The sequence below is a fragment of the Streptomyces sp. 12E genome, from assembly GCF_055633275.1.
In genome coordinates this window covers 7,068,233-7,123,069 of the sequence record NZ_JBVNCJ010000001.1, presented here as the reverse complement: position 1 = coordinate 7,123,069, position 54,837 = coordinate 7,068,233, and the positions used below count along the sequence as shown (strand labels likewise).

The window sequence follows — 54,837 nt, the reverse complement described above, 5'->3', positions numbered from 1 at the left end:
CCGGCCGGCCCGGCCTCGGGCCGGGCGTGACCGCGCCGAGCGGGCGCGACAGCCGGCTGGCGCCGTCGCGGTAGCCGCCGGCCGGAAGGACCGTGAGCGGACTGCCGTGCCCACCGGTGACGAGGCGGTGCTTCGAGTCGGGGCGACGCGCCGGCGCCAGTCGGCGCCGAAAGTATTGACAACGATGTCAGGTGCGTGATCTAGTCCGCTTCCGTCCAGCCGAGTGCCGCTGATCGCGCTACGGGGGGAGGCTCACCGCGATGACCTGCGCACTGCCGCCCTCCCCTTCCCGTCCGTCGTTCGGAGATCGCCTCTCATGTCGCGCAGCGCATGACGGGTGAGGAACAGGAGACCGCTTCCATGCACAGCCCCCTCCGCCGAGGGCGCCACCGCGCGTCGGCAGTCCTCGCCGCACTGCTCGTCGCCGGCGGCGCCCTGGGCCCGGCGCCGGCCGCCGCCCAGGCCCCTGCGGCCGCTTCCCGGCCGACCTCCCTGGTCAACCCGTTCATCGGCACACAGAACTTCGGCAACACCTTTCCCGGCGCGAGTGCCCCCTTCGGCATGGTCCAGGTCAGCCCGGACACCGGCGGCCAGGGAGGCTACGACTACCAGCAGGACGGGATCCACGGATTCAGCCAGACCCACCTCTCCGGCGTCGGCTGCTCGGTCATGGGCGAGCTGCCGCTCATGCCGACGACCGGAGCGGTCGACAGCGTCGACCCCGACACCTACCGCTCGGCCTACTCGCACGACGACGAGGACGCCGAACCCGGTTACTACCGCGTCGGGTTGAAGACGTACGGCATCGACGCCGAGCTGACCGCCACGCCCCGCACGGGATGGCAGCGCTACACCTTCCCCGCGACCGACCGCGCCAACGTCCTGTTCAACACGGGCAAGGCCAACCAGAAGGTGTACAGCTCGGAGGTGCACGTCGTCGGCGACCGGACGGTCGAGGGCCGTGTCGAGGCGGGCGACTTCTGCGCCGGCAAGGACCGGCACACCGTCTACTTCACGGCGACCTTCGACCGGCCGTTCGCCTCGCACGGCACCTGGCGGGGCGCCACCCCCGCCCCCGGCGGGCGGGACGCGGCCGGTGAGGGCGGGAACGGCGCCTGGGTGACCTTCGACGCCGGCGCCGACCGTGACGTCGTCGTCAAGGTGGGGCTCTCCTACACGGGCGTCGAGGGCGCCCGGAAGAACCTGAAGGCGGAGACCGACGACTCGTACGACTTCGACGCCACCCGCGCGGCGCTGCGCGCGACCTGGGAACGGCAGCTCGCCGCCGTCAGGATCGACGGCGGGTCCGCCGAGCGGCAACGCGCCTTCTACACGGCCCTCTACCACGCACAACTGCACCCGAACCTCGCCGGGGACGTCGACGGCCGGTACGCGGGATTCGACGGGAAGACCCGTACCGCGTCCGGATTCACGCCCTACCAGAACCTGTCGCTGTGGGACACCCACCGGCCGCAGAACCAACTGCTCCAGATGCTGCAGCCGAAGGTCGCCCGCGACGTCGCGCTGTCCGTCGTCGCGATCGGACGGGACGGCGGCTGGCTGCCGCGCTGGTCGCTCGCCAACAGCGAGACCAACATCATGACCGGCGACCCGGTGACCCCCTTCCTCGTCGAGGCGTGGTCCAAGGGCCTGCTCGCGGGTCACGAGAAGGAGGCGTACGCGCTCCTGCGGAAGAACGCCCTCGGCACGCCGCCGGACGACTCCCCCCACAACGGCCGTGCGGGAGTCGCCGCCTACCAGGAGCGCGGCTACATCCCCAGCGGGCTCGAACCGGGCGAGGACTGTGCGCACAAGGGCGGCGACAACGACTGCCGTCATCCCGCTTCGGCGACCCTGGAGTACGCGGCGGCGGACGCGTCACTGGCCCTGATGGCCGGGGGGCTGGGGCATACCGCGGACGCCCGCCTGTTCGCCGCCCGCGGCCAGTGGTACCGGAACCTGTGGGACTCCTCCATCGGGCAGTTCCGGCCCCGCACGACCGACGGCACCTGGCTGACGCCCTACGACCCCGTCGAGGCGGGCCACCAGTTCCACGAGGGCGGCGCCCACCAGTATCAGTGGCTGGTGCCCCAGGACCCGGCCGGGCTCGTGTCCCTGATGGGCGGCAAGCGGGAGACCGAGAAGCGGCTCGACGCCTTCTTCGCCTACGACGAACTCCTCGCGGACCCCGCCGGAACCGCCCGCGAGGACTGGATCTCGGCGCCGTACGACTACTACGGGAAGCCGACCTACAACCCGAACAACGAGCCCGACCTGCACTCCCCGTACATGTACGCGTGGGCCGGCGCGCCCGCCAAGACCGCCACCGTGGTCCGCGCCGCGATGACGCTCTTCACGGACGGGCCCGACGGCATGACCGGCAACGACGACCTGGGCACCATGTCGGCCTGGTACGTCTTCTCCAGCCTGGGCCTGTACCCGACGACGAACGGCGGCGGCTTCCTCGCCGTCTCCAGTCCGCAGTTCCCGTCGGCGGTCATCCGCATCGGCGCCCACGGGAACGAGCAGGGCGGGACTCTGACCGTCAGGGCACCGGGCACCAGCGACACGCGACGCTACGTGAAGCGGGCGGAGCTCGACGGGAGGAACCTGCGCGCCACCTGGCTGGACTGGGACGCGGTCGCCAAGGGCGGCAGCCTCGTCTTCGAGATGGCCGGAAAGCCGTCGGCATGGGGGACGGGCAAGGGCGCTGAGCCGCCGTCCGTGAACCGTGCGGCGGCCGATTCCCGCCGGCACCTCGACGCGTCGCTGCGCACCGGTTCCGACGTCCTGCCGACGGCGGACAGCACGCAGCACGTCCGTCTGGAGCTGGACGTGCTGGGCCAGTCCCCCGGCACGCTGCGGGTGGGTGTCGACGCGAAGGCTCCCGCCGGCTGGACCGTGAAGACCTCCGAGCCCTTCTCTCTGACGTCCCGTCGGCTCCCCGTCCAGCGGACCGCGGCGGTGGACGTGAGCGTGCCGGCCGGAACCGCGCCGGGTTCGTACACCGTGCGGGTCACGACGACCGCGAAGGGGGTGAAGAGCGTGGAACGGGTCGCGACCATCGAGGTGCGCGCCGCGGCCCGCTGCGTGGCGGACGACGGGGAGCAGTGCGCCGTGGACCTCGGCGAGGAGGTGAACCACGACGGCACCGCGACCGTCGCGGCTTCCGGCGAGGGCGACTTCGACGGAGCGGGATGGAGCTACGACGGTGACCTGCTGCCCGCGGCGGGTCCGGTCGCGTGGGACGGCGTGACCTACGACGCCCCCGACCCGTCCGGGACGGCTGCGAACTTCGTCGAGGCCCGCGGTCAGGCCATGCTGCTCCCGGCCGGGTCGTACGGCGCGCTGCGCCTGGTCGCCGCGGCCCATCACGGCCCAGTGGCGACCGTGCTCACCGTCCGTTACACCGACGGCACCACCACCGAGGCGCCGGTCACCGTGGGCGACTGGGCGGGAGCGGCACCGCAGGGCGGCTCCGTGGTGCTGGAGACGCCGCACCGGATCAAGCGCGGACAGGGCGTGGACGGCCCGCCGGTGCGTCTGTTCGGTTCCTCGGCGGACCTCGACGCCTCGAAGACGGTGCGTTCCCTCACCCTCCGGAACGATCCTCGGGTGCAGGTCTACGCGGTCACTCTCCGGTAGGGCTCCGTACGTCCAGGGTGCACCGGACGCCGATGACGACGCCGGGGCGGTACGGAATGCGTCAGCCCCGCGGCCTGGGCGCGACGCCCGGGCCGGGCCGGTTCACGTGGTGGCGGTCGCGTGGCCCGGCGTCGGGTCCCGTACGGCGGCCGGCGGCTCATCGCTGCGAGCCCTGTGCGGTGTCGTCCGGTCTTCGGCACTTGCCGTGCCAGTCCAGTATCAGAACGGTGGCGTCGTCCTTGAGGTTGCCGTGGCAGGCGTCGAGCACCGCGCCGGTCAGGCTCCGTACGGCTTCCCTCGGATGCAGCGCACGGGTGTCGCGGGCGAGCGCGGGCAGGTCGACGGCTGCGGCGCCGCGCTCCTGCATCCCGTCGGTGAGCAGGATCAGGCGGTCACCGGGCCGCAGTTGCAGCTCCTGCAGACGGTAGGGGGTCGGCGCCACCACGCCGAACGGCAGGTTGACGGCGAGCTCGACCTCCTCGACGGCGCCGTCGCGCAGCCGCAGCGGCCGGGGATGGCCGGCGTTGACCAGCTCGCAGAGGCCTGTCTCGAGGTCGACGCACAGCAGTTGTCCGGTGGCCAGGCCGCGGCTGTGGCTCAGCAGGGCCCGGTGGGCGTGCTCGGCCTGTCTGAGGGCGTCGCATCCGCTGCGGCGCGCCCGTCTCAGCGCGCCGACCAGCAAGGTGGCCAGCAGGGCCGAGTCCGTGTCGTGGCCCATGGCGTCGGTGACGGACAGGTGCAGGGTGTCGCGGTCGAGGGTGTAGTCGTAGGTGTCGCCGCCGATGTCGTCGGCCGGGACCAGCCCGGCGGCGAGGGTGAACTGGGCCGCTTCGCAACAGGGGGCCGAGGGGAGCAGCTGGTGCTGGATCTCCGCGGCCAGGCTGGTCTCGGTGGTGCGCCGGCCCAAGTGGTAGAGGTCGGTGAAGCGGCGGTCCGTGACGATGATGTAGGCCAGCGCGTGAGCCGCGTCGCGGACCTGCCGGAGCACGGCGGCGTCGGCGGACTGCAGGGTCGCCTCCAGCACACCGATGCAGTCGCCGCGGTTGGTGACCGGCGTGATGACGCGCAGCGCGCCCTGGCGGTCCTGTTCCACGTGCTGGCGCTGGCTCCGCAGTACGCGGTCGTAGACGCTGCCCCGCAGGTCGATCAGCCCCCCGGGGTCCGCGGCGGTGCCGTCGGCCGTGGTGAGCCGTACCAGCCGCTGACCGACGAGGTCGACGAACAGGAAGGACACACGCTCCGCACCGAACCGCTTCTGCAGATCGTGCGCCACCACGTCGACGGACGCACCGGGCGGCGCAGCCTCCGCGGCGGCCAGCAACTCGCCCAGTTCCACGTCTCCACCCTTCACAACAACCTCCCGTCGGCTGCCGAACTTTTTCCCCGAGTTTCCGCGACCTCACCCGGAGCGCCCGTCCTGCCTGTTCAGGGCGGTGAGCCGAGTCGCCGCGAGGAGACCCCGTTCCGTCGGGCGGCGTCCGCGGACGACCGGACGGCCGGTGCGACGGCACGGGGTGAGCGGGACCGCCGTCCTGGATCCTTCCCGTGCCGGCTCACGCCCCGGTCCCGCAACGCGCGCCGGAAGCGTTCCTGACGTGTCCCGAGGGGCCCGTGCGTCGTTGGCCGGTCGGAACCCGTGCACCCCACCGCTCCCGAGGAGGCCCCGTGGCCAGTTCGAGCCCGCCGTCCGCCGACCGGGACGAGGGCACGCCGCCCCTCCGGCGTCCGTTCGCCGAACGCGCGCACGCCCGGGCCGCCGTCCTCGACGAGGCCTTGCCGCGGTGGGCCGACGGGACCGCCCCGCACAACGGCCCCCCCTCCCCTCACCGGGGATCCGGCCGTTGCGGGGACCCGCGGGACCGGCGGTGCGCGGGCTCGGCCGTCCGGGTCCGGGCATGAGGCGCCGAGCGGCGGTGGTGCTGCGCGTCACGGCGGTCCGCAAGGCCTTCGGGTCCCGGCAGGTCCTGCGCGGTGTCGGCTTCGAGGCGCGGGCGGGGCAGCTGGTGGGCATCGTCGGGGAGAACGGCTCCGGGAAGACCACCCTGCTGCGCGTCCTCAGCGGAGACCTGCGCCCCGACGACGGGCGTGTGGAGCTGGTGGGCACATGGGGCTACTGCCCGCAGCACCCGGTCCTGGACGAGGAACTGACCGTGCGCCAGCACCTGCGTCTCTTCCAGGTCGCCTACCGTCTCCCGAGTGCCGACCGCGCGCTCCAGCTGATCGACGCGCTCTGCGCGGCCGACTATCTGGACGCGCCGGTGAAAGTCCTCAGCGGCGGCACCCTGCAGAAGCTGAACCTGGTCCTGGCCTTGATGCACGACCCGGAGGTCGTGCTGCTCGACGAGCCGTACCAGGGCTTCGACTGGGAGACCTACCTGCGGTTCTGGGACCTCGCCCAGAAGCTGAAGGACCGCGGACGCACCGTGATCATCGTCTCCCACCTCGCCCACGACACCGAGCGCCTGGACGTCCTGCACCATCTGCGCGACGGCCTCCTCGGCCCCTCCCCCACGGTGGGTCCCGCATGAGCGCCTACCTGGTCGCCTGCCGTTACGCCCTGCTGGCCATGGCGAAGAACCGGCTGGCCGCCGTGCTCCTGATCGCCTTCATCCCGATGTGGATCACCGTGGCGAAGACCCTCACCACACCGAAGACGTTCCCCTTCCGGCTGCGCGCCACCGGAACCTGGCTGCGCGCCGGCGGAGACGAGATCACGATGATCAGCGGCTCCCTGAACGCGGTGTCCCTCCTCGTGGGATTCCTGATGTTCAGCGCCGCACGCCGCACCAGGGCCTTCGACCGTCGCCTCACCGCGTCCGGCTATCCCCGGGCCGCCCTCGTCGGCGCCAAGCTCACCACGCTCCTGGTCGCGTCAGTACTGGTCAGCACCTACGCCACTGCCTGGATGCTGTTGTTCTGGTCCCCCCTCCAGCCCTTCCTCCTCGGCATCGCGGTCCTGGCGATCTGCCTGGTCTACGGGGCCATGGGCATGTGCCTGGCCCTCTTCCTGCGCGGCGAGGTCGAAGGACTGGTCACGATCATCATGACCAGCATCATCGACCTCGCGCCGCAGAATCCCGTCGCCAGCACCGCCGCCGACAGAACCCTGGTCGAGCTGCTTCCCGGCTACGGCTCCCTGCAGACCAGTCTCGCCGCGGGTTTCACCCGGAACGCCACCTTGAGTCCCCTGGTCCACAGCGCGGTCTGGCTGACCGCCACGATGACCACCGCGCTCGCCGCCTTCGCCCTCCGCACCCGCAACCACCGGCCGTCGCGCCGGCGCCGGCTCTCGTCGTAGTCGTGCGGCGGATCCTCGTGCCCGGGGCGGGAACCATCCGGCCGGGACGGCTCGTCACTGATCATTGCCGCCGCCCGGAGCGGCGGGAAACACCCTGGACGGAACGACAGCGGGGGACGTGATGAAGTGTGGGTCTGCGGCGAGAACGGGCCTGACCGCCGTGGCGGTACTGGCGATGCTGACGGTCGGCGGCTGCCGGGAGGACGACGCGGGGCTTCCCGCCGCCTCCCCGAGCGGGCGGGTCTCCGCGCCCGCGTCACCGACGCCTTCGGCGGAGCGAAGCGGTCCGCGCGCCTTGGTGGACGCTCCCAGGGCGGGTGGCCTGGACAAGCTGACCGGGGACAGAGCCCTGGTGGACGTCCCTGTCGACCCTGGTGAGATGCGGGACGGCATGACGCTGGTCACCGGCAACTACGGAAAGCCGGGCGGGCGGGGCGCGCCGGTGCTGTTCGAAGGCGTCGGTCATGTGCCCGAGGACACCAACGAGCGTCGTGAGCACCTGTTCCGGGGCATGCTCGAGTACATCCGGTGGGACCCGGAGCTGGGGCTCCCCGAGGCTCAGCCGGTGGAACCGGGACCGCTCGGCGGCTCGGTGGAGTGCCTGCTCGCCTCGCTGAGCGAGGACGGCAACGTCGTCTGCGGCTGGGCCGACGAGGGCACGGCGGCCGTCGCGCTCTTCGAGGACAGCACGCTCGCCGATGCGGGCAAGCTCTTCGTCGAGATGCGCGCGGACCTGGAGCGCTGACCGGCCGGCGAGCGAGAACGGCTTCACAGGCCGGGGCGGAGCGGAGGAAGGCGGCGCCGCACGGGGGGTCGGGGCGCGGACACGACGCCGCTCCGTCCTGGCCGGGCGACGCGCGGGACGCCGTGCCACGGCCCGGTACCACGTTCGCGGTACCGGGCCGTCCGGCCGGTGAGGCCGCTCGTCAGCCCTGGCGAGCCTTGAACCGCGGATTCTTCTTGTCGATCACGAACGTCGCGCCCCGCCGGCGCACCACCTGGGCGCCGGGCCTGAGCTTCAGCGAGCGCAGGGACGTGCGTCCCTTCATCACGGTCTCCTTCCTCGGGACCGGACGGGAATGCCGCTGTCGGCGGCGAGCCGCGGCGGTGCCGTAGCGCCGATCGAAGCGTTCCCCCCGGCCCGCGGTGCCGACGAGCCGCGAGGCGCCGGTGCGGAACGGGTGGCCGGCCGACGAGATCTCCACGTCGACGACCGGGCAGACGGCACCGTCCCCCGCTCCACCGTGTGCGGCGACTCGGTGGTGGAGCGGGTGAGCGGCTGAAAGCCGGACGCGCGGTCGCGGAAGTCGACCGGGCGGGAGACGGGACGGATGCCGTGCCTCCCGGGAGGTCCTTCCTCGGCCGCCTCCGCCGCCGGGGCGGCGGAGGCGGATCTCACCGTTCCTCGCGGAAGAGGACGTGTTCGCCGACGACCGCGTCGTACTTCCGCAGGACCAGCCGGTCGGGGTCGTTCCGACGGTTCTTGCGGGTCACGTAGGTGACCCCCGTACCGGCTGTCGACTTCAGCCTGACGACCGGCCTCGCGGTGCTGCGTGCCATGAGGTGCTCCTTCCGCCCTCACCCGAGCAGTTTGATTCGGGCATGCCATGCAAAACGTGCAACGGCATCGGCGGACGCCGTATTCCGGCGGTCCCGCGGAGCGATCCCCCTCGGGCACAGGCTCCGGTATCCATTCGGAACGTTGCCTGAGCTGGTCGGTTTCGTTGTTCCAGACATGGTGGAGACGGACGGGGCCGGCGCACGGGCCGGGGGGCCGGAGCCGGCGTGCGCGCGGGCTGCCGGCCGCGGTGGGGCGGAAGGGCGGTCGGCCGGAGCCGACCAAGGCCCGGTGCTCGGCCCTCCTCCCGGCACGTACGTGCCTCACCACCGCGCACACCTCGCGCTCGGCGCCGACGCCCGCTCGCGGACCGGCCGCGGAAGCGCTGCCCTCGCGGATGGTCCCCGCCTCACCGGACAGGCCTCTGTCCTGGGACCCTGCCTCGTCGCGCGGGCCTTGACCGCCCTCCCCGACGCCTTCACCGAGACGGAGCCGGCACAGGCCGGATTCACCACAACCACCCATCTTCGGAGGTCCCGCATGGAACTCGTCGAGCCCCGGCTCACCGACCACGTCCCCGCCCCCCACGAGCTGGAACTCGCCCGGCCCCTCTACCGGATCGATCCCCTCGGGGGCGACTTCCCCGGCGAGGGGCGCGCCCTCCAGGCACTCGGCCCGATCGTCCCGGTGGAGCTTCCCGACCCGGTGGTGGCGTGGGCGGTGACCCGGCGCTCCGAGGCCGATCAGCTCCTCACCCACCCGGACATGCGCAAGTCGCCCAGGTACTGGCGGGCGTACCAGGACGGCCTGGTGCCGAAGGACTGGCCGATGCTGAAGATCCTCACCGCGGAGACCATGCTCGTCCGGGACGGCGAGGACCACACGCGCCTGCGTCAGCCGATGCAGCGTGCCTTCACCGCCCGCCGGGTCGAGGCCCTGCGTGGGCGTGTCGAGGACATCACCCGCGAACTCCTCGATGTCCTCGCCGCCACTCCCCCCGGCGAGCAGATCGACCTGCGGGCCACGTTCGCGTTCCAGCTGCCGGTGCGCGTGATCTGTGAACTGTTCGGGGTCGACGATGACGACATGCGCCGGCAGCTGGCCGTCGACACCCGCCTCCTGATCAGCAGTACGGCGCCGCCCGGCGAGCGCCTCGGAGCCCAGGCCGGCATCTTCAGCACCATGGCCCGCTTGATCGCCTCCAAGCGCGCGGTGCCCGGGGCCGACCTCACCACCGCCCTCATCCGCGAGTTCGACGGCGGCCGGCTCAGCGAGGAGGAGCTGGCGGGAACCCTGTTCCTGATGCTGGTCGCGGGCCACGAAACGACCCAGAACCTGATCACCAACGCGATCCGGCGCCTGTTGCAGCACCCCGACCAGCTCGGCCTCCTCCTGGCCCCTGACCGCGACGGGGACCCCTGGCCGGGGGTGGTGGAGGAATCCCTGCGGTACGACGCTCCCGCCGCCACCACGATGTTCCTCTACGCGGCACGTGACGTGACGGTGGCGGGAGTCACCATCCGGAAGGGCGAGCCCGTCATGATCCACACCGCCGCGATCGGCCGCGACGACGAAACCTTCACTCACCCGCACGCGTTCGTCGCGGGCCGGACCGACGCCCACCGGCACCGCGCCTTCGGTCACGGCGCACACCACTGCCTGGGCGCTCCCCTGGCCCGTCTTGAGGCTCACATCGCGCTGCGCGCCCTGTTCGAGCGGTTCACGATCACTCCGGGGGAACCGCTGGACCGCATCGCCGAAGTGGACTCCCTCTCCAGCAATGCCCCCGTGCGGCTGCTCGCCCGCGTTCAGGAGCGATGACCGATGGAGTGCCGGGGTGCGGGAGAACGTCGAGGAACCGGTGGTCCACCGGCCGCTTTCCCGATGTGATCGAGCCTGGGGCCGGGAGCGGGGCGTGATCCTCATCCCGCGGAAGGATGCACCGTGTGGAACCGCGGGTGCAGCGTCTGCACCCCAGGTAAGGGAACGGGATCCGCCTGGAGCCCGAGGACGGCCCTCCACCCGCGGCCATAATCTTGATCCCTTATGAAGAGAACCGATGACCGGCTTCCGCCCCTCGTGCTGCTCGGCGCCCAGGCCCTCATGTGGCCGGGGGCGGACCTGGTCCGCGGGAACGTCCCGGCAGGGGTGGACCTTTTCGTGGCGGCCCTCGTCGCCGGGCTGGTGACGGCCGCGCTCTCCCTGCGCCGTTCGAAACCGGTGACCACCCTCCTCCTGGTGGCGGCCGCCTGTGCGCTGGGCGCCGCCCCCTTGCCCGTCGGGGCCACGGCCCTGCTGGGGACGGCGGGTGTGGCCCTGGCCCTGTTCACCGTGGCCGGCGAACGCGACACCTTCACCGCCCTGTTGTGCGTGACGACCCTCGCCGCCTGGCAGTCCCTGTACAACATCACCCTGCACGGGCTCAGCGACCGCGATGGGCTCGACATCGTCCTGACGACCGGGCTGTACGCCGCCGCCTCCGCCGCCGGGATGCTGGTACGACGGAGCCGGCTCGCACGACGGGCCGCCGAACAGCGCCTGAAACGGGCCGAGCTCGAGCGGCACCGGCTCCCTGCGGCCGAACGCCGGCGGATGGAAAGGGAGTTGCACGACGTCAGCGCCCACCACCTGACGGCCGTGGTCGTCACGGCGGGTGCGGCACTCGGGCTGCGCGACCGTCGCCCCGAACTGGCCGACGAGGCCCTTCGGTTCGCCGCCGAGACGGGCCGTGAGGTCACCCGGGCGCTCGGTGCGGTGAGGGCGCCGGCGCCCTCACGGGACCGGCAACCGTCACCGCGGGAGCGGCTGCTGGGTCTGGTCGCCGGGGTCTCCCGGCTGGGTCAGCAGGTGGAGTGGGAGATCGACGCGCTGCCGGACGGTACCGTCGGGGACGCGGTGTACGGCATCGTGCGCGAGGCGCTGACCAACGTGGCGCGGCACGCGCCCGGTGCGCTCACCACCGTGACGTGCCGGTACGGCGACGCCCGCACGGAGGTCGTCGTCACGAGCGCCGCGCCGCCGGCCGGCTCGCCGGCGTACGGCGTCGGCCTCGGCTCCGGGCGCGGGCAGGGCTTTCTGCGGTCGCGGGCCCGGGAGGCGGGCGGCACCCTGACCAGCGGCCCGACCGGGGAGGGCGGTTGGGAGGTGAGGGCGGTCCTGCCCGGCCGGGCCGCCGCCTCGGTGCGGCAGCCGGCCCCGTTGCAGTACCGCCTGGCGCAGGTGACGGCCGCCGTCGGCCTCGTCGTACAGCCGATGCTTCCCTTTCTGCTGGTACGGGCGGAATCCACGGCGACCGGTCCGGGGGTGTCGGCAGGTGCGCTCTTCGCGCTGCTGGCCGCGGGGCAGGCGCTCGCGCTGCTGTGGCGGCACCGGGCGCCCCGCACCGCCCAGGGCGTCGTGTTCGGCCTGGCTCCGCTCTGGCCGGTGGCGATGGCCGCAGGCGAGTACACCGGCTGGGTGCTCCTGCCGCCCTTGCTGGGCATGGCCGCCACCTGCGCCGTGATCGCCTCAGCCGCGGCCCGCGCGGCGGCCGCCGGTCCGTCCCTCACCGAAGGCCGTCCGGTCCCGTCCGGATGGGCCGGTCCGGTCCTGGCCGTGCTGGTGCACGCGGCGGCCACGACCGCCGCCCTTCTGCACCGGGACATGCCCTTCTCCGTCTGGGCACTGGCCGCGGGGGCGACGGCACAGGCTGCGCTGGTGGTCGGCGTGGCGTGGTGGGGCGGGACCCGGCGCGGGCGTCGCCGCCGGGCCGTCCACGGTGCGCGGGCGGAACATCTCGCGGCCTGGACCGAGGAGGCGGTGCGGGACGCGTGGGCCGAACGCCGTCGCATCGCCGCCGGGCTGGAGACCACCGTGCTGACGCGGACCGCCGACATGGTCGTGCAGGCCGAGGCGGGCCGGCTCGACGAGGTCGTCGAGCGTGCCCGCGAGGCCCTCGCCGCGATGCGCGCCCTGCTCGACACGGTCCGGGACTCCGAGGCCCCGCCCGCGCTGCGTCCGCAGCCCACTCTGCAGGCCCTCGACCTCCTCGGCCGTCAGCTCCGGGCCACCGGCCGCGACGTCGAGATACGACTGACCGACCGCATACCGAGACGGCTGCCCACCACCGTGGACCTGGCTGCCTACCATGCCTGCGAAACGGTACTCGCGGCCGGCGGCGAGGAGCCGATGGTGGTGGAACTCGACGCGGACGGATCCGCGTTGACGCTCACGGCGATCGGCGTTCCGGACCCCGTGCGTTCCGCCCTGTGCCGGCGGCTGTCGGCACGGGCGGCAGTGGCCGGCGGGACGGTCGCCACCGGCCCCGCGGGTCCGGTCCGCGTCCTGCTGCCGCTGACCGCGGCGCCGTCCGTGCAGCAGGATGACGAGGAGGGACAACCATGAGTCTCAGGGTGCTGGTCGTCGACGACCAGGGCATCGTACGGGCGGGGTTCGCCGCCGTGATCGACGCCGAGGAGGACATGACGGTCGTCGGCGAGGCCGCCGACGGCGCCGAGGCGGTACGCCTGGCCGGGGAACTGGCGCCCGACGTGGTCCTCATGGACGTCCGCATGCCGGAACTGGACGGCATCGCCGCCACCCGGATCATCACCGGGCGCCCCGACGCGCCCCGGGTCCTGGTACTGACCACCTTCGACCTGGACGCGTACGTGTTCGACGCGCTGCGCTCCGGCGCCTCCGGTTTCCTCCTCAAGGACGTGCACCCGGGCGAACTGTTGGACGGCATCCGGGTGGTGGCCGCGGGCGAGAGCGTTCTGGCCCCGTCCGCCACCCGTCGGCTGATCGGCCATTACGCCTCCGGACCGGGCGCCGGCATTCCGGGCGGCAGCGCTCCCCGGGAGCTGGACAGCCTGACCGGCCGTGAGCGCGGCGTCCTCGGCCTGATCGCCGCGGGGCTCACCAACACGGAGATCGCCGGGCAGCTCGGCATCACCGTCGGCACGGTGAAGTCCCACGTCAACGCATTGCTCCGCAAGCTCGAACTGCGCGACCGGGTCCAGGCGACGATCCTCGCCTACGACCTCGGCCTCGTCCACCCGAACCCGCCCCGCTCCCTCGCCTGACAGCCCCTCGGCCACCGGCCACCACGATCCAGGAGTCCACCACCATGACCGGTCCAGGTCTCTGCGTGCTGCGCGGTGTGCGCCGCGCCCTCGGCACCGCCGCCGCCCGCGTCTACCTGACGGTCTGCGTGCTGCTGCTCGGTTGGGCGCTGGTGGTCTCCTCCGACGGGTCCATGGCGGCTGTCGTCCCGTTGTTCGCCACCCTCCCGGCCAGTCTGGTGCTGCTGCTGGTCCTGCCCGAGGGCGGCATGACGTTCCTGCTCTCCATCGTTCTCGGAGCACTGGTCAACGCCATGATCATCGGCTGGTGCGTCCGGGTGCTGCGTCGTGGGAGCAGCCCGGACACGGCGTCCTGACGGCGGGGACGGGCCGGATGCCGTCGGTGACCGGCACGAAGTCGGAGGCACTCAAGTCGGCGGGAGCGGGCAAGCGGTAGTGGCACCACTTCCCACACATGAAGGAGTACGCGCCCCCATGGCCGAGACACAGGACGTCGTCGAGCTCATCCTCCAGGACCACCGGCGCATGGAGGACCTCTTTCGTGAGATGCGCAGCGTCGAGGCCGACCGGGCGGCCGCACTGCAGGAGTTCGCCGACCTGCTGATCGCACACGCGCTGGCCGAGGAGAGCAAGGTCTACCCCGCCCTCAAGCGGTACAAGAACATCGACGACGAAGAGGTCGAGCACGGCGAGCACGAGCACGACGAGGGCAACCAGGCCCTCCTGGAGCTCCTCGAGGTCCAGGACGTCGGCTCCGAGGAGTGGGACTCGAAGCTGGAGGCACTCGTGGAGGCCATCACCCACCACGCCGACGAGGAGGAGCGGACCATCCTGAACCAGGCGCGGGAGAACGTGGCGATGGGGCGGCGGGAGGAGCTCGGCGCGGCGTTCCGGGAGGAGCGTGAGCGCCTGCTGAAGGCCGGGTGCGGTTCCGTGGACAACGTGCGCCGGATCGTCGGGGACTGATCCGCCGGGACCCCGCACCGGCGGGCCGCCCGCCGTCCTCCGTGAGACCGTGGCGCATCGCCCCGTCACGCGGCCTCCGGTCCCGTCGAACGGGACCGGAGGCCGCGTGAGTCGTGTTTCCGGTGCACGTGGCCGAGAAAGGCCTTCGAGGCGTCCTGGGGACCGGGGAACAGCCGCCGGAGGGGGCCGAAGCCCGCGCCGGTCCGGCGTTCCCGTGGACCACCGTCAGGAGCGCCCTTCCGCCGGACATGAGTTCGGCCGTCGCCGCGACGGGGTCGGGGCGCGGGCGGTCGTCCTCGCCGTCCGCCGGGGAGGACACCGGCGGGGAACGTCCCGGTTCCCCACGGCGGGACGTGACGGACTCCCGCGACACGCCGCGGTACGGCGTCCGGGGCGGCTGCGGTCAGGGGCGGCGGCCGTGGTCAGGGGCGGTGAGGAAGTCCCTGATCTCCTCGACGACACGTCCGGGGGCGTCCTCCATGAGGAAGTGGCCGGCTTCGGGGACGGTGACGAGTTCGGCGTCCGGGATGGCGGCGCTGAGCCGCTTCGCGTAGTGGAGGGGCTGCCACTGGTCCTGCTCGCCCCACAGGATGCGCACGGGCATGGTCAGGCGTCCGAGCTCGTCGCTGATCTCCTCGGTGTACTTCGAGTCGTAGTGGCGCACTTGGTGCTCGAAGAACGAGACGCGGCCCAGGGCCGACCGGTGGGGCGCCAGGTACGCCTGGAGAACGTCTCCGGTCATGAGCGACTCGTCCGCGACGGTCATTTCGAGCTGGCGGGTCAGCAGGGCGTCGAACGCGTCCTGCGACATGCTCGTGAAGTCGTCCCGGTTCTCGTCGATGATCTTCCGCCAGGTCGGGGACGGCCACGAGTCGTAGCTGACCGAGTCGATGATCAGCAGCCGTCGCACGCGCTCGGGATGGGCGACGGCGAAGCGCAGGCCGATGGCCCCGCCGATGTCGTGCGCGACGATGTCGGCCCGGTCGACGGCCAGCGTGTCGAGAAGGTGTTCCAGGAGGCCGGTCTGGGCGGCGACCGATGTGTCGCGGTCGACCGGCCGCTCGGAGCGGCCGTATCCCAGCAGGTCGTAGGTGATGGTCCGGAAGCCGTCCGCCTCGATGCGCGGGACGACGTCACGCCATTCGTACGAGTGCGAGGGCGTGCCGTGGATGAAGACCACGGGCGTGCCCCGGCCGTGGTCCCGGCAGGCGAGGCGCACTCCGTCGACGATGAGGTGGTCGGTCAGGAAGGTCACGGCGGCTCCATGGCGGTGCTGACGGCACGGGGGCACGTCCGGCAGTGCTGCGGGACTGCCGACCCCCTCTTCATTAGGTAGATCAGTCTACCCACTGAAGAGGGGGTCAGGCGTGTTGTGGCGTCGGGGCCGGTCGTCAGCCCCTCGTCCTCCTCGCGCCGGTCATGGGCACCGCCCCGAACCGGGCGCGCGGGCAGGCGGAAGTGAGGCGTCCAAGCGCGGCGACGCGCTCGGGGCTCTCGTCGGTGGTCCCCGCGGCGTCGTGAGCGACGCCGGGCCGCGCGGTCCCCTCCCGCCCGCCGCGCGCACGAGGGCGAGGCACCTCCCCCGCCCGGGTTTGCCCCGTCCGCCGACGGGTGACACAGGTCCGTGTACGCAAGCCGACGAAGGAGCGCACCGTGAGGCGTGGCCTGCGCACGCTCCGGCACGGATGGGAGTGGCTGGGCGCCCACACCCTGATGCGGCGCGGCCGTGACATCGAACTGATGCACAGGGCCATGGGATTCGCCACGCTGGCGCTGGTCACGCTGGCGCCCCTGCTCATCGTGATCGCCGCCGCCGATCCGCTCGGGCGGGGCGGCTTCGCCGCCTGGCTGGCGGACGGTATGGGACTGTCCGGCCGGTCCGCGCGCGTCCTCACGGAGATCATCAGTCCGCCGCGCGAGGTGATCGGCACCACCAGCCTGTGGGGCGTGCTGGCACTCGCCGTGTTCGGCATCCCGTTCGGCGGGAGCGTCCAGAACGGGTACGAACGGATGTGGAACCTGCCGCCGGGGCCGTGGCACCGGATCTGGCGCCAGGCGACCTGGCTGTGCGTCCTGACCGTATACCTCTACCAGGAGGTGCTGACCCGCGACGCCATGCACGGGCCGGAGCGGATCACCCTCTCGCTGGTGACCGGCGTCCTGTTCTTCTGGTGGGGGCAACGCTTCCTGCTCGGCAGCCAGGTCGGCTGGTGGCATCTGTTGCCGGGCGCGATCGCCACCATGGCGGGCCTGATCGGCCTGCGGGCCTTCTCCTACTTCGTCTTCACCCCGCTGATCATCGACAACGCGATCAGTTACGGCACCGTCGGTGTCGTCCTCATCGTCGAGTCCTGGCTCATCGGCGTGGGGTTCGTCATCTTCGGCGGCGCCCTCTTCGGCCGCTGGCTCCTCCACCACCACGGGCACCGGTTCACCCCGGCCCTGCCCCCACCGCTGCGGACGGAACCGGCCGACGACGACTGACGGCGCCCGCTCCCCCGCCCATGGCCACGGCCCTGTGGGGGGGCGGGGCCCACCGCCCGCCGTGATCCGGCCGGGGGGAGGCGCGGCGGACCGCGGCACCGTCTCCTTCCGGCGGGTCACACGGGCGACACGCCGGCGAGTGCGGCCACCCGGGCCAGGGCGTCCCCCCGGAAGAGCTCCCGCCCGCGGGCGATCCTGTGCTCCCGGTAGGCGCCGTCCGCCGACAGCCGCCGCAGGGCGCGCAGCAGGGCGGCGGCGTCCGCGGCGGTCTCCGAGACGCCGAGCGCCGCCATCCGGCGCACGCCCTCCGCGCCGTGGCCGGGCAGCGGACGGTAGCCCACCACGGGCAGCCCGGAGGCCAGTGCCTGCACGGCGGTCTGGCCGGCGGCGTTGTCGACCAGGACGCGGGCCGCGCGCAGCAGACCGGGCATGTCGGTGACCCAGTCCGGCACGAGAGCGCCCGGCAGCCCGGCCAGGCGGGCGCGCAGCCGTTCGTTCCGGCCGCACAGCACGATCGGGAGGAAACCGGCGGCGGCGAGCAGTCGGGCGGTGCCGTCCAGCTCCGAAGCCACACCCCAGGCTCCGGCGGACAGCACGACGGGCGGGCGTCCAAAGGCGTACCGCTCGAAGCGCTGCCGCCACTCCGCCGCTCCGGCGGCCGGCGCGAAGAAGCCGGGCGCCACGACCGGTCCGGTCGTCTCGACGGGCGCCGCGATGCGCCGGGCCACGTCCCGCGCGGCGTCGTCGGTGAGGCACAGGTACAGGTCGTTGCCGGGGTGGAGCCACTGCCGGTGGACGGCGAAGTCGGTCATGAAGACGGCGCTCGGGGGCCGCAGCCGTCCGCGGGACCGCAGGTCACCGGTCAGCTGGGCGGCCAGGTGGAAGACGGGGACCACCACGTCGGCGCCCGTGCGCTCCGCGAGGTCCGTCAGACGGCGGCCCGCCAGCCGGGCGAGGGGGACACCGCTGGGGCGGTACCGCGGGCCGGGGCGCAGCAGCGCGCGGTACAGGCCCGCGTACGCCCAGGGGAAGTGCCGGACCGAGGACCGGTAGAAGAGGCGCAGCCCGGTTCCCAGACCGTACGGAAGCAGCCGCAGGAGGTCCACGACCTGTGTGTCGTGGCCCCGTTCCCGGGCTCGGCGGGCGAGTTCGCGGGCCACCGTGTCGTGTCCGGCCCCCATGCTCGCGCTGACGATCAGCAGTCGCGGCCTGCCGTCCGCCGGCGCGTTCCGGCGGGGTCCCGAAGGCGGTGAGTGCACGGGGTGGTGTGTCTCCATCCGCCGCACCGGTGAAACCCGCTTTCCCGCGTTTCGGCGGCCGCACCGGGGATACTCCGGGATGCCTCTCCCCGCCGAACGCCGGGAGCCGTCGCGGACGGCGGTCTCCCGGGCGTTCGCCCTCGCCACCGAGGTGCCGCCCATGTCCCACGCTTCCCCCGCCGGCCAGGCCGACGCGGTGCCCGGCCCGTACCGGCGGCTCGCCGTCGTGGCCGGCTGAACGGCGTCACGGCGTGCTGGTCGTCGTCCTGGCCCTGCTGGCGGCGCTGTCCAACGCCGCGGCCTCGGTACTGCAGCGGCGGGCCGCGGCGGACGAACCGGAGGGCGGCGCGGGCGTGCGTCAGGCCGTTCGCTGGCTCGGACGTGTGCTGCGGCGGCCCTACTGGCTCGCGGGTGCCGGGATGCTGGCGCTGTCGACCGTTCTGCAGGCGGCGGCTCTGGGGGTGGGAAGTCTCGCGCTGGTCCAGCCGCTGATGGCCGCCGAGCTGCTGTTCACCCTCGTCGTCGGCAGCGTGGTCTTCCACCGCCGTCCGGACCGCAGGACCTGGCTGGCGTTCGGCGCCCTGGCCGCCGGGCTGGCGGCGTTCCTGACCTCGGTCGCTCCGGCCGCCGGCCGGTCCACGGCCTCCGCGGAGCGGTGGATCGTGGCCGCGGGAGCGGTGCTGGGCGCCGTGGCGGTGCTGGTGTCGACGGCCCGCGCGGTGCGGGGCGCACCGCGCGCGGGGTTGCTGGGGCTGGCGTCCGCCGTGTCGTTCTCCCTGACGGCGGCGCTGCTCAAGGAAGTGACCGGCAGGATTCCGGACGGGGCGGGCGCCGTGCTGGGGACGTGGCCCCTGTACGCCACCGCCGTCGCCGGAGCCCTCGCCTTCCTGCTGCTCCAGAGCGCGTTCCGGGCCGGGACGCTGGCGGCGTCCCAGCCCGCCCTGACCCTCGGTGACGCGCTGACGAGCGTGGCGCTGGGATGGGCGCTGTTCGGGGAACAGGTCACGCTCGGCGTGCGGGTGGTGCCCGCGGTGGTCGGTGTGGCGCTCATCGGGGCGGGGACGGCGGGGCTGGCCCGTGCCCCGTCGGTCTCCGGGAGCTGGGACGCGGCGTCGCGGAGCGCGGACGGCGACTCGCCCCGGCCGGCGTCGTAAACGTCTGCGGCCGGGGCGGCCACCTCACGCGGAAAGGAGTCGGAAACCGATGCCCACGTCTCCCGCTCGTTCCCCCGCCCGGTGCGCGGCGGCCGTGCTGGCTCCGGTCGCCGCCGTCGCCGCGGCGCACATCGCCCCCGCCGCGACCTGGCTGCCCGTGGTGCGCCGCCGTTTCCCGCGTCTCGCCGGTGTCGGACACCCCGCCCATGTCGCCCTGACCTTCGACGACGGGCCCGACCCCGAGTCCACTCCGCGCTTCCTCGACGCGCTGGAGGAACTCGGGGTCCGGGCGACCTTCTTCGTCCTGGGCGACGGCGTCGTACGGCACCCCTCCGTGGTGCGCGAGACCGTCCGCCGCGGGCACGAACTGGCCGTGCACGGCTGGAGCCACGACCGTCCCTGGCGGCCCGCCCCGGCGGACGAGGCGCGCGCCCTGCTGCGGGCGGCCGGCGCGGTGCGGGAGCTGACGGGCCCGTGCCCTCGCTGGTACCGGCCGCCCTACGGCATCCTCACCTCCGGGCGCTGGGCCGCCGCCCGCACGGCGGGCCTGCGGCCGGTGCTGTGGACCGCCTGGGGCAGGGACTGGACGGCCGGGGCCACCCCGGCGTCGGTGCGGTCGGCCGTCGCGGCCGGGCTGCGCGGGGGCGGCACCGTCCTCCTGCACGACACGGACAGGATGTCGGCGCCGGGCTGCTGGCGGGCCACGCTGGACGCCCTGCCCGACATCGTGGACGGCTGCCGGGAGGCGGGCCTGTCCGTCGGTCCGCTCGCCGACCACGGGCTGCCCCCGGCGCCGGCCGGCCGCTCTGCCACACACCGGCGCGGTTGTCATATCGGCTGACCCATCGGAAGGAACAACGCGTCCCCCGGCGGTGAGCGGTGGCCGAAACCAGCCCATGGCGGACAAACTGCGGTAGCGGACAGGCACCCGCCGAACGCGGCGGGCATCCCGTCGGCACGCAAGTCCCCGCCCCCAGGAGGCCGCCCCATGACGTTCAATCCGCTCGAGCAGCGGGGCATCCCGCTCGACCGTCAGCTGCGCAGCTGGCGTGAGCTGAACGTGGATCCGATCGACCCCGACCACTGCGACCCGTACACCCGGTGCCGGATCATCACGATGAACGGGATCGAGGTGGAGGCGATCCTCTTCAGCCACCAGCTCGCCCGGCATACCGTGGACCCGGAGATCAAGCGGCAGCTGGCCCGGACCCGCTACATCGAGGCGCAGCAGCAGAAGGTCGTGAACTGGCTGCTTCCGGGTGTCTCCTCGGTGCTGGAGACGACGATCGCCTACGAGCAGGTGGCGGTGGACCTGACGGCGTGGGTGGCGCGGATGGAGCCGGACCCGTATCTGAAGCAGGCGTACCAGTTCGGGGTGCTGGAGGACTTCGACCATCTGTACCGGTACGCGAACCTGTACGAGATGATCGAGCACCGCAAGGCCGAGTCGATCGTCGACGACCTGACGGAGGTCATGCCGGGCCGGCCCACCAGGTTCCACCATCGCGATCCGGTCGACAACGTCCGCGACCCCTACGCCAGGGACGAGACGAACCCGCTGTCGAAGCTGCACGCGCTGACGATCATGTCGACGGAGCAGCAGACGATGAACTTCTACATGAACACCGGCCCCACCTACATGGAGCCGATCGCCCGCCAGCTGTACCAGGAGATCGGGCTGATCGAGGAGGAGCACGTCACCCACTACGAGTCCCTGGTGGACCCCGGTGAGACGTGGTGGGAGCAGCTGGTCAACCACGAGTACAACGAGTGCTACCTGTACCACTCCTTCATGGAGCAGGAGAGCGACCCGAAGGTGAAGGCCGTCTGGGAGCTGCACCTGAACATGGAGCTGGAGCACCTGCACGCCGCCTGCGACCTGATGCGCCGGCACGACGGCCGTGAGCCGCAGGAGATCCTGGCGCCCGAGCTGCCCAATGTCCTGACCTTCGAGCCGAACAAGCAGTACGTGCGCGAGCTGCTGGACACCCAGATGGACCTGACCACGCTCGGGGCGGGCTATGTGCGCGAGGCGCACGAGCGGTTCGAGCAGATGCAGGAGGCCATCCACGGCGGCGAGGCGCCGCCCAGCGACCGCGTCATGACCGAGCACGACGCCGTGTTCGGCCGCGAGTACCGCGTGCAGACCGAGGGCGAGCACCCCGATCCCGCGCAGCGCGAGAAGTGAGGGGGCCGCACATGTCCGAGCTGCACACTCCGCACGCCGGCGACGACCACGCCAGGGACGACGACGTCATCGCCCTGCTCAAGCGCCAGCACGGCGACATCCGCAACCTCTTCGACGAGGTCGAGGCCACCACCGGCGAGGAGCGCCGCGGCGCCTTCCGCCGCCTGGTGCGGCTGCTGGCCGTGCACGAGACCGCCGAGGAGGAGGTCGTCCACCCCTTCGCCCGGCGCGCGCTGCCGGGCGGCGAGCAGGTCGTCGAGGACCGCCTGGCCGAGGAGCGGGCCGCCAAGGAGACCCTCGCCGTCCTGGACGGGATGGACACCGACGACCCGGAGTTCATGCCCCAGCTGCTGAAGCTGCGCAAGGACGTCCAGGAGCACGCGCGGGCCGAGGAGCGCTACGAGTTCACCCACATCTACCGCAACGCCGACGCGGCCGGCCTCGCCGCCATGGCCAAGGCCGTCAAGGCCGCCGAGGCCATGGCACCCACCCGGCCCCATCCGGGCGTCGAGTCCGGGGCCGAGAACATGGCCCTCGGCCCGGTCGCCGCCCTCATGGACCGCACCAAGGACGCGGTCCGAAAGGCCATGGGCAAGGACTGATCCCGGCTCCGCTCCGGCACCTGACCGCCCTCGCGGTACATTGGTCACAATGTCCGTATATGTACGTTGTTCCATAGGGCTGGTGTGGTGCTCCCTCGTCGGGGTCGGTGGTGCGGGGCAGCCGTTACCGCGTGTCCGACACGTCGGCGGCCGGCCGGGAAGTCGGTGAGGTTCAGGTGGGCGGCTGATGGAAACCACGATGGCCGCCGTGGTGCGGGAGAGCGGCGCGTACGGCGGGCTGCTGTACGTGCTGCCGCCGGGCGACGACGCCCTGTGGCTGGTCCTGGTGGCGGGGGCCCCGCACGAGCTCGCCACTCCGTGGCGGCGGATCGCGCTGACCGATCCGATGCCGGTGGCGGACGCCGTGCGCGAGCGGCGCCTGGTGTGGATCGGCGGGCAGGAGGAGCTGGCACGTCGCTATCCGCGGCCGGCCCTGGTGCTGCCGTACGACTTCGCTCTCTCGGCCGCCCCGGTCATGTCGGGCACCGCGGTCCGGGGCGGACTGGTGCTGCTGTGGCCCGGAACCCGTGCCCCGCAGCTCAGCCCCGGCGAGCGCGACGCCATCGAGTCGGGCTGCCGCCGTCTGGGCGGCCTCCTCCAGGAGTCCGCGGACCGCGGTGATCCGGTGCTGCCCGCCGGCCGGCCGCGGACCCTGCCCCTGCCGAAGGGACGCACGGTTCCACCCGGCGAGGCGGACACGATCACGGCCTTCGTCGACCGCCTGCCCGGCGGGTCCTGCGCACTGGACATGAACGGCCGCATCACCTTCGTCACCCCCGCCGCCGCCGATCTCTTCGGGGCCGGTCCGGACGAGCTGGTGGGCGCCCTGCCGTGGGAAGCGCTGCCGTGGATGGACGTCCCCCAGGTCGAGGACCGCTACCGGGCCGCGCTGGTCAGCAACCAGCCGCAGGCGTTCACCGTCCTGCGCCCCCCGGACACGTGGCTGACGTTCGAGCTGTACCCGGACCCCTCCGGCATCAGTGTCCGCATCACCGGCGCCGATCCGTCGAAGGGCGCTCCCGTCTCGCCGTCCGCGCCGGCCACCGGTCCCAGCCGCGCCATCCTGCTGTACCAGCTGATGCAGCTGGCCGCCACCCTGACCGAGGCCATCGGCGTACAGGACGTGGCCGACCAGACCGCCGACCAGCTGCTGCCCGCCCTCGGCGCCCAGGGCATGGTGCTGATGGCCCCCGAGGACGGCAGGCTGAGGATCCTCGGCCACCGCGGCTACAGCGCCGAAATCATCGCCCGCTTCGACAACCTCCCCCTGGGCGAGGACATCCCCGCCGCCAGGGTCCTGACCACCGGCGTCCCGCACTTCTTCACGAGCTTCGCCGAGCTCCAGCACGACTACCCGGCGATGACGCACGACGACGGGATGGCCGCCTGGGCCATCCTGCCGCTGATCGCCTCCGGCCGCCCCAAGGGTTCCCTCCTCCTCTCCTACCGCCGGCCCCGCGCCTTCCCGCCCGGCGAACGCGCCGTCCTCACCTCGATGGCGGGTCTGGTGGGGCAGGCCCTGGACCGCGCCCGCCTCTACGACACCAAACACGATCTCGCCCACCGCCTGCAGTCCGCCCTGCTGCCGCACACGCTTCCCCACGTCCCCGGTCTGAAGGTCGCCGCACGCTACCTTCCGGCGGCCCGGGGCCTGGGCATCGGCGGCGACTTCTACGACCTCATCCGCCTGGACGAGCACGTCGTCGGCGCCACCATCGGCGACGTGCAGGGTCACAACGTGGACGCCGCGGCGCTCATGGGGCAGGTCCGCACCGCCGTCCACGCCCACGCCACCGTGGGCTCGGCCCCCGATCAGGTCCTGGCCGCCACCAACCGTCTGCTCACCGACCTCGAGCCGGGCCTGTTCACCAGCTGCGTCTACGTCCACCTCAACCTCGCCACCCGTCGCGCGTGCGTGGCCACCGCCGGCCATCCGCCGCCCCTGCTCCGTCACGCCGACGGACGCACCGAGGCCGTCCCGGTCCCCCCCGGTCTCCTCCTCGGCATCGAGCCGGACTCCCGCTACCCGGCCATGGAGGTCTCCCTGCCGCCCGGATGCGTGCTCGCCCTCTACACCGACGGGCTCGTCGAGGCTCCCGGAGTGGACTTCGACGACGCCACCGCGGCCCTCGCCGGGCTCCTCGAACACACGGACCCGGCCGACCTCGACGCCATGGCCGACACCCTCATCCGCCACTCCCCCACCCCCGGCGACGACATCGCCCTGCTCCTCATCAGTCCCTGTGGCTGACGCGGCGAGGAGACGGCCGCAGGCTTCGAGGCCCATGGACCCGGGTGTGACGGTGCGGCCCAGGACGCGCGGCGTGCCGCCGAAGTTCGCCTGCACCAGGCCGCCCGCTGTGAAACGTCGTCCTTCCAGGTCCACCGTGCGTGAGGCGGTCCCGATGCCGGCCTTGGAACCCAGGGCGACCGTGCCGGTTCCCGCGCCGACGCAGCCCTCGGCGACCGGTTCGTCGGACGCCGCGTCGAGGGCGGCCCGGACGTGCTCGGCACATCGGTGATCGCGTCGAAGGGCCCGGTGGCGGCGCGTCCGAGGGCGATGCCGAGGCCACGGGCCCGGCGCCGGGTGCCCGGCGCGGACGGTGAAGGAGCCGGGTCTTCCATGGGGGGTGGACGTCACTCGACCCGCCTCGCCCGGGGGGCGCCCCGGCCGGGTCGTCGCTCGCCGCCGCGGGGCGGAGGGTCAGGCGCAGGACCAGGCCGACATTCCCTGGATACGGGCCAGTCGTCTGGCCACGGCGATCTGTTCCTCGCGGGTCGCCAGGTCCGCGCGCGGGGCGTACTCGAGTCCGCCGGCCGCGACCCAGCTCGACTGCGTGAACTGCAGGCCGCCGTAGTGGCCGTTGCCGGTGTTCGCCTGCCAGTCGCCGCCGGACTCGCACGCGGCGATGGCGTCCCAGTCGGTCCCCCGGGGAGCCGACCGGGACGCCATCGCTTCGGTGGTCGTGCCCAGGGCGGTCGCGGCGATCAGGACGATCACGGCGGTCCTGATCCGGCTCACATGCGCGTTCCGCACGCCGGCCGTGGAGGTATCTCGTCTACAGGTCATAGAGAACTGTTACACCGAGCCACCGCGTGACGGCGCGCCGACGGTCCTCCCCTTGCCCCGGACGGGGTACGCGGTCCTCCGTCTCGCGGTGCCGCTCCGGCCGGGTGACGCCCGGAACACGGTCCGTCGCCGCCCCGCCGCCCCGCCGCCCCGCCGCCCCGCCGCCCCTCGGACCCTTTCGGGGACCCGCGCCTCTTCAGGCGGGAGGCCGGCGGACCTGGTGGCGCGCCCGCACGGGATCCGGCCGGGTCGCGCACCACTTCGACGCGGGGGTCGCCCCGGTGTCCCTGGGCGCACCGGGGCGGAGCAGACCCGTCAGGACGGGGCGCCCGGCCCGCAGAAGACCAGGAGCAGGAACCCCAGCAGAACGACGCCGGTGCCAGGCCGCCGTTCTGGAGAGGAGACAGGCCGTCCTCCTGGTGCTCGGTGGAGTAGGCGAAGGCCATGGCTCCCGAGCTGAGGAACGCCGCGCCTCGGGTCGCGACTCCGAGCAGGACGAGGGCGCCCCCGAACCGCAGGTCCGGACTGCCGCGGTGCCCTCGGGCACGAACCTGCTCGGGCTGCTCGGGCTGCTCGACCACCTCGCCCTCGTCGAACGGGCCACGTTCCCCGGGGAGCGGGTCACCGACTGGCGGGCCACCTTCCACGCCGCGCCCGCGGACAGCGTGGCCGACGTCGTCACCCGCTACCGGCAGGCGGTCGCCCGGGTGAACGACGTACTCGACGCGTGCGCCGACCTCGGTGCGCCGGTCCCCGCCCCCGGTCGAACGGCCCTGCCCCGGGCGTCCGCTGGGCGCTCGTCCACATGATCGAGGAGACCGGCCGCCACGCCGGACACGCGGACGTCCTCCGTGAACTGACCGACGGGGCGACCGGACGCCGACCGTTCGGGAGAACGGGCACCGTACCCTGGCGGCATGCGCATGCGCCCCACTCTGAGCTGGACCCCCGAAGAGGACCTGCCGCCGGGCTCCACGGACCCGGAGCCGGTCGCCGAGGCGCTGGGCGCCGGCGGGGTGCTGGTGCTCAGCGGGGCCGGCATCTCCACCGAGTCGGGCATCCCCGACTACCGGGGGGAGGGCGGGAGCCTGAGCCGTCACACACCGATGACCTACCAGGACTTCACCGGCAGCGACCGGGCCCGGCGCCGGTACTGGGCGCGCAGTCACCTCGGCTGGCGCACCTTCCACCGTGCCCTGCCCAACGCCGGGCACCGGGCCGTGGCCGCGTTCGGGCGGCACGGCCTGCTCTCGGGCGTGATCACGCAGAACGTCGACGGCCTGCACCAGGCCGCCGGCAGCGAGGGCGTCGTGGAGCTCCACGGCGGCCTGGACCGGGTCGTCTGCCTCTCCTGCGGCGCCCTCGGCCCGCGCCGCGAACTCGCCCGACGGCTGGAGGAGGCCAACGCGGGCTTCGCGCCGGTGGCCGCGGGCGTCAACCCCGACGGCGACGCCGACCTCACCGACGAACAGGTCGGGGACTTCCGGGTGGTGCCCTGTGCGCTCTGCGGCGGCGTCCTCAAACCGGACGTGGTGTTCTTCGGCGAGAACGTGCCGCCGCCGCGGGTCGAGCACTGCCGCGCGCTGGTCCGCGAGGCGTCCTCGCTGCTCGTCCTCGGGTCGTCGCTGACGGTGATGTCCGGGCTGCGGTTCGTCCGCCAGGCGGCCCGGGCCGGCACACCGGTACTGATCGTCAACCGGGACCCGACCCGGGGCGACCGGCACGCCGTCACCCGGGTCGCGCTCCCCCTGGGGACAGCCCTCACCGCCGTGGCCGACCGGCTGGGCATCCCGGTGGACGGCCGGACGGCGGCCTGAGCGGCCGCCTCCGTCCCGCCCGCGGTCCCCGAACGGGGGGGACGGGCCGGCCGGATCCCATGGGAGCACCGGGCCGGGAGGCGAGCGGACCGCGGGGCGGCGACCGGGCCCACGGTGCGGCGGAGGACCCGCCGGGGGTCCCTGATTCCGGTGCGGCGCGTGCGGCTCGTCAGTCGAGGACCTCGGTGGCCTCGGTCCCGACGAGATGCTCGGGGAGGTCGAGTGCCGCCACACCCGGAAGCGTGGCCGGCGGGACCGGGGTGACTCCCAGCCGCTCGGCCACCACGCGGCTCAAGGGCTCGCCGGAACCTGCGCCCGCTGCAGCGCGACGGTCCGGTCGAGCGGCGCGCGCACCCCGTCGTGCCGCCGGGAGCCGCCGGGCTCATCGCGGGCCGGGAGCGGGGGCGTCCCCGTCCACCGGGCTCTCGGAGCCGTCGGTCGGCGCCTGAGGGGTGGGGCGCGCTTCCGTCGGGGTGGAGTGGGCTTCGGCGGGCTCCGGTGACGCCGACGGGGTGGGCGTGGCGGAAGGGCTGCTCACCCGAGGCGGGGCGAGGGGGACCGTCGGGGACACCGGATCGCCGGAGGGCGACGACTGCGGGGGCAGCACGACGAGGGCGACGACGGCGCACGCCAGTCCGGCCCCGGCCCCGACCGCGGTACGGACCAGCCGGCGCCGCGCCGCGCCGCGGCGGATCTCCTCGAACCGGCCGGGGGGCGGGCAGAGGTAGTCGGAGCCGGGCCGCAGGACGGCGGTGAGGGGGTCGTCGGGTTCGAACTCCGGACCCTCGTCAGCGTGTGTGATCAAGGCTTCTCCTCAGGTGGGCGCGGAGCAGTTCGCGGGCCGCGTGGAGGTCTGCCTTGATGGTTCCTTCCTTGCGTCCGGTCACCGCGGACACCTCCCGGATCGGCATGTCAGCGTAGTAGTGCAGCAGGATCGGGACGCGCAGTCGTTCCGGCAGCGACTGCACGAGCAGACGGACGGACGGGTCGGACTGTTCGGCGGGCGGGCGGACGGCGGTCTCGGTGGTCACACGGCGCACGGTCTTGCGCTCGCGTTCGAGTGTGCGCCAGTGGTCCCGGACGAGGTTGGCCGCGGTGACGTAGAGGAAGCCCCGGGGCTCGGCCACGGACGTCCAGCGGGCCCACAGCCGGGTGAAGGCCTCCGAGGCGATCTCGTGGGCCGTCTCGTCGTCGTCGACCAGTCGGCGGCACCAGCCGGCGAGGCGCGGGTAGAGGGCGGCGAAGAGTTCGGACGCCGCCTGCTCTCGGGACCGTTTCAATGCTCTCCATGGTCGGGGTGGTACGGGTGTCGGAGGGGGAGCGGTCGCCGGGCCGGCGGGCGCACGGCCCGCCGGCCCGGGGGCCCGGTGGCGGTTCAGGGGCTCGCGAAGACGATCACGTTGTCGCGGTACTCGTCGCCGGTGCGCGGGCCACCGCACGTGATGAGTCGCAGCTCCGGACGGCCGACGTCACCGTAGACCGCGTCCGTCGGGAAGTCCGCCTTGGCGACCGTGCGGACCGAGTCGACGGCGAACACCGCCGCCGTACCGTTCTCCAGGCGCGCCACGATCCCGTCCCCCCGGCGCAGGCGTGCGAGGTGGCGGAAGACGCCGTCCCCGTGGCGGCCGACCGTGACGTGGCCGAGGATCACCGACGGGCCGATCTGGCCGGGCGTCGGCGAGTGCCGGTACCAGCCCGCCCGGTCATGGGCCGTGACCGGAGGTACCTCGACCGTGCGGTCCGGGGCGAGCCCCAGCCGTATGACCGGGGTGTCGACCCCGATGGCCGGTATCTCCAGTCCGACCGGGACCGAACGTGCGAGGACGCGCGCCGGCTTCGCGGAGGGACGTGCGGACGGTGCCGTGCTCCCGGGGCGTCCGGCCGTGGACCGGTCGTTCCCGTGGCCGCCGCAGCCGCCGAGGAGCGCGGCCGCCGCCGCGGTGGCGAAGGCACGCCTGGAGAGCGGCGTCATGCCGTGGTCGCCCGCCGGCGACGTACGAGAAGGACCGCCGCGCCGCCGGCGGCGAGCACCGCGGCGGCGCTCCCGCCGATCAGCGCGCCGTCGGCCCCGGACTCCGCGGACGCGACGCCGGTGTCGGGCGCGCCGCTCGGCACGACGGCGACCTCGCCGGGGGCCGCCGACTGGTCCGGCGCGTCGTCCTCGGCCGGTACCGGGCTCGGGTCCGTGGCGTCGGCCGGGACCGGCGACTCACTGGGGGCCACGGTGGTCGCGGGGATCGGGGAGGGCCCGTCGGCGAGCGCGGGCGTCGTGCTCGCCAGCACGGCGGTACAGGCAAGTGCTGTGGCGCTGAGGACAGTTCGGCGCATGGATCGCTCTCTTTCGTCGTTCCGCCCGCACGATGACCGGGCGGGCTGGGTCATGGATCGTGCGAAGAGACGGGACAGCGGCGGCACGGGTTGTAAAGAGAAGGCAAAGTCCGGCCACGGAAAGGCCGTTGCCGGACCGTTCACCACCCGTCGGCGCCGGGACCGCCCCGCCGCGCCTGCCGGGGCGCCCGGCGATCCGGCGGCGCCGAACGCGAGGCGAAGCAGTGACACGCGGTCCGGATCGGGGCGTGTTCATCCCCGGACGGGGCAAGCGGTCTCCTGCGGACCAACCGGTCCGGTGTTCACGTTCCCGACCCCGGAGGCCTCCATGATGGTCGTTGGCATCGTCGCCGTCTGCGTGGTGATCGCCGTCCTCGCCTTCCTCGTCCCACGTCTCTCCCGGCACCCGCAGAACGGAGCACAACGCACTCTCGGCGTCGGCTCCCGGGCCGGGTCCAAGGCACCGGGGCCGCTCGGGCGTCTCCTCAGCAAGCCCTTCCGCTCGAGCTCCCGCGCGGTCGGCCGCAGCGGGTCCGCGGGACGGCGGGCGCGCGGACGGCTCCCGTTCTGACGCCCGGGCCCGGGGCGCCGCCCCGGCACCACGGCGTGATCACGCCGGTGCGGAAGCGCCCCCGGCCGACGCGTCCTCGGTCACGGGCCGCCGTGTCGCGGCCCGTGACCGCCGCGCTCTCCTCCGGGACCCCGACGGCGCCGGCGAACGCGCCGCGGACCGGGACGGCGGGCGGGGCGCGCGCTCGGCGGGCGGGGGAGGCGCGCTCCGCGCCCGACGCCTTCCGGGGGCCGGCGACGCCGCTTCCACGGGCGCGCGGGCGCCGTCGGCGGGCCCGCGGGACGAAGACCGGTCAAAGGTGTCACACGTCGTGCCCCGGGCCGCTCACCGCCCGGGAAGGGGATGCCGGGGCGAGCGCAGTCCCGCGACGAGGAGTTCGACCAGTCGGCGCGCGTCGTAACGGGGGTCGCTCTCCGCGCCGATGCACAGGTTTCCGACGCCGCGCATGAGCGCGTAGGCGTCGATGCCGGAGCGGATCTCACCGGCCGCCCGGGCGGCTTCGAGCAGTTGGGCGCAGACCGGCACGAGACGGTCGAGGAAGTAGGCGTGCAGGGCCTCGAAGCCGGCCTCGTCGGAGTGCAGCACGGCGGCGAGACCGTGCTTGGTGACCAGGAAGTCGACGAAGAGAGCGACCCACTCCCCCAGTGCCGCGTGCGGAGTCGCACTGCTCGCCAGCAGGGCCGGACCGGCTTCGGCGCAGGCCTCGACCTGGTGCCGGTAGACGGCGATGATGAGGTCCGCCCGTGTCGGGAAGTGGCGGTAGATCGTCCCCACTCCGACTCCCGCCCGTGCCGCGATGTCGCGGACCGGCGCGTCCACGCCCGACGCGACGAAGACCGCGGCGGCGGCGTCGAGCAGGGCCTCCTTGTTGCGCCGGGCGTCCTTGCGCTGGGACGGCGCCGCGCGCCCGGCGCCCTCCTCACCGCTGCCGTCACTCACCGCTGCGCTCCTTTCCGCTCACCACCGCCCGCCAAAGCGGAACCCCGTTCCATATTGTTCCGGAACACGGTTCCGATTGCTCATGATGCCAGAGCGGGCGCCCGGCCACCAAGCCGTGCGTCGCCGGTCCCCCCGCACACGCCCCGTACCGAGGAGATACGAACATGCGGTACCGCACCTTGGGCCGCACGGTGTCCAGGTCAGCACCCTCGCGCTCGGCGCGATGAACTTCGGCAGGATCGGACGCACCACCCAGGAGGAGGCCACCGCCATCGTCGACGCCGCACTGGAGGCCGGCGTCGATCCCATCGACACCGCCGACTGGTACGGCGAGGACGAGTCGGAGGAGACGGTCGGCAAGGCCGTCGCGACGGCATCGTGCTGGCCACCGAGGCCACCATGCCCATGGGCGACGAACGGAACCACCGGAGGAGCTCGCGCCGCTGACGGATCTCCCGCCGCGTGCCCGAGGACCGGGAACCGGCATCCGCCGTCGAACACGGCACAACCCTTCGCCCGGCTCGCAAGTCTCACCGGACAGGAGCAACCGCTCCAAGAGCCGCAAGGGGGAAATATGAGATTCAGTCGTTCCGTCCTGGCCGTCTCCGCGTCGGCCGCCCTGTCGGTGGGGGCCACGATCGCCCTGGCGTCACCGGCCGCGGCCGCACCCGGCACCACCCCGCAGAAGGTGTGCGGAAGCGGTTACAAGACCGTGAACTCGGCGGCCGTCGGCTCGCTGGGCACCGTCTACCTGACGTACAACTCGGCAAACGGCCGCAACTGCGTCACGACCATCCGCAACAACCCCGGCACCGCACGGGACATGTCCGCGTGGGTCTACGTCCCCGACACCGAGACGGGCGACCAGGACGGCGGGTGGTACACGTCGTACGCGGGGCCGACCTACGTCTACGGCAAGGGCCACTGCGTGGACTGGGGCGGCAGCATCGACACCGTGCACGTACAGGTGTACGGCTCCAACTGCGGCGCCCTGAAGGAGCACCGGGTCACCTTCACCCGCTGATCCGCGCCTCCCGGAGAACCGCTCGAGCCCTGACGGGGCCTTAAGGCCCCGTCAGGGCTCGAGCGCGTCGAAGGGCGCGCCGCAGGAGGCGGCACCGGCCGTTCCGGTCCGCCCCGTGAGGACGCGGTCCACCGCGTCCACCACGGGCGGCGCGCTGCCGCACCCGTCAGCCGCGAGCACGCCACACGTCCGGGCCGCCGCCGCGCCACTCGACCATCGTGGACCGGCGCAGCCAGTCGTGGTCGACGCTCTCCAGGCCCTCGAGGCGCAGGAACTCCACCACGTCCAGCAGCCCGTACGCCATCCCGAGGAACCGCGCGCCGTCGCGGACGCGCCGGCCGCCGTCCGCGCCGGGCGGGTAGATCACGATGGGCCGGTCGTTCGCCATGGCACCAGCGTGCGGTGCCCGACGTCCGTCCGCACGCCGGGTGTCCATCCCCACGCCGGGCGCCCGGCCGGACACCCGGGCGCCGGCCGGACGGAGCCGCGCCTTCGCGGTCAGCCGACGGCGGGGCCGGCCTTCTCGGTGCCGGACAGCCGGGCCAGGTACCGGTGGCAGCGAGCCGCGCGTTCCGCGTCCTGTTCCATGACCTCCCTGAAGAAGTCGGCGATCTCCTTCTGTTCCGCGTTCTCCGCGTCGCGGACGTACTGGCCGTAGTCGTGGCCCGCCTTCAACGAGTGGTACTGCACGGAGATCAGGTCGTACACGACATCGCTGAAGCCCGTCTCGCCGGTTGCCATGAGTCCTCCCGCGCGTGTGGGAACGAGTCCGAGGGCCGGGTATCACCTCGCCGCCCGGTGAAACCGGTACCGCCCGCTACGGCTCCCCGGCCGGCGCCGTGCGTCCCCGTACGGCCAGCCCGCCCGCGATCGCGCCGGCCGTGCACCAGAACAGGTCCGGCGCGCTGAAGGTGGAGCCGAGGGCCAGACGGGCCACGGTGCTGTGCCGGAAGGGTTCCGCCGGCACCCCGGTGAGCTGCAGGGACTCGACCCCCCAGCTGACGGTGAGCGCGACTCCCGCGGCCCGCGGCGGTGTCACCCGCGGCGCCGCCAGGACGACCAGGGCGAGGATCAGCAGGGTGTGGAGGGCGTCGCCGCCGTACTCGGCCACGTCCCCCGCCGCCGTCGTCGTCGCGACCCATGACCGTCAGTTCCTGCGGGACCTCGCGGACTGGCCGCTCCTGCGGGTGGGCGGGCGGGCGGCGCCGGGTGTCCGCCCCGGTGCGCCGCGTCCGACCGCACGGGAGGAGCCCGCGCCGGGGACGCGCCGTACGCCGTCCTGACGCGGCGCGTCCGCCGGCGGGGGCGGCGCCGAGGAGGGGCACGTCCGCCGGCGGGCGCGCGAGGGCTCCTTTCCGGCCGTCTCGATCTGGTCGGAGGTACGCGGGACCGGCCGTCCCGGGCGCCCGGTGGCCGTAAGATCTAGTGATCTCGTGGGGGGTGGTCATGGGCAGGCGGCGTCCCGGCACACCGACGCTGGAGGAGGTGGCCGCGCTCGCCGGTGTGGGGCGGGGCACCGTCTCCCGGGTCATCAACGACGCGGCGGGCGTGAAGGATTCGACGCGCCGTGCCGTGCAGCGCGCCATCGCCGAACTGGGGTACGTGCCCAATCTGGCGGCCCGTTCGCTGGCGGGACGGCGGGCCGACGCCGTCGCGCTGGTCATGACGGAACCGGACTGGCGGCAGTTCGGCGAGCCGTTCTTCTCGGAGATCGTCCGGTCCGTCGGCGACGCGCTGACCGACACCAGGGTGCAGCTGCTGCTCACCTTGGTCCGTACGGACGCCGAACGCCAGCGCCTGGTGGAGTACGCGCGCGGCGGCCGGGTCGACGGCGTGATGCTGATGTCCGTGCACGCCGAGGACGCGCTGCCCGACATGCTGGCCGACGTGGGGCTGCCCACCGTCCTGCTGGGGCGGCGCTCGGGCGAGGAGAGCGTGACCTACGTCGACGCGGACAACACCGGCGGCGCCCGCGGCGCGGTGGCGCACCTCCTGGGCCTCGGACGCCGCTCGATCGCGACCATCACCGGACCGCTCGACATGTACGTGGCCCAGTGCCGGCTGCGCGGTTACCGCGAGGCGCTGGAGCGGGCGGGCGCCGAGAGCAGGCCGGCCTGGACGGCCGAGGGGGACTTCTCCGCGGACAGCGGGCGCCGGGCGATGGCCGGACTCATCGAGCGCGCCCCGGAGATCGACGGCGTGTTCGCCGCGTCGGACACCATGGCCGCGGGCGCGCTCGACGCCCTGCGCGCGGCGGGACGCCGGGTGCCGGAGGACGTCGCGGTGATCGGCTTCGACGACTTCCCGCTCGCCCAGCACACCGATCCGAAGCTGACGACGGTGCGTCAGCCGCTGGAGGAGATCGGCCGGACGATGGTGCGGCTGCTCCTGGAGGAGATGGAGGAGCCGGAGGTGGCCTGGCGGCACGTCATCCTCCGTACGGAGCTGGTGCTGCGCGACTCCGCCTGACCCGCCTTCCCCCTCTCCCCCGCCGTCTCACGGGGCACCGGGTCGTCGAATGTTTCGGGAGCGCTCCCGAGCCGGAAAGCCCTTCGGGAGCACCTCGCTGACCTGCGGCTTCGAAATGAATTCGACAGTTTCCCGCGCACAGCCTTGTCAGGGACATGTGTAGCTCCTACAGTCCCGTTCCGAAACACCACTGGGAGCGCTCCCATCAATGGGGAGAGGGGAGCGCTCCCGCCGGTTGCCCCCCCCACATCCTCTCGGAGAGGTCCCCGCATGCGACGGTTACCGCATCACACCCGGGCCCTGCGCGGCCTGTTCGCGACGCTCCTCACCGCTCTCGCCGTGGTCGCGGCGCTGGTGACCGGGACGGCGTCGGCCCAGGCCGACACCACGATCTGCGAACAGTACGGATCGACCACCGTCCAGGGGCGCTACGTCGTCCAGAACAACCGCTGGGGCACCAGCGCCACCCAGTGCGTCACCGCCACGGACACCGGTTTCCGCGTCACCCGGGCCGACGGCTCGGTGCCGACCAACGGGGCCCCGAAGTCGTACCCGTCGGTCTTCAACGGCTGCCACTACACCAACTGCTCGCCGGGAACCGCCCTGCCCGCGCGGATCAGCGGCATCTCCAGCGCTCCCAGCAGCATCTCGTACGGCTATGTCAACGACGCCGTGTACAACGCCTCGTACGACATCTGGCTGGACCCCGCGCCCCGGACCGACGGCGTGAACCGGACCGAGATCATGATCTGGCTGAACAAGGTGGGTCCGATCCAGCCGATCGGCTCCCAGGTCGGCACGGCCACCGTGGCCGGGCGCACCTGGCAGGTGTGGTCGGGCGGCAACGGCACCAACGACGTGCTGTCGTTCGTCGCACCGTCGGCGGTCAGCAGCTTCAGCTTCGACGTCATGGACTTCGTCCGGGAGACCGTCGCACGCGGAATGGCGCGGAACGACTGGTACCTGACGAGCGTCCAGGCGGGCTTCGAGCCCTGGCAGAACGGTGCGGGACTCGCGGTGAACTCCTTCTCCTCCACCGTCAACACCGGCGGCGGGGGCGAACCGGGCGGGCCCGGTGGCCCGGCCGCGTGCACGGTGTCGTACGCCACGAACGCCTGGCCGGGCGGCTTCACCGCGGACGTCACCGTGAGGAACACCGGTCCGTCCGCCGTGGACGGCTGGCGGCTCGCCTTCACCCTGCCCTCCGGCCAGCGCGTCACCCATTCCTGGAACGCGTCCGTCAGTCCTTCCTCCGGCGCGGTCACGGCGAGCGGTCTGGACGGCAGCGCGCGGATCGCACCCGGCGGGAGCCAGAACTTCGGCTTCCAGGGAACCTACAGCGGCTCCTTCGCCCGGCCGGACGGCTTCAGCCTGAACGGCACCGCCTGCACGACCGCGTGACGCGGCCGGCGGGCCGCGCACCCGCCGCGTCCCCGGCCCGGGGCCCCTCTTCCTTCCCGCTCCGGCGGGCCGGGCCCCGCCCCTCGAACCCCCCGCCCCTCCGGTTGACGCCGTTCCCCCGGACGGGCGGGGTCTCCACCTCCCGCCCCTGTCCGACCCTTCCACTACCGGCACAGGAGATCCCATGGCCTTACGACGGAGATTCGTCTCCCTGGCAGCAGTGCTGGCCACCCTTCTCGGAGGGCTCGGCCTGAGCTTCCTCTGGCAGAACGACGCGCGGGCGCACGGCGTGGCGATGATGCCCGGATCACGCACCTACCTCTGTCAGCTGGACGCCGTCACCGGCACCGGCGGACTGAACCCGACCAACCCGGCGTGCCGGGACGCGCTGAACCGGAGCGGCCCGTCGGCGCTGTACAACTGGTTCGCCGTCCTCGACTCCAGGGCCGCCGGGCGCGGAGCCGGCTACGTCCCGGACGGCACGCTCTGCAGCGCCGGCGACCGCTCCCCGTACGACTTCTCCGCCTACAACGCGGCCCGCGCGGACTGGCCCCGGACGCATCTGACGTCCGGAGCGACGGTCAAGGTGAAGTACAGCAACTGGGCCGCGCATCCGGGTGACTTCAAGGTCTACCTCACCAAACCCGGCTGGTCGCCCACGTCACAGCTGGGCTGGAACGACCTCGAGCTCATCCAGACCGTCACCAACCCGCCCCAGCAGGGCTCGCCGGGCACCAACGGCGGCCACTACAACTGGGACCTGAAGCTGCCCTCCGGGCGTTCCGGCGACGCGCTGATCTTCATGCAGTGGGTGCGTTCGGACAGCCAGGAGAACTTCTTCTCCTGCTCCGACGTCGTCTTCGACGGCGGCAACGGCGAGGTGACCGGCATCGGCGACTCCGGCGGCACGCCGCCCCCGGACCCGGACCCGACGGACCCGCCGCCGCACACCGGTTCCTGCATGGCCGTCTACACCGTGGCGAACTCCTGGAACGGCGGCTTCCAGGGCTCCGTCGAGGTGATGAACCACGGGACGTCGCCGCTCAACGGCTGGGCCGTGCAGTGGAAGCCCGGTTCCGGGACCACGATCGGCAGTGCGTGGAACGGCTCCCTGACCAAGGGATCCGACGGCACGGTGACCGTGCGGAACGTCGATCACAACCGGGTGATCAACCCCGACGGGAGTGTGACGTTCGGCTTCACCGCCACATCGTCGGGCAACGACTTCCCGGCGGGCACGATCGGCTGCGTGACGCCGTAGCCGCCCCGGACCGCGCGGCGCCGGCGGGAATTCCCCGCCGGTGCCGCCCGGAAGGGGCCGAGACTCCTCTCCTGACCGACAGGGAGTCGTGCGGACCTTCCCGAGCCGGGGCGCCCAGCGGGAACGAACCCGCAGCAGCGGTTGCGGCGCTTCCCCGGCACGGAGAAGGGCCGCACGGCCCACCACGGACGCGCATCTCGCCGAGGCCCTCCGCCCCGAGCGCGTACCCGCCCCGCTCGACGGCCTGCTCACCCCCTCCGGCCGGTGGACGACGGGTCGGGGAAGGACCGGTCGCCGAAGAGGACACGACCGGCCGCGGCCCGGCCGAACGGTGTGCGCAGCAAGGCGAACGCCGCCGTGGTCACGGCCGGTGTCCGGATGTGCGCCAGGCCCCTGCGCAGGGCGAGCCGTCCCCGGAAGTGCGCGCGCAGGGCGGCTCCGCTGTAGTGGGTCAGCGTGTCCGGTCGCCCCGACCGGAGCGCGTCGTCGAGGACGGCGGCGGCCGGCTCCGACAGGCGCAGACACGGATCCAGACCCCCGGCGGTGAGGGGCGAGACCGCGCCCGCCGCGTCGCCCACGAGGAGCCCCTCGGCGCAGGCGATGCGGCGCAGGGCCCCGCCGACGGGTACCGGGCCCCCGCGCCGCTCCACCGGTCCGGGCCGGTCCACGCCGGCCGGCCCGGGGGCCGAGGCGCCGAACCGCTCCATGGTCCGGCGCAGGCCCTGGGGGAAGCGGTCGGCGTACCCCGCGACCCCGACGTGGACGTGCCGCCCGTCAAGGACCTGTGGCTGCTGTTCGCCGCGGCCGCCGGCCAGACGCGCACCATTCGTCTGGGACCCGGCGTCTCCCCCGTGACCCTGCGTGAACCGACGCTGATCGCCCAGTCCCTGGCCACGCTCGACGAGCTCTCCGGCGGTCGTGCCGAGGCCGTGCTGTCCGGCGGCGACTTCGGCCTCCTGGCGCAGTACGGCATCGACTGGACCCGGACCCGGCCCCTGTCCCGCGTCAAGGAGGCGCTGCACGTCGTGCGGACGCCGCTGGGCGAGGGCGCCATCACCCACCGCGGCGAGTTCCACTCCTACGACGGGCTGTTCGCCTTCGCCCGCCCGGTCCAGCAGCGCGTGCCCCTGAAGCTCGGGGCGATGCGGGGGCCCAAGTCCTTCGAGGCGGCCGGTGAACTGTCCGACGGATGCCACCACGCACTGAGCCACACCGCGGAGGCCTACGAGTACGCGGTCCGCCACATCAAGGCCGGCGCGGAGCGGGCGGGCAAGGACTGGCGCTCCCTCGACATCGGCGCCTGGGTGGTGTTCGCCACCGGGCCCGACTCCCGGGCGGCGAAGGAGGCGGCCCGCAGCATGGTGGGGATCTACTCCTCCTCCATGCCCGAGGAACAACTGCGCCGCAACGGCGTGGAACCGGCCGAACTGAAACCGGTGATCGAGGCGATCGGCGCGGGTGACCTGGCGAGGGGCATCGCACTCACCACACCGGAGGTCGCCGAGCGGCTGTCCGTCGCGGGCGCTCCGGCCGAGTGCGCGGAGAAGATCCGTACCCAGATCGCGCCCAGCGGCGTGAACCACGTCATCTGCGCCCTCACCGACCGCCGGCTGGTGCGGGCCTTCACCGGCCGGGACCTGGACGAAGTGGCGGAGACCGACGAACAACTGCGCCTCGTGCACGACGAGATCATGTCCGTGCTGACGTGAGGCGGACACCGGGTCCGTGCCCCGGCGGCGGGACCGTGGTGATCGAGTGGTGGGCGTCGGGACGTGCGCGTACGGTCGAACGGTGGACTCCCGAAAGGGCGACCCGGCGTGACCGGAAGCGGTCCGCGATCGGCCCCCGCACCGCAGAACGCCGCCCAGGACACCGGCGGCGGTGGAAACGCGATGGCGCTGCTGGTCATCGCGTCGTGTCAGCTGATGGTCGTGCTGGACATCACCATCGTGAACATCGCGCTGCCGCACATCCAGCGCTCCCTCGACTTCTCCACCACCAGCCTGTCGTGGGTGGTCAACGCCTACACCCTCACCTTCGGCGGTCTGCTGCTGCTCGGCGGCCGGACCGGCGACATCCTCGGCAGACGGCGCGTCTTCGTCGTCGGCGTGCTGCTCTTCGCGCTGGCCTCGCTGCTCGGCGGGCTCGCCCAGAACTCCGGCCAGCTCCTCGCCGCCCGCGCCCTCCAGGGCGTGGGAGGCGCCATCGCCTCCCCGACGGCCCTCGCCCTGATCAGCACCATCTTCCGCGAAGGGCCGGAACGCAACCGGGCCTTCGGGGTCTTCGCCGCGGTGTCGGCGGGCGGCGGCGCGATCGGGCTGCTCGCCGGGGGCGTGCTCGTCGAGTGGCTGAACTGGCGGTGGGTGCTCTTCGTCAACGTCCCGATCGGGCTGCTCATCGCCCTCGCCGCACCGCGCTGGATCAGGAAGTCCGAACGCCACCCCGGCCACTTCGACGTCACCGGCGCGCTGACCTCCACCGTCGGCATGGTGCTGCTGGTCTACGGTTTCATCAGGGCCGCGCAGGACGGCTGGCGGGACCCGCTCACCCTGGCCTCGTTCGCCGCCGCCGTCCTCGTCCTCGCCGGGTTCGTCCTGGTCGAGAGGAGGTCGAGGCAGCCCATCACCCCCCTGCACATGTTCGCCGACCGCAACCGCGCGGGCACGTACGGCATCATGCTGTGCCTGGCCGCGGCGATGTTCGGCATGTTCTTCTTCCTGACGCTCTTCGTGCAGGACGTGCTGGACTTCAGTCCCCTGCGGGCCGGACTCGCCTTCCTGCCGGTCAGCGCGGTCATCGCGATCGGCGCCGGACTGGCCTCGCGGTTCCTGCCCGTCCACGGGCCCAAACCCTTCATGGTCGGGGGTGGTGTGCTCGCGGCGGCGGGCCTGGGCTGGCTGACGCTGACCGACGTCCACTCCACCTACGCGGGCAGCGTCCTCGGACCGATGCTGGTCTTCAGCCTCGGCATGGGCATGGAGTTCGTGTCGCTGACGCTGATGGCTCTGTCGAACGTGTCCGTGCAGGAGAGCGGTGCGGCCTCCGGCCTCCTCAACGCCACCCAGCAGGTCGGCGGTTCGCTCGGTCTGTCCATCCTGGTCACGGTGTTCGGCACGGCGAGCGGCAACGAGGCGGAGAAACAGGTTCCGCTCTTCCTGCGGCAGGCGACCCCCACCGAGCGTCTGCGCTTCCAGCGCACCGGGGAGCTGCCACCGCCCTGGAGCGACGAGGTCCTCACCTCCGGTGTCTCGGCGGCCTTCGTCATGGCGGCGGTCTTCGCCGTGCTCGCCGCGCTGATCGCCGTCGTGGCCATCCAGGTCCGCCCCTCCGACCTGCAACGCCTCCAGGGCGGGTGAGCGAGCCCGCCGGTGGCCGGTTCAGCGGCCTCGTCGGCGGACCTCCAGGTCCGCGACCACGGGCCGGTGATCGGACGCCTCCGTCGCCACCGTGCGGGCGCCGGTCACCCGGACGTCGGGTGAGACGGTGACCAGGTCGATGCGCTTGACCGGGTCGGCCGCCGGGTACGTCCCGCCGCCGTGGGGGGCGGCGTCCCGCAACCGCTCCCACAGCGGCGCGAGTTCGGGGTCCGTCGCCTCGGCGTTGAAGTCGCCGGTCAGGATCTTCGGTCCGCGGTCGGCGGCGAGCACGGCGAGCATGTCCCCCACCTGGGCCTCACGGACCGACGGGTCGGCCCGGTGGTCCAGGTGCGTGGTGTAGACGTGCACGTGCGCGCCCCGCACGTCGACCACCACCTCGGCGAAGCCGGGCGCCGGGGCCGGCACCGGATCGGGTGTCTGGGTGGAGAGCCGGGTGATCTCGTGGTTCTCGGCGGCGAGCACGGGGTGGCGGCTCAGTACGGCGACGCCGAACCGCCGCCGCTCGCCGTCCGGGCCGGCCGGGTCCAGGTCGTAGATCGGCGCGAGGAACACCCGCATGTCCAGCTTCCCGGCCAGTGCGCGCGCCTCGTCGACGAAGTCGCTGCGGGCGCCCCAGTGGACGTCGACCTCCTGGAGGCCGATCACGTCGGCCCGCAGGCCGCGCAGGGCCGCCGCGGTGCGGTCGAGGTCGAAGACCTGGTCCACGCCGGCCCCGGCGTGGATGTTGTACGTCGCCACCCGCAGCGGTACCGCGGGGGCGTGCGCTCCGGGAGCGCCGGCCGCCGTGGCCGGTGCGGCCGTGACCAGCAGGACGGCGGCGAGTGCGGCGGCACGGACGGGGCGACGAAAACCGGGCTTCATGCCTTCTCCGGATCGGGTGGGGGCGGGACCGGCACAGTACGTTCCGGCATGACTCCCGTCGGTCGTCCCAGCACCGTACAGCCGTCGTTGCGGTCCGCGGTGGAGCACGGCACAAGCCGGGCGGGCCGGCGGCACGACCGCGCCGGCCCGCCCGCGTCCGCGTGAGGGCTCCCTCGTCATGACCCGGCCGTCATGACCCGGCCGGATCCGCCGTGCCGGCCTTGAGGGAACGGCGGTTCCGGACCGGGTCAGACCTTTTCGTCGGCCCGCTCCGCGGATGCGGGCCGGCCCTCCGCCGCGGGGGCGGGCGCCGTGTCGAGTTCCGTGAGCATGGCTTTCGTGAAGCCGAGGCAGTAGGTGGCGAGAAAGCCCGTCACGTAACCGACGACCAGGCCGGCGGCGTAGACGGCGACCGTCCGCCCCAGGCCGTGGTTGCCGTCGAGAAGGGGGAACAGCGCCCATCCGGAGGGGCCGATCGCGGTCGAACCGACGTCCGTGCCCAGCTGGTTGAAGAAGCCGACGAACGCGCCGCCGAAGGCTCCTCCCGCGCAGGCGGTGACGAACGGACGCCCCAGGGGGAGGGACACCCCGTAGATGAGGGGCTCTCCGACGCCGAGGAAGCCGGGCCAGAGCGCGGATCTGACGGTCGCCCGGATCGAGGTGTTGTGCCGCAGCCGGCAGTAGACCGCGATCGCCGCACCGACCTGTCCCGCACCCGCCATCGCGAGGATCGGCAGCAGGACGGTGAAGCCGGCGCCCTCGATGAGGGTCGTGTGGATGGGGATCAGGGCCTGGTGCAGGCCCAGCATGACCAGCGGCAGGAAGAGGCCCCCGAGAAGGAACCCGGCGCCCGCGCCGCCGTGGGACAGCAGCCAGTCGGCGGCGTCCCCGACCCAGGTGGAGACCTCCCCGGCGAGGAACATCAGTCCGAACAGGGTCGTCGGTCCGGCCACGAGCACGGTGACGGTGGGCGTCACCAGGACGTCGAGGGCCTCGGGGACCCGGCGCCGACACCACTTCTCCACGCACACGCCGAGCCACGCGGCGCCCAGGGCACCGAGCACGCCGCCCTGTCCCGGCGAGAGGTGCCGGCCGAACACCTCGACGTCCGCCACTCCGGCGTAGACGATGACCGACGCGATGGCGCCGCCCAGGACCGGAGTGCCGCCGAACTCCTTGGCCGTGTCGTGGCCGACGAAGACGGCGATCAGCGCCATGAACCCGGACGCCGTGGCGGCCAGGGCCGGGGTGATCCCCGGCAGCCAGTCCAGGTTGACCAGCAGTCCGTTCAGACCGGCGATGACGCCGCAGCCGATGAGCGCGGGGATCAGCGGCACGAAGATGTTCGCGATCCGGCGCAGGAACAGCTTGAACGGCGTGGCGTTCCTCGCCTTCCACCGCGCCCTGAGCGCCGCTCCCCGCGCGGCGAGCGCCTCGGCCGCCACCGGTCCGTCCCCGCGGTCCGGGGCGGGGGACGCCGTCGCGGCCCCCTCCGCCTCGACCAGGGCCTCGAACTCCGGGGCGATACGCGCCACCGCTCCCGGCCCCAGCACGATCTGGTAGGTGTCGTCCTCGACGACGCCCATGACCGCGGGAAGCGCCTTGAGCTGCTCCTCCCGCACGAGGGAGCGGTCGTGCAGACCCAGTCTGAGACGGGTCATGCAGTGGGCCACCGACGTCACGTTCTGTGCACCTCCGACCAGGGGGAGGATGGCGGCGGCGGTGGCGGTGGCGTGATGCTTGTTCTCGTCGCTCATGGTGCGGTCGCGCCTCGCTGTGAGTGGGGGTGTGCGAGTCCTCGAAATTTTCTTCCGTGATGCTGCTGGGAGCCGAAAGGCATTTTCACCCCTCCGGAGCGTCAAGCTTCCGCAGGCGACGCCTCACGGCCCGGTGTTCACCCTCGGCGGGACCGAAGCGGGCGCGCGGGGGAGTCGCACGGATCACACCCCCTTAAACATGGAGGGGTCTGACCGATGTGGCCCGGCTGACGACGCTGCGGGAGGGCGTCAGCGCGTTCCTGTGCGGCCCGCTGCCCTTCATGCAGGCCGTCCGCGGCGACCTGCTCACCCGGGGGATCAGCCCGAAGGACGTCCACTACGAGGTGTTCGGCCCCGACCTCTGGCTCAGCAAGTAGGACCGGACGGGGGCGGACGGCCACTCGGCGGTCCGCCCCCGTCGCCACGCGCCGCGGTGGCCGGGTTCCTGACGCCCGGTCGGCGGCTGATGGTGGACTACGATGCCCCGGGTGCCGCGCCGGCCGCCGGTGGATCCTCCGACTTCCCTGCGGGCAAGGGAGGTTGGGAAGACCCGAGGTCGCGGGCACCCTCCGGTTCCCCACCATCAGAAAGATGCGGATGCGGATCAAAGATGTGAGCCTGGTGCTCGCCGGCTCCACCCTGATCGTCACTCTGGGGGCCTCCCCGGCCCTCGCGGACAGTCCCTCCCTCCCCTCCCCCGACCTCACCGCCGTGCGCACCGTGCACGACACCGCTCTCTCCCAGGGCGCTCCCGGAGCGCTCACCCGGATCGACGAGGGCTCCACCACCTACCACGTCGCCACCGGCGAGGCCGACACCGGCGCCCACAAAGCGATGGACACCGGCCGCCGGTTCCGCGTGGGCAGCGTCAGCAAGACCTTCACCGCGGTGGTGCTGCTGCAACTCGTCGCCGAGGGACGTGTCGACCTCGACGCCCCGGCCAACCGCTACCTGCCCCAGCCGCTGCCCGACGACCGCATCACCGTGCGGCACCTGCTCAGCCACCGCAGCGGCCTGTACGACTACACCAACGACATGTTCCACAACACCGTCCCGGGTTTCGAGGCGGTCCGGAACAAGGTCTTCAGCTACCAGGAGCTCATCGACCTGTCCACCGCGCGCCCCCTGAACAACGCGCCGGGCGCCGCCTACAGCTACTCCAACACCAACTTCGTCGTGCTGGGGCAGATCGTCGAGCACCTCACCGGCACCCCGGTCGCCACCCAGTACCAGCGGCGCATCTTCGCTCCCCTGCGGCTGCGGAACACCTCGTACGTCCATCCGCGGACGACCCTCTCCGGCTCCTACGCCCGCGGTTACCTCCGGCAGGACGACACCACGCTGCCGCTGGTCGACTCCACCGAACAGACCGTCTCCTGGGCCCAGTCCGCGGGCGCGGTCATCTCCAACGGCAAGGACCTCAACCGCTTCTTCTCCGCGCTGCTGTCCGGCAGGCTCCTGCCCGCCGAACAGCTGGAGGAGATGACCGCCATGGTCCCGGTCACCGCGGACGGGAAGCAGTCCTACGGACTGGGGCTGCGGGCGCGCAAGCTCTCCTGCGGCACCACCGTCTACGGCCACACCGGCACCGTCCAGGGCTACTACACCTACGCCTTCACCACCACTGACGGCGCCCGCAGCATGACCTCCCTGGCGAACACCTCCAACAACGGAACCGTGAACGCCACGCTCGGCGCCACGCTGGACGCCGCCTTCTGCGGCTCCGGCACGGCCGCCGCCGAGTCCACCGCCCCGGCCCGCGGTTACACCGAGGACATCGCTCCCCAGGTCGCCCGCGACTGACCCACCGGGTCGCCGCACGCCCGCGCCCCGGCCGGACGCACGTCCGGCCGGGGCGCGGGCCGGTCGCGGTCGTGCCGTCCTGTACCCGGTCCTGGAGAGCCACCGGCTGCTGCTGGCCGGCTGGTACGGCGTGGTCGTGCTGCTGGTCCTGACCCGTTTTCCGGACGTACTGGGGCAGTCTGCTGCAGCCGGCGTCAGCCGACCGTCGCCTCCCAGGTGTCGACGGCGTAGTGGACCGTCATGCCGTGGCGGTCGTACAACCGGGGCGCCCCCGTGGCGTTCTGCGTGTCCACGCCGAGCCCGACGGTGTCCCGCCCGCGCGCCGCGAACGCCGCGAACGCGTGCCGCAGCAGGAATCCGCCCAGTCCGCGGCCGCGGGCCGCGGGCAGCACACCGAGGCTGCGGATCCACCCCATGGCCTCGCGGTCGTCCCGTGCGAGCAGGAAGCCCGCGTCCCCCAGGTCCTCGGTGCCGACGATCCACACCAGGGACCAGTCCAGCCCCTCGGCGTCGATGTCGTGCAGCCACGTCTCGCAGGTGCGCGGCTGGAAGTCGAAGTGGTGGGCGAAGGACGCCTGGTACAGCTCGTGGACGCGCGACCGGTCCGCCTCGGCGGCGCAGTTGCGCACCCGCACGCCCGCGGGCGCCTCGGGAAACGGGTCCCGCGCCGGGTCCAGGGGGCGGCGCAGCACGTGGTAGCGGCGTACGATCCGCCAGTCGCGTGCCCGCAGGAGTCCGGTGTCGAGGGTGGGCGCCGTGTTGAGGTGCAGATGCACCACCGCCCGCTCCGCCCCGTTCTCGCGGGCCTTCTCCAGTGCCCTGGTCTCCATGGCCTCCAGCATCCGGGCGGCGGCCCCCTGGTGCTCGGGCAGGACGTACTGGTCGATGTCGATGCGTTCGCCGTCGGACTCGTCCCACAGCAGCCCGTACGCCACCAGGAGGTCCCCGTCCCAGGTGAGCCAGGAGTCCCGCTCCAGGTCGGTACCGGGATGCTTCAGATCGGCCTCGACGGTGTGCAGGTCCGTCTCGGGCCGGCCGATCTCGATCTCGTCCACCTTGTTGAGCAGTTCGGTGACGGCGGGCGCGTCGGTGAGCGCCGCGGGGCGCGTCGCGTAGGGCATGAGGCACAAGAATCCGGTCACGGGGACCGGGACGCAACGGTTTTTCGGTGCCGCGGGATGCCGGGCGTGGCGGGGCACGCCCGGCGTCCCGCGGGAGACGCCCGGGGTCAGCCGGGCCGGTGCTGCTGGGTGAGGACCGCCGCCATCAGTTCGGGGTCGAGGACCGCGGCGTCGGCGAGGCGAGTGGACGCGGTGAGGGAGTGCAGCAGCGCCTTGGTGACCCGCAGGGCGGGGGCCGGCCGCCGCAGGACGGGTTTGGCCCAGGCGGTGACGGCCGCGTCGAGTGCGTCGCCGGGGACGACCTTCTGCAGGACCGACAGGGAGTGGGCCTCGTGGGCGTCGAACACCCGCCCGGTGAGGACGATCTCGCGGACGCGGGCGGCCCCCGCCTCGCTGATGAGGCGCGGGAGCAGCCCGCCCCAGGCGGTGGGCAGGCCGAGGGCGAGTTCGGGCAGGCGGAAGGTGGCCGTGTCGGCGCCGACGCGCAGGTCGCAGGCGAGGGCGAGGGCGAGTCCGGCGCCGATGGCTCTGCCCTGGACACGGGCGATGGTGACGGCGGGGTTGGCGGTCAACGCCTCGCACACGCGCCGGGCGCGGGTCCCGGAGGCGCGGATGCCGCCGCCGGTGGGGTCGAGGGCGAGGTGCTCGGCGAACTCGCCGCGGTCGCCGCCGAGGCAGAAGTCGTCGCCGGCGGCGGCCAGCACCAGGACCCGTACCGCCGGGTCCTGGTCGTCGAGGACGGTGAGGAGGTCGTCCAGCATGGCGTCGGTGACGGCGTTGCCCTGCTCGGGGACGTTCAGTTCGACGGTGAGGAGAGGTCCCTGACGCAGGGTGCGCAGGGTCTTGAGCGTCCGGTCGGGGGGAGGCCCGGAGGGGAGTCCGGCAGCCGGTTCGGCGAGGGGCAGGGTGTTCATGCGGTGACTTTCAGGGAGGTGATGCGGCGGAAGACGACCCGGGAGGTGTCGTAGGCGGGGGGTGCGAGGGGCCGCAGCGTGGGAAAACGTTCCAGCACCTGGGTGAGCAGTTCCCGGGCCTCCAGCCGGGCGAGCGCCGCTCCGAGGCAGTAGTGGGCGCCGCCGCCGAAGGTGAGGTGGCCGCCGCCGCGCCGGATGTCGAAGCGATGGGGGTCCGGGTTGCGTCGGGGGTCGTGGGCGGCCGCTCCGTACAGCACGTGGACGGTGGTGTCCTTGGCGATGGGTGTGCCGGCGAGGACGGTGTCGTCGGCGGCGACGCGGGAGTTGACGACCACCGGCGGGTCGTAGCGCAGTGTCTCCTCGACCGCGTCGTCGATGTGCTGCGGGTGCCGGCGCAGCCATGCGGCGCGGGAGGGGTCCCGGGTGAGGAACCACACGGTGTTGGCCAGCAGCACCGCGCTGGTCTCCAGCGAGGCGATGGTGACGAACATCGTCAGGTCGTAGATCACCTGGTCCGCGGCGGCCCGGTCGTCGGGGTACCGGGCGTCCCAGTGGTGGATCCAGCCGGTGAGGACATCGTTGCCGGGGCGGGCCCGCCGCTGCCGGATCAGCTCGGTGAAGTAGGCCCGCATCTCCAGCGTGGCCTGTGCCGACACGGCGAGTTCGCTCTTGGTGGGCAGCAGTTCCTGGGCGTAGACCTGCCGGTGGGTGAAGTCCAGGATGTGCGCGTGGTGCTCCGGGGGGATGCCGAGCCAGTCGCCCACGGTCAGCAGGGGGAGCTGCTCGGCGACGGTGGTGACGAAGTCGGCCTCCCCGTCGGCGCGCAGCCGCTCCTCGAGGCCGTCCAGGAGGCCGGCGGCGAGAGCGGCGATCCTGGGCCGGATGCTCTCCAGGGTGGTGCGGTCGAACGGGTTGCCCAGGGCGCGCCGCTGGCAGGTGTGCGCCGGGGCGTTGAGGCGGGGCAGGGTGCGGGTCATCTCGCGGGTGGCGAGGGCCTGCCAGCGCTCCGGATCGGGCTGCCGCTCCTGCCAGGCGAAGTCCGGCACCAGCCAGTTCCTGCCGCGCAGGACCTGGCTGCATGCCTCGAACCCGGTGACGAAGTAACCGCCCCAGGGGGCGCGTACGACGTCCCCCAGGGCGCGCATCCCCTCCCATATGGGAAGGGGGTCGGCCTGCCCCTCGCCGGAACGCAGGCGGCGGAGAAGGGAGATGACGGCTCGGCGGTCGTGGCTGGTGCCGCGTATGTCGCCAACGGCGGTCACGCAGAGCTCCTTTTGCTGGGCGCTACCGATCAACACCGCCGGAACCTACCCTTCCGTCCTCCGGTGTCATGCACCCCTGCGTGTTGCCCCTGTCACATGCCGTGCGTCAGACACGGAAGATGTCCAGGAAGCTGCTCCAGAATCCCTTTCTCCGTGCCGGCTCCTGCCCGACCGGCGCGGACGCCGCCGGGCGGGACTGCTGCGCACCCGGCGCCGGGGCCCGGTCCTGGAGCGCGGACGCCATCCGGGTGGCGGGTGTGGGACTGAAGGTCACGGGCAGCGTGACCAGGGCCCGGTGGAAGGGCCCCGGGCGCCACTGCAGGTCCTTCTCCGGCACGGCCAGGGTGAGGTCGGGCAGCGCGTTGAGGAGCCGTTCGATCGCGGTGGTCGCGATGACCTGCGCCGGGTCCTTGGCGGGGCAGGCGTGCGGGCCGGCTCCCCAGGCCAGGTGGGCGCCCTTGCTGTGCGTGCGGCGGGCCTCGGCGAGCGCGGGGTCGCTGTTGGCGCCCGCGAAGGAGATGACGACCGGGGTGTTCGCCTCCGCCACGTGGCCGCCGAGGTCGACGTCCTGGACCGGGTAGTGGGTGGCGTAGTTGGCGATGGGCGTCTGGTTCCACAGCACGTGCTCGAGGGCCTCCTCGATCAGCATGCCGCTCTGCCGGCCGCCCGCCCCGGACAGCAGCAGCACCAGGGCGTTGCCGATGAGGTTGCGTTCGGGTTCGACGCCGGCCCCCATCAGCATCACCAGCTGGTCCTTGAGTTCCTCGTCGGTCAGCCCGGCCGGGTGCTGGATCAGCCAGGAGGTGACGTCGTCACCGGGCCGGCGCCGTTTGAGCGCGATCAGCTCCATCAGGCAGGCGGTGAGGTCCTCGTCGGCGCGCAGCGCGTCCTTGCCGTCGAAGATCGCCGACATGGCGGTGGTGAGGGTGTCGCCGATGTCCGCGGGGCAGCCGAACAGCTTGTTGAACAGCAGCAGCGGGAGCAGCTTGGCGTAGTCGTTGAGCAGGTCGGCGCGGCCCCGCTCGCTGAACCGGTCGAGCAGGTAGTCGGCGATCGGCTCGACGTCACGCCGGATCCGGGTGATGTTGAGCCGGGCCAGGCTGTCCACCACGGCCTTGCGCAGCCGCAGGTGCACCGCCCCGTCGGTGAACAGGCAGTTGGGCCGGTACGCCATCATCGGCAGCACCGGGTTGTCCATGCCGATGCGGCCCTCGCCCAGCGCCTTCCAGCGGCGGGCGTCGCGGGCGAACAGCTCGGTGTTCTGCAGGACGCGCAGCGCCGTCTCGTAGCCGACGACCAGCGTGGCGTCCGCGCCGGGGGCGAGTTCGACGGGCCCGGCCGGGGCGTGGGCGCGCAGCCGGTCGTAGACCTGCTGGGGGTCGGCGGCGAACGCGGCGTCGTGCATGGGGCATCTGCCGGCGGTGACGGCGGACGGTGCTTGGGGGTCCATGGAGTCTTCCTTAGTGGTCGAAGAACCGCTGTTCCCGGTCCGGGCGGGCGCGGGGCGGTCAGGCCGCGCGGTCGAGCAGGTGTCGCACCAGGGCGATCAGCGCCCTGGCGGACGACCGCTGGTCGCGGGCGTCGCAGTAGACGACGGGGGTGTCCGGGAGCAGGTCGAGCGCCTCGCGCACCTCGGCCTCGGCGTAGGTGGCGGCGGGGTCGAAGCAGTTGACGGCGATGGCGTACTCCAGGCCGTACCGCTCGATGAGGTCGATGACCGGGAAGGTCTCCTCCAGACGTCCGGGGTCGACCAGGAGCAGTGCCCCGAGCGCGCCGCGGGCCATGTCCTCCCACAGCTGCATGAAGCGCTGCTGTCCCGGGGTGCCGAACAGGTACAGCACCAGGTCGTCGCTGAGGGTGAGGCGGCCGAAGTCCAGGGCGACCGTGGTGGTGGTCTTGTCCGCCACGCCCCGCAGGTCGTCGACGTGGACGGACGCCTGGGTCATCTTCTCCTCGGTGCGCAGCGGAGTGATCTCCGACAACGAGCCGATGAAGGTCGTCTTGCCCACGGCGAAGTGCCCGACGACGAGGATCTTGGCGGCGTTGGTCACCGCGCTGGAGACGTAGATGGACTTCTGGGCCGTCTCAGCCGATGAGGGATTGGAGTCCATTCAGAACCTTCTCGAGGGTCGCTCTGTCAACGTTCTGGGCCCGGGGCGGCTCGGCCCGGCGCAGCAGGTGCCCCTGTTCCGCTAAATCGGTGAGCAGCAGCCGGGCCACCCCGACGGGCAGGCCGAGGTGGCCCGCCACCTCGGCGACCGACAGGTAGCCGCCCGCGCACAGCTCCCAGATCGCCCTGACCTCGGGGCCGGCCCCCAGCGGAAGCGTCCGCTCGGGAGCCAGGGTGACCAAGGTGTGCAGCGCGAGTTCGTCCGAGGACGGCAGGCTCCGGCCGCCCGTGATGACGTAGGAGCGGACGAAGTCACTGGTGACGGGTACTTCCTCGCCGGGTGTCGTCATATGCCGACACCGTTGTCGGAGCGCGGCGCCACGCTCATCGCCTTGCTCAGCGCCGCCACCGTCTTCTGCATGCGGAACGACATGGCCTCCATGTCGACGTCCAGCGCGGCCGAGACGGCGAGGTAGGCGCCCTGCCCGGCCGCGATCAGGAAGATCCAGCCGCCGTCGTACTCCAGCAGCGTCTGCTTCCAGATGCCGTGCCCCGCCCCGACGAAACCGGCGACCGCCCGGCTCAGGGACTGCATGGAGCTCATCGCGGCGGCGTTCGTCTCCGCGTCGTCGCGTGAGATCTCGTCCGAACGCTGCAGCAGCAGGCCGTCACCCGAGACGAGGACCGCGTGGCGGGCGCCCCGCACCTCGAGCACGTCGTTCAGCACCCACGACAGGTCGGTGTTCACTGGTGGTCAGGTCCTTCCGTGGTGTTCGTGGTCCGCCCGAGCTGGGTGCCGCGCGCGAACGCCCCCAGGCGCGACGCGGTCACCTCACCGTCCGACTCGGACGTCTGCTGGCCGGTGCCGGCCGTGTCCTGCGGGGCCGGCACCACCGAGATGGGCCCCTGACGCCGGCGGCGCTTGGGCAGTCCGCCGGTCGTCGTGCCCACCACGTGCGAGGGGCCGACCGGAACGGGCGCCAGCCGCTGCGGAGCGCTCTCCCCGCCCCGGTCCGCGGGCTCCCGGACGGGCTCGGCGGGAGCGGCGGCCTCGGCCGCCAGAAGGCTTTCCGGCACTCGGATCACTGCGCGCACTCCGCCGTAGGGGGACACCGAACCGACGGAGACGGCGAAGCCGTACCGGGCGGCGAGCATGCCGCACACCGCGAACCCGAACCGGGGCGGGTCGCCGAGGCCGGTGATGTCGACGGGGCCGTCGGCGGACAGCAGCGCCGCCGCCCGGTCCTTGGTCTCCTGGTCCATGCCCAGACCGGCGTCGTCGACGATGAAGCACACGCCCGTCGGCACGGCCTGGATGTTGACCTCGACCGGTGTGCCCGGAGCGCTGTACGTGGTCGCGTTGTCCAGCAGCTCGGCGAGGACCACCGCCACCGGCTCGACGGCCTTGCTGGTGACGGCGACACTGGCCTGCGCGTGGATGCTCACCCGGTTGAAGTCCTTGATGCGGCCCTGCGCGCTGCGGGCCACGTCGTAGACGGTCGCCACGCCCTCGCGCCGGCCCAGCCATCCGCCGCACAGCACCGAGATGCCCTTGGCCCGGCGGCTGAACTGACTGCCGGTGTGGTCCACCGACATCAGGTCCGCCAGCACCTCGGTGTCGTTGCCGTACTTCTGCAACAGCCCGTCCAGCAGCAGTTGCTGCTCCTCGGCGAGCGACTGGAGCGTGCCCATCGCCGACTTCAGCACCGCCTTGGTCGACGACTCCGCGTCCGCGCGGACGTCCGCGAGGTCACCGCGGTGCCGGGTGTCCTGGGCGGCGACGTGTTCCTGGAGCTGGCCGATCCGGCCCTGGGCCTGGCCCAGCCGGGTCTCCAGGTCCTCCTTCGTTCTTCGGAGCGCCAGATTGGTTCTCCGGGCCCGCTGCACCGCGAACACCGCGGCAGCGAGCACCACAAGCAGGATCCACAGCAGCGGATCCCCGATCAATGACGTCATGAGACTCTCTTCAAGTCGCATCGCGCCGGGAGTTCGGCAGGCCCGCGCGCGCGGGACGGGTCCGGGCCGTGGAACGGCGCGGGCCTACGGCGGACCAAGCCTCAACTCCTCAGCGATGGGGCCTTAGAGACTGTCCCCCGTACGCGTTCATGACGCGCCGCCAGCCTGCTGAAAGTCCGATGATCTTAGCAGGCGGGCGGCCGTGACCTGCCTGCCCGGGAGGACGCTCGGCGACCCTCACGAGACCCACACACCCCTCCCTCCCCGGTGCCGGCGAGCCGGTGCCGCCGCTGCGGGATGTCCGTACGCGCCGCGGGAAACGGTGACACGGCCTTCGGCGCCGACGGCACCCCGCGGCCGCGTGAACACCACGTGAACGTGGCGTCGGCGCCGCGACGGGCAGGCGGTCCGGCCACGTCAGCACCTGAGGGCGGCGGCACCCGCGGACTCTCCGGTGACACCGGCCTCCGGACCCTCCGCGACGGGTGCGCCGCGGCCGCCCGCGCTCCCGGAGGTGTGCGACCGTCCCCTCGGCGGATCCGCCTCCGAGTGCGCCTCCCCACCGGTTCCGAGCGAGGGGACGAGCGGGCTTCCCGGGCCTGGCGGCAGGTGACGGAGTGGCCTTCGTCCGGTTCGGGCCCGCCGTGTCGCCCGGACGCACCCGCGCCCTCGCCGGTTGCGGTACGTCACGCCGGACGGCGCTTCGCGCGGCCCGCGACTCCGTCACCTGCTCGGTCATACGGGTCACCCGTCCATTCCCGGGATCCTGGGAGGCAAGGGCCCCTTCCAGCCCAGGTCGCCCGGTGCAGGGCCGCGAAGCGGACCGGTCCCGTGGAATCCGTGCGACACGACGCCCGAGGCAGGGACGGAGTCGCGCGGTGACGGTTCCGGCTCCCCGGCGGACGCGGCAGACCGCTCATCGAGCGGGTGCCGACGGCGGGTGGCGTGCTCCGGCTGCGGCGGCCCCGGCCGATCGGGCGGCTCCCACGCATCGGTTCGCCGCCGAGGGCGCGCTCGTCGTCGGCGGCCGGGACGGCGGCCGCACGAGCTTCCCCCGGCACGGCCGCCGCCGACTGCCGGCCACCGTCCACCAGTGCCCCGGCGGCCCGACCGCGCCCGTCCGGACGACTCGACGTCCACAGGTCCGCCGGCCTGTGAAGCGGACCGGAAAGCCGGGACCGCCGAACGCTCGCCGCCCGCCGCTCCACGCACCCGACCTGGGCCCCGCCGAAGGCATCCGGTCCGTCCCGCGGCACGCCCGGCCCTTTAACGTCGCCTTCAACACCCCGAACACCTCGCCCCCTGGGCCGGCTTGACCATCAAGTCCACCTGTCGCAACACGACATGACAAGTGATAACTCTCCGGTTACTGTTGGCCTGGATTCAGGGCCGGAGCTCACGCACTCTTTGACCCCGCGCGCGCCCTGAGCGATCATGGGCTGAAACGCACGATCAGGGGGGAGGAACGTGCCACAGCCAGCAGGCCCCTCAGGGTTACTCCTCCTCGGCTGGACCGTGCGGGCTTCCCTGCCCCGCTGCCGCGATCCGGGCTGGCACCGGCCCTCGCGCCGGCGCACGTACGCCCCGAGTCCGCTGTTCCCACGGATGTCACAGGGCCTTAACGCGCGTATCGAAACCTGGGTATCGGAAGTCCGCGACGATGGAACCGGCCTCGGAACGACTGTGCCGCGCACCGTGAATCCCGTTCCCCCAAGTTTATTTACGCGTCAGTAGGATCCGCCGGAAGAGGAGTGCATTCCGCCTGAATGCGCGATGACGTCCCGGCAGTAATGAGCAGTAATGCGGTCACGCGCCGAAGGGCGCGGTAATCCCACTTTCCCGCCGCCCCGGCGCCCGCATCGGGGCGGGCATCCGCCGGACGGGGAGGGCACCACCCTGAGAACGCAGTTCAGTACATTCATAACGTATCGAACGAAGACGCGGCATCAGCCGTCGCTGTCTGAGCACGAGGGGTTCTGGTATGGCAGAGAAGGGCAGACCCGGACTCCTGGTCCTGCACTCGTCGCCTTTGATACGCAAGGCGATTCTCGATCTGTTCCGGGGCGACCCGGGCGTCACCGTGCTGGGCGGCTGCCCGCATCCGACCGCCGTCGACAGCCTCCTCGGGCGCCGGCCGGACGTGGCACTGGTGGAGTACGAGCAGTGGCGGAGGGTGCGCGGCGATCTGACGCACTGGAGCGGCACCCGGCTCATCCTCTACAGCAGGGACAACACCCCTCGCAGCGTGGTGGACTGCATCAGGGGCGGGGCCGCCGGGTTCGTGCACGAGTCGTGCCCGCCCGAGTTCATCGTCAAGGGGCTGCACGACGTGCTGAGCGGGCGCGGCTTCTGGCACCTGGGGGCCGACGAGTCCGAGCGCGTACCGGTGACACAGAGCTTCGAGGCGGGCGGGCAGTGGCGGCTGACCGGACGCGAGGAGGAGATTCTCGGACTCCTGCTCCGCCGGCGCTCCAACGAGGAGATCGCCCATGAGCTCTGCCTCACCCAGCAGACCGTCAAGAACTACGCGAGCCGGGTCTTCCAGAAGGTGGGCGTGTCCGGGCGCAAGGAGCTGTTCA

At 72.9% G+C, this 54,837-nt stretch carries 50 protein-coding genes and 7 pseudogenes (1 of these 57 running past the window's edge); 29 read left to right on the top strand and 28 right to left on the bottom strand.

Translation table 11 applies throughout. The annotated features are described in order from the left end of the window. Positions 1-360 precede the first annotated feature (360 nt). Positions 361-3,645: a GH92 family glycosyl hydrolase gene (locus ACZ8ZB_RS32800; RefSeq protein ID WP_470741195.1), complete on the top strand. Its 3,285-nt coding sequence runs from the start codon at positions 361-363 to the stop codon at positions 3,643-3,645. 157 nt (positions 3,646-3,802) lie between these two features. On the opposite strand, the gene ACZ8ZB_RS32795 is transcribed toward ACZ8ZB_RS32800, so the two are convergent. Continuing rightward, positions 3,803-4,996: a PP2C family protein-serine/threonine phosphatase gene (locus ACZ8ZB_RS32795; RefSeq protein ID WP_470741194.1), complete on the bottom strand. Its 1,194-nt coding sequence runs from the start codon at positions 4,994-4,996 to the stop codon at positions 3,803-3,805. 544 nt (positions 4,997-5,540) lie between these two features. Between ACZ8ZB_RS32795 and ACZ8ZB_RS32790 the strand changes: the two genes are divergently transcribed. From ACZ8ZB_RS32790 to ACZ8ZB_RS32780, 3 genes are all read left to right on the top strand, one after another. Next, positions 5,541-6,173, top strand: coding sequence for an ABC transporter ATP-binding protein (locus ACZ8ZB_RS32790; RefSeq protein WP_470741193.1), 633 nt, complete (start codon positions 5,541-5,543; stop codon positions 6,171-6,173). Then, entirely contained in the window at positions 6,170-6,943 is a 774-nt protein-coding gene (locus ACZ8ZB_RS32785) for a hypothetical protein (protein WP_470741192.1), read from the top strand. Before ACZ8ZB_RS32790 ends, ACZ8ZB_RS32785 begins: the two co-directional genes overlap by 4 nt. Before the next feature lie 160 nt (positions 6,944-7,103). Further along, the gene (locus ACZ8ZB_RS32780) at positions 7,104-7,688 is read left to right on the top strand and encodes a hypothetical protein (protein ID WP_470741191.1); all 585 of its coding nucleotides are present in this window, start codon (positions 7,104-7,106) and stop codon (positions 7,686-7,688) included. A 181-nt stretch (positions 7,689-7,869) separates the two neighbouring features. On the opposite strand, the gene ACZ8ZB_RS32775 is transcribed toward ACZ8ZB_RS32780, so the two are convergent. The 3 genes and pseudogenes from ACZ8ZB_RS32775 to rpmG form a co-directional block, all read right to left on the bottom strand. Then, a complete protein-coding gene (locus ACZ8ZB_RS32775; RefSeq protein ID WP_470741641.1) occupies positions 7,870-7,992 on the bottom strand; it encodes a ribosomal protein bL36 in 123 nt (40 codons plus the stop codon). Positions 7,993-8,037: 45 nt separating this feature from the next. Continuing rightward, positions 8,038-8,276, bottom strand: a pseudogene (locus tag ACZ8ZB_RS32770) (50S ribosomal protein L31); the annotation flags it as partial. 62 nt (positions 8,277-8,338) lie between these two features. After that, a complete protein-coding gene (gene rpmG / locus ACZ8ZB_RS32765) occupies positions 8,339-8,503 on the bottom strand; it encodes a 50S ribosomal protein L33 (RefSeq protein WP_470741190.1) in 165 nt (54 codons plus the stop codon). Between the two features lie 538 nt (positions 8,504-9,041). Here rpmG and ACZ8ZB_RS32760 point away from each other — a divergent pair. The 5 genes from ACZ8ZB_RS32760 to ACZ8ZB_RS32740 all read left to right on the top strand — a co-directional run bounded on the left by ACZ8ZB_RS32760 (position 9,042) and on the right by ACZ8ZB_RS32740 (position 14,530). Continuing rightward, the gene (locus ACZ8ZB_RS32760) at positions 9,042-10,322 is read left to right on the top strand and encodes a cytochrome P450 family protein (RefSeq protein WP_470741189.1); all 1,281 of its coding nucleotides are present in this window, start codon (positions 9,042-9,044) and stop codon (positions 10,320-10,322) included. A 225-nt stretch (positions 10,323-10,547) separates the two neighbouring features. Further along, entirely contained in the window at positions 10,548-12,884 is a 2,337-nt protein-coding gene (locus tag ACZ8ZB_RS32755; protein ID WP_470741188.1) for an ATP-binding protein, read from the top strand. After that, entirely contained in the window at positions 12,881-13,564 is a 684-nt protein-coding gene (locus ACZ8ZB_RS32750) for a response regulator (protein ID WP_470741187.1), read from the top strand. The genes ACZ8ZB_RS32755 and ACZ8ZB_RS32750 overlap by 4 nt, the downstream gene beginning before the upstream one ends. Positions 13,565-13,608: 44 nt before the next feature. Next, entirely contained in the window at positions 13,609-13,920 is a 312-nt protein-coding gene (locus ACZ8ZB_RS32745) for an SCO4225 family membrane protein (RefSeq protein WP_470741186.1), read from the top strand. Positions 13,921-14,038: 118 nt separating this feature from the next. Beyond that, a complete protein-coding gene (locus ACZ8ZB_RS32740) occupies positions 14,039-14,530 on the top strand; it encodes a hemerythrin domain-containing protein (protein ID WP_470741185.1) in 492 nt (163 codons plus the stop codon). 403 nt (positions 14,531-14,933) lie between these two features. Here the strand turns inward: ACZ8ZB_RS32740 and ACZ8ZB_RS32735 are convergent, their stop codons facing one another. Then, the gene (locus ACZ8ZB_RS32735; RefSeq protein ID WP_470741184.1) at positions 14,934-15,785 is read right to left on the bottom strand and encodes an alpha/beta fold hydrolase; all 852 of its coding nucleotides are present in this window, start codon (positions 15,783-15,785) and stop codon (positions 14,934-14,936) included. A gap of 458 nt (positions 15,786-16,243) precedes the next feature. On the opposite strand from ACZ8ZB_RS32735, the gene ACZ8ZB_RS32730 reads away from it, so the two are divergent. Continuing rightward, on the top strand, positions 16,244-17,014 hold the full coding sequence (locus ACZ8ZB_RS32730) for a ribonuclease BN (protein ID WP_470741640.1): 771 nt from the start codon (positions 16,244-16,246) through the stop codon (positions 17,012-17,014). A 116-nt stretch (positions 17,015-17,130) separates the two neighbouring features. Here the strand turns inward: ACZ8ZB_RS32730 and ACZ8ZB_RS32725 are convergent, their stop codons facing one another. Next, complete coding sequence (locus ACZ8ZB_RS32725) at positions 17,131-18,195, bottom strand: MGDG synthase family glycosyltransferase (RefSeq protein WP_470741183.1); 1,065 nt, start codon at positions 18,193-18,195, stop codon at positions 17,131-17,133. A 157-nt stretch (positions 18,196-18,352) separates the two neighbouring features. Here ACZ8ZB_RS32725 and ACZ8ZB_RS32720 point away from each other — a divergent pair, with 157 nt between their 5' ends. The 6 genes from ACZ8ZB_RS32720 to ACZ8ZB_RS32695 all read left to right on the top strand — a co-directional run bounded on the left by ACZ8ZB_RS32720 (position 18,353) and on the right by ACZ8ZB_RS32695 (position 24,468). Then, positions 18,353-18,511 (top strand): hypothetical protein, encoded by a 159-nt coding sequence (locus tag ACZ8ZB_RS32720; protein ID WP_470741182.1) that lies wholly within the window; start codon positions 18,353-18,355, stop codon positions 18,509-18,511. 13 nt (positions 18,512-18,524) lie between these two features. Then, positions 18,525-19,427 carry a DMT family transporter gene (locus ACZ8ZB_RS32715; RefSeq protein WP_470741181.1) on the top strand — a complete coding sequence of 301 codons (903 nt, stop codon included), beginning with the start codon at positions 18,525-18,527 and terminating at the stop codon, positions 19,425-19,427. A 49-nt stretch (positions 19,428-19,476) separates the two neighbouring features. Beyond that, entirely contained in the window at positions 19,477-20,268 is a 792-nt protein-coding gene (locus ACZ8ZB_RS32710) for a polysaccharide deacetylase family protein (RefSeq protein ID WP_470741180.1), read from the top strand. Positions 20,269-20,415: 147 nt separating this feature from the next. Beyond that, on the top strand, positions 20,416-21,615 hold the full coding sequence (locus ACZ8ZB_RS32705; RefSeq protein WP_470741179.1) for a hypothetical protein: 1,200 nt from the start codon (positions 20,416-20,418) through the stop codon (positions 21,613-21,615). 11 nt (positions 21,616-21,626) lie between these two features. Beyond that, the gene (locus ACZ8ZB_RS32700; protein ID WP_470741178.1) at positions 21,627-22,217 is read left to right on the top strand and encodes a hemerythrin domain-containing protein; all 591 of its coding nucleotides are present in this window, start codon (positions 21,627-21,629) and stop codon (positions 22,215-22,217) included. Positions 22,218-22,404: 187 nt separating this feature from the next. Then, positions 22,405-24,468 carry a SpoIIE family protein phosphatase gene (locus ACZ8ZB_RS32695; RefSeq protein WP_470741177.1) on the top strand — a complete coding sequence of 688 codons (2,064 nt, stop codon included), beginning with the start codon at positions 22,405-22,407 and terminating at the stop codon, positions 24,466-24,468. Between the two features lie 60 nt (positions 24,469-24,528). On the opposite strand, the pseudogene ACZ8ZB_RS32690 reads toward ACZ8ZB_RS32695, so the two are convergent. After that, positions 24,529-24,858 (bottom strand): annotated as a pseudogene (locus tag ACZ8ZB_RS32690) (P1 family peptidase); the annotation flags it as partial. Between the two features lie 63 nt (positions 24,859-24,921). Beyond that, entirely contained in the window at positions 24,922-25,287 is a 366-nt protein-coding gene (locus ACZ8ZB_RS32685) for a transglycosylase family protein (protein ID WP_470741176.1), read from the bottom strand. Between the two features lie 26 nt (positions 25,288-25,313). On the opposite strand from ACZ8ZB_RS32685, the pseudogene ACZ8ZB_RS32680 reads away from it, so the two are divergent. Together ACZ8ZB_RS32680 and ACZ8ZB_RS32675 are read left to right on the top strand one after the other, a co-directional pair. Then, positions 25,314-26,095: pseudogene (locus tag ACZ8ZB_RS32680) on the top strand (mycothiol transferase); the annotation flags it as partial. Positions 26,096-26,204: 109 nt separating this feature from the next. Then, on the top strand, positions 26,205-27,104 hold the full coding sequence (locus ACZ8ZB_RS32675) for an NAD-dependent protein deacetylase (RefSeq protein ID WP_470741175.1): 900 nt from the start codon (positions 26,205-26,207) through the stop codon (positions 27,102-27,104). 169 nt (positions 27,105-27,273) lie between these two features. Here the strand turns inward: ACZ8ZB_RS32675 and ACZ8ZB_RS32670 are convergent. The 5 genes and pseudogenes from ACZ8ZB_RS32670 to ACZ8ZB_RS32650 form a co-directional block, all read right to left on the bottom strand. Next, positions 27,274-27,384: pseudogene (locus ACZ8ZB_RS32670) on the bottom strand (RidA family protein); the annotation flags it as partial. Between the two features lie 102 nt (positions 27,385-27,486). After that, complete coding sequence (locus ACZ8ZB_RS32665; RefSeq protein ID WP_470741174.1) at positions 27,487-27,909, bottom strand: hypothetical protein; 423 nt, start codon at positions 27,907-27,909, stop codon at positions 27,487-27,489. Beyond that, entirely contained in the window at positions 27,893-28,384 is a 492-nt protein-coding gene (locus ACZ8ZB_RS32660) for an RNA polymerase sigma factor (protein ID WP_470741173.1), read from the bottom strand. The genes ACZ8ZB_RS32665 and ACZ8ZB_RS32660 overlap by 17 nt, the downstream gene beginning before the upstream one ends. 95 nt (positions 28,385-28,479) lie before the next feature. After that, on the bottom strand, positions 28,480-29,076 hold the full coding sequence (locus ACZ8ZB_RS32655) for a class F sortase (RefSeq protein WP_470741172.1): 597 nt from the start codon (positions 29,074-29,076) through the stop codon (positions 28,480-28,482). Beyond that, positions 29,073-29,432 (bottom strand): sortase-dependent protein, encoded by a 360-nt coding sequence (locus tag ACZ8ZB_RS32650; protein ID WP_470741171.1) that lies wholly within the window; start codon positions 29,430-29,432, stop codon positions 29,073-29,075. The genes ACZ8ZB_RS32655 and ACZ8ZB_RS32650 overlap by 4 nt, the downstream gene beginning before the upstream one ends. A 328-nt stretch (positions 29,433-29,760) precedes the next feature. On the opposite strand from ACZ8ZB_RS32650, the gene ACZ8ZB_RS32645 reads away from it, so the two are divergent. Then, on the top strand, positions 29,761-30,003 hold the full coding sequence (locus ACZ8ZB_RS32645; RefSeq protein ID WP_470741170.1) for a DUF6411 family protein: 243 nt from the start codon (positions 29,761-29,763) through the stop codon (positions 30,001-30,003). 324 nt (positions 30,004-30,327) lie between these two features. Here ACZ8ZB_RS32645 and ACZ8ZB_RS32640 read toward each other — a convergent pair whose 3' ends face one another. Next, positions 30,328-30,942, bottom strand: a complete 615-nt coding sequence (locus tag ACZ8ZB_RS32640) for a TetR/AcrR family transcriptional regulator (RefSeq protein ID WP_470741169.1) — start codon at positions 30,940-30,942, stop codon at positions 30,328-30,330. Positions 30,943-31,106: 164 nt separating this feature from the next. Between ACZ8ZB_RS32640 and ACZ8ZB_RS32635 the strand changes: the two are divergent. Both ACZ8ZB_RS32635 and ACZ8ZB_RS32630 read left to right on the top strand, forming a co-directional pair. Then, a pseudogene (locus tag ACZ8ZB_RS32635) lies at positions 31,107-31,386 on the top strand (aldo/keto reductase); the annotation flags it as partial. Between the two features lie 130 nt (positions 31,387-31,516). Beyond that, entirely contained in the window at positions 31,517-31,966 is a 450-nt protein-coding gene (locus ACZ8ZB_RS32630; RefSeq protein ID WP_470741168.1) for a spore-associated protein, read from the top strand. 166 nt (positions 31,967-32,132) lie between these two features. Here the strand turns inward: ACZ8ZB_RS32630 and ACZ8ZB_RS32625 are convergent, their stop codons facing one another. The 3 genes from ACZ8ZB_RS32625 to ACZ8ZB_RS32615 all read right to left on the bottom strand — a co-directional run bounded on the left by ACZ8ZB_RS32625 (position 32,133) and on the right by ACZ8ZB_RS32615 (position 33,077). Next, a complete protein-coding gene (locus ACZ8ZB_RS32625) occupies positions 32,133-32,354 on the bottom strand; it encodes a hypothetical protein (RefSeq protein WP_470741167.1) in 222 nt (73 codons plus the stop codon). Positions 32,355-32,464: 110 nt separating this feature from the next. Further along, entirely contained in the window at positions 32,465-32,707 is a 243-nt protein-coding gene (locus ACZ8ZB_RS32620; RefSeq protein ID WP_470741166.1) for an acyl carrier protein, read from the bottom strand. Between the two features lie 76 nt (positions 32,708-32,783). Beyond that, entirely contained in the window at positions 32,784-33,077 is a 294-nt protein-coding gene (locus ACZ8ZB_RS32615; protein WP_470741165.1) for a ribosomal maturation YjgA family protein, read from the bottom strand. A gap of 335 nt (positions 33,078-33,412) precedes the next feature. Between ACZ8ZB_RS32615 and ACZ8ZB_RS32610 the strand changes: the two genes are divergently transcribed. From ACZ8ZB_RS32610 to ACZ8ZB_RS32600, 3 genes are all read left to right on the top strand, one after another. Next, on the top strand, positions 33,413-34,435 hold the full coding sequence (locus ACZ8ZB_RS32610; RefSeq protein ID WP_470741164.1) for a LacI family DNA-binding transcriptional regulator: 1,023 nt from the start codon (positions 33,413-33,415) through the stop codon (positions 34,433-34,435). Between the two features lie 270 nt (positions 34,436-34,705). Continuing rightward, positions 34,706-35,836: a glycoside hydrolase family 12 protein gene (locus tag ACZ8ZB_RS32605; RefSeq protein ID WP_470741163.1), complete on the top strand. Its 1,131-nt coding sequence runs from the start codon at positions 34,706-34,708 to the stop codon at positions 35,834-35,836. Between the two features lie 184 nt (positions 35,837-36,020). Further along, positions 36,021-37,097: a lytic polysaccharide monooxygenase auxiliary activity family 9 protein gene (locus tag ACZ8ZB_RS32600; protein WP_470741162.1), complete on the top strand. Its 1,077-nt coding sequence runs from the start codon at positions 36,021-36,023 to the stop codon at positions 37,095-37,097. A 248-nt stretch (positions 37,098-37,345) separates the two neighbouring features. Here ACZ8ZB_RS32600 and ACZ8ZB_RS32595 read toward each other — a convergent pair. After that, positions 37,346-37,879: pseudogene (locus ACZ8ZB_RS32595) on the bottom strand (FAD-binding monooxygenase); the annotation flags it as partial. Between ACZ8ZB_RS32595 and ACZ8ZB_RS32590 the strand changes: the two are divergent. Continuing rightward, positions 37,856-38,806 (top strand): LLM class flavin-dependent oxidoreductase, encoded by a 951-nt coding sequence (locus tag ACZ8ZB_RS32590; RefSeq protein ID WP_470741161.1) that lies wholly within the window; start codon positions 37,856-37,858, stop codon positions 38,804-38,806. The pseudogene ACZ8ZB_RS32595 and the gene ACZ8ZB_RS32590 sit on opposite strands and share 24 nt — an antisense overlap. Before the next feature lie 183 nt (positions 38,807-38,989). Continuing rightward, positions 38,990-40,453 (top strand): MFS transporter, encoded by a 1,464-nt coding sequence (locus ACZ8ZB_RS32585; RefSeq protein WP_470741639.1) that lies wholly within the window; start codon positions 38,990-38,992, stop codon positions 40,451-40,453. 21 nt (positions 40,454-40,474) lie between these two features. On the opposite strand, the gene ACZ8ZB_RS32580 is transcribed toward ACZ8ZB_RS32585, so the two are convergent. Further along, on the bottom strand, positions 40,475-41,335 hold the full coding sequence (locus tag ACZ8ZB_RS32580; RefSeq protein ID WP_470741160.1) for an endonuclease/exonuclease/phosphatase family protein: 861 nt from the start codon (positions 41,333-41,335) through the stop codon (positions 40,475-40,477). A gap of 248 nt (positions 41,336-41,583) precedes the next feature. Then, positions 41,584-43,092: a PTS transporter subunit EIIC gene (locus ACZ8ZB_RS32575; RefSeq protein WP_470741159.1), complete on the bottom strand. Its 1,509-nt coding sequence runs from the start codon at positions 43,090-43,092 to the stop codon at positions 41,584-41,586. 206 nt (positions 43,093-43,298) lie between these two features. Here ACZ8ZB_RS32575 and ACZ8ZB_RS32570 point away from each other — a divergent pair. Then, positions 43,299-43,469 (top strand): annotated as a pseudogene (locus tag ACZ8ZB_RS32570) (hemin transporter); the annotation flags it as partial. 220 nt (positions 43,470-43,689) lie between these two features. Continuing rightward, positions 43,690-44,895 (top strand): serine hydrolase domain-containing protein, encoded by a 1,206-nt coding sequence (locus ACZ8ZB_RS32565; protein ID WP_470741158.1) that lies wholly within the window; start codon positions 43,690-43,692, stop codon positions 44,893-44,895. A 194-nt stretch (positions 44,896-45,089) separates the two neighbouring features. On the opposite strand, the gene ACZ8ZB_RS32560 is transcribed toward ACZ8ZB_RS32565, so the two are convergent. The 8 genes from ACZ8ZB_RS32560 to ACZ8ZB_RS32525 form a co-directional block, all read right to left on the bottom strand. Next, complete coding sequence (locus ACZ8ZB_RS32560) at positions 45,090-46,016, bottom strand: GNAT family N-acetyltransferase (RefSeq protein ID WP_470741157.1); 927 nt, start codon at positions 46,014-46,016, stop codon at positions 45,090-45,092. 107 nt (positions 46,017-46,123) lie between these two features. Continuing rightward, a complete protein-coding gene (locus ACZ8ZB_RS32555; RefSeq protein WP_470741156.1) occupies positions 46,124-46,930 on the bottom strand; it encodes an enoyl-CoA hydratase/isomerase family protein in 807 nt (268 codons plus the stop codon). Continuing rightward, positions 46,927-48,192 (bottom strand): cytochrome P450, encoded by a 1,266-nt coding sequence (locus tag ACZ8ZB_RS32550; RefSeq protein WP_470741155.1) that lies wholly within the window; start codon positions 48,190-48,192, stop codon positions 46,927-46,929. The genes ACZ8ZB_RS32555 and ACZ8ZB_RS32550 overlap by 4 nt, the downstream gene beginning before the upstream one ends. 106 nt (positions 48,193-48,298) lie before the next feature. After that, entirely contained in the window at positions 48,299-49,597 is a 1,299-nt protein-coding gene (locus ACZ8ZB_RS32545; protein ID WP_470741638.1) for a cytochrome P450 family protein, read from the bottom strand. 103 nt (positions 49,598-49,700) lie between these two features. Further along, positions 49,701-50,303 carry a GTP-binding protein gene (locus ACZ8ZB_RS32540; protein WP_470741154.1) on the bottom strand — a complete coding sequence of 201 codons (603 nt, stop codon included), beginning with the start codon at positions 50,301-50,303 and terminating at the stop codon, positions 49,701-49,703. Beyond that, entirely contained in the window at positions 50,278-50,652 is a 375-nt protein-coding gene (locus ACZ8ZB_RS32535) for a DUF742 domain-containing protein (RefSeq protein ID WP_470741153.1), read from the bottom strand. The genes ACZ8ZB_RS32540 and ACZ8ZB_RS32535 overlap by 26 nt, the downstream gene beginning before the upstream one ends. Continuing rightward, positions 50,649-51,050, bottom strand: coding sequence for a roadblock/LC7 domain-containing protein (locus ACZ8ZB_RS32530; RefSeq protein ID WP_470741152.1), 402 nt, complete (start codon positions 51,048-51,050; stop codon positions 50,649-50,651). Before ACZ8ZB_RS32530 ends, ACZ8ZB_RS32535 begins: the two co-directional genes overlap by 4 nt. Then, entirely contained in the window at positions 51,047-52,258 is a 1,212-nt protein-coding gene (locus tag ACZ8ZB_RS32525; RefSeq protein ID WP_470741151.1) for an ATP-binding protein, read from the bottom strand. Before ACZ8ZB_RS32525 ends, ACZ8ZB_RS32530 begins: the two co-directional genes overlap by 4 nt. A gap of 1,981 nt (positions 52,259-54,239) precedes the next feature. Here ACZ8ZB_RS32525 and ACZ8ZB_RS32520 point away from each other — a divergent pair. Beyond that, positions 54,240-54,837: the 5' portion of a helix-turn-helix transcriptional regulator gene (locus tag ACZ8ZB_RS32520; protein ID WP_470741150.1), read on the top strand. The gene runs 23 nt beyond the window's last position; only the first 598 of its 621 coding nucleotides appear in the window; it begins with the start codon at positions 54,240-54,242; the stop codon falls past the right edge of the window.

Bases quoted from the DNA above. Each gene is read 5' to 3' on its own strand.
- ACZ8ZB_RS32800 (WP_470741195.1), top strand. From the start codon at position 361: ATGCACAGCCCCCTCCGCCGAGGGCGCCACCGCGCGTCGGCAGTCCTC.
- ACZ8ZB_RS32790 (WP_470741193.1), top strand. From the start codon at position 5,541: ATGAGGCGCCGAGCGGCGGTGGTGCTGCGCGTCACGGCGGTCCGCAAG.
- ACZ8ZB_RS32785 (WP_470741192.1), top strand. From the start codon at position 6,170: ATGAGCGCCTACCTGGTCGCCTGCCGTTACGCCCTGCTGGCCATGGCG.
- ACZ8ZB_RS32775 (WP_470741641.1), bottom strand. From the start codon at position 7,992: ATGAAGGGACGCACGTCCCTGCGCTCGCTGAAGCTCAGGCCCGGCGCC.
- rpmG (WP_470741190.1), bottom strand. From the start codon at position 8,503: ATGGCACGCAGCACCGCGAGGCCGGTCGTCAGGCTGAAGTCGACAGCC.
- ACZ8ZB_RS32760 (WP_470741189.1), top strand. From the start codon at position 9,042: ATGGAACTCGTCGAGCCCCGGCTCACCGACCACGTCCCCGCCCCCCAC.
- ACZ8ZB_RS32755 (WP_470741188.1), top strand. From the start codon at position 10,548: ATGAAGAGAACCGATGACCGGCTTCCGCCCCTCGTGCTGCTCGGCGCC.
- ACZ8ZB_RS32750 (WP_470741187.1), top strand. From the start codon at position 12,881: ATGAGTCTCAGGGTGCTGGTCGTCGACGACCAGGGCATCGTACGGGCG.
- ACZ8ZB_RS32745 (WP_470741186.1), top strand. From the start codon at position 13,609: ATGACCGGTCCAGGTCTCTGCGTGCTGCGCGGTGTGCGCCGCGCCCTC.
- ACZ8ZB_RS32740 (WP_470741185.1), top strand. From the start codon at position 14,039: ATGGCCGAGACACAGGACGTCGTCGAGCTCATCCTCCAGGACCACCGG.
- ACZ8ZB_RS32730 (WP_470741640.1), top strand. From the start codon at position 16,244: ATGCGGCGCGGCCGTGACATCGAACTGATGCACAGGGCCATGGGATTC.
- ACZ8ZB_RS32725 (WP_470741183.1), bottom strand. From the start codon at position 18,195: ATGGGGGCCGGACACGACACGGTGGCCCGCGAACTCGCCCGCCGAGCC.
- ACZ8ZB_RS32720 (WP_470741182.1), top strand. From the start codon at position 18,353: ATGCCTCTCCCCGCCGAACGCCGGGAGCCGTCGCGGACGGCGGTCTCC.
- ACZ8ZB_RS32710 (WP_470741180.1), top strand. From the start codon at position 19,477: ATGCCCACGTCTCCCGCTCGTTCCCCCGCCCGGTGCGCGGCGGCCGTG.
- ACZ8ZB_RS32705 (WP_470741179.1), top strand. From the start codon at position 20,416: ATGACGTTCAATCCGCTCGAGCAGCGGGGCATCCCGCTCGACCGTCAG.
- ACZ8ZB_RS32700 (WP_470741178.1), top strand. From the start codon at position 21,627: ATGTCCGAGCTGCACACTCCGCACGCCGGCGACGACCACGCCAGGGAC.
- ACZ8ZB_RS32695 (WP_470741177.1), top strand. From the start codon at position 22,405: ATGGAAACCACGATGGCCGCCGTGGTGCGGGAGAGCGGCGCGTACGGC.
- ACZ8ZB_RS32685 (WP_470741176.1), bottom strand. From the start codon at position 25,287: ATGACCTGTAGACGAGATACCTCCACGGCCGGCGTGCGGAACGCGCAT.
- ACZ8ZB_RS32675 (WP_470741175.1), top strand. From the start codon at position 26,205: ATGCGCATGCGCCCCACTCTGAGCTGGACCCCCGAAGAGGACCTGCCG.
- ACZ8ZB_RS32655 (WP_470741172.1), bottom strand. From the start codon at position 29,076: ATGACGCCGCTCTCCAGGCGTGCCTTCGCCACCGCGGCGGCGGCCGCG.
- ACZ8ZB_RS32650 (WP_470741171.1), bottom strand. From the start codon at position 29,432: ATGCGCCGAACTGTCCTCAGCGCCACAGCACTTGCCTGTACCGCCGTG.
- ACZ8ZB_RS32645 (WP_470741170.1), top strand. From the start codon at position 29,761: ATGATGGTCGTTGGCATCGTCGCCGTCTGCGTGGTGATCGCCGTCCTC.
- ACZ8ZB_RS32630 (WP_470741168.1), top strand. From the start codon at position 31,517: ATGAGATTCAGTCGTTCCGTCCTGGCCGTCTCCGCGTCGGCCGCCCTG.
- ACZ8ZB_RS32625 (WP_470741167.1), bottom strand. From the start codon at position 32,354: ATGGCGAACGACCGGCCCATCGTGATCTACCCGCCCGGCGCGGACGGC.
- ACZ8ZB_RS32620 (WP_470741166.1), bottom strand. From the start codon at position 32,707: ATGGCAACCGGCGAGACGGGCTTCAGCGATGTCGTGTACGACCTGATC.
- ACZ8ZB_RS32610 (WP_470741164.1), top strand. From the start codon at position 33,413: ATGGGCAGGCGGCGTCCCGGCACACCGACGCTGGAGGAGGTGGCCGCG.
- ACZ8ZB_RS32605 (WP_470741163.1), top strand. From the start codon at position 34,706: ATGCGACGGTTACCGCATCACACCCGGGCCCTGCGCGGCCTGTTCGCG.
- ACZ8ZB_RS32600 (WP_470741162.1), top strand. From the start codon at position 36,021: ATGGCCTTACGACGGAGATTCGTCTCCCTGGCAGCAGTGCTGGCCACC.
- ACZ8ZB_RS32585 (WP_470741639.1), top strand. From the start codon at position 38,990: ATGGCGCTGCTGGTCATCGCGTCGTGTCAGCTGATGGTCGTGCTGGAC.
- ACZ8ZB_RS32580 (WP_470741160.1), bottom strand. From the start codon at position 41,335: ATGAAGCCCGGTTTTCGTCGCCCCGTCCGTGCCGCCGCACTCGCCGCC.
- ACZ8ZB_RS32575 (WP_470741159.1), bottom strand. From the start codon at position 43,092: ATGAGCGACGAGAACAAGCATCACGCCACCGCCACCGCCGCCGCCATC.
- ACZ8ZB_RS32565 (WP_470741158.1), top strand. From the start codon at position 43,690: ATGCGGATCAAAGATGTGAGCCTGGTGCTCGCCGGCTCCACCCTGATC.
- ACZ8ZB_RS32560 (WP_470741157.1), bottom strand. From the start codon at position 46,016: ATGCCCTACGCGACGCGCCCCGCGGCGCTCACCGACGCGCCCGCCGTC.
- ACZ8ZB_RS32555 (WP_470741156.1), bottom strand. From the start codon at position 46,930: ATGAACACCCTGCCCCTCGCCGAACCGGCTGCCGGACTCCCCTCCGGG.
- ACZ8ZB_RS32545 (WP_470741638.1), bottom strand. From the start codon at position 49,597: ATGCACGACGCCGCGTTCGCCGCCGACCCCCAGCAGGTCTACGACCGG.
- ACZ8ZB_RS32540 (WP_470741154.1), bottom strand. From the start codon at position 50,303: ATGGACTCCAATCCCTCATCGGCTGAGACGGCCCAGAAGTCCATCTAC.
- ACZ8ZB_RS32535 (WP_470741153.1), bottom strand. From the start codon at position 50,652: ATGACGACACCCGGCGAGGAAGTACCCGTCACCAGTGACTTCGTCCGC.
- ACZ8ZB_RS32525 (WP_470741151.1), bottom strand. From the start codon at position 52,258: ATGACGTCATTGATCGGGGATCCGCTGCTGTGGATCCTGCTTGTGGTG.